The 54,580-nt window shown below is 63.2% G+C and carries 59 protein-coding genes and 1 pseudogene (1 of these 60 only partly in view); 34 read left to right on the plus strand and 26 right to left on the minus strand.

Features of this window, described 5'->3' with window-relative positions; all coding sequences use genetic code 11:
- The 4 genes from V1293_RS04190 to V1293_RS04205 all read left to right on the plus strand — a co-directional run.
- A protein-coding gene (locus tag V1293_RS04190; RefSeq protein WP_334506947.1) for an LL-diaminopimelate aminotransferase crosses the window boundary here: on the plus strand, positions 1–520 show its final stretch. It extends 701 nt beyond the left edge of the window; 520 of the gene's 1,221 nt are visible here — the last part of the coding sequence; the start codon falls outside the window, past its left edge; its stop codon occupies positions 518–520.
- 27 nt (positions 521–547) lie between these two features.
- Positions 548–1,867 (plus strand): homoserine dehydrogenase, encoded by a 1,320-nt coding sequence (locus V1293_RS04195; RefSeq protein ID WP_334506949.1) that lies wholly within the window; start codon positions 548–550, stop codon positions 1,865–1,867.
- A gap of 76 nt (positions 1,868–1,943) precedes the next feature.
- Entirely contained in the window at positions 1,944–2,945 is a 1,002-nt protein-coding gene (gene glpX, locus V1293_RS04200) for a class II fructose-bisphosphatase (protein WP_334506950.1), read from the plus strand.
- Between the two features lie 135 nt (positions 2,946–3,080).
- A complete protein-coding gene (locus V1293_RS04205; RefSeq protein WP_334506952.1) occupies positions 3,081–3,800 on the plus strand; it encodes a haloacid dehalogenase type II in 720 nt (239 codons plus the stop codon).
- Between the two features lie 34 nt (positions 3,801–3,834).
- Here V1293_RS04205 and V1293_RS04210 read toward each other — a convergent pair whose 3' ends face one another.
- The 3 genes from V1293_RS04210 to V1293_RS04220 form a co-directional block, all read right to left on the minus strand.
- On the minus strand, positions 3,835–4,008 hold the full coding sequence (locus V1293_RS04210) for a type II toxin-antitoxin system RelE/ParE family toxin (protein ID WP_334506953.1): 174 nt from the start codon (positions 4,006–4,008) through the stop codon (positions 3,835–3,837).
- 115 nt (positions 4,009–4,123) lie between these two features.
- On the minus strand, positions 4,124–4,351 hold the full coding sequence (locus V1293_RS04215) for a hypothetical protein (RefSeq protein ID WP_334506955.1): 228 nt from the start codon (positions 4,349–4,351) through the stop codon (positions 4,124–4,126).
- 123 nt (positions 4,352–4,474) lie between these two features.
- Positions 4,475–5,569 (minus strand): methyl-accepting chemotaxis protein, encoded by a 1,095-nt coding sequence (locus V1293_RS04220; protein ID WP_334506957.1) that lies wholly within the window; start codon positions 5,567–5,569, stop codon positions 4,475–4,477.
- Positions 5,570–5,881: 312 nt separating this feature from the next.
- Between V1293_RS04220 and recJ the strand changes: the two genes are divergently transcribed.
- Positions 5,882–7,723 carry a single-stranded-DNA-specific exonuclease RecJ gene (gene recJ / locus V1293_RS04225; protein WP_334506959.1) on the plus strand — a complete coding sequence of 614 codons (1,842 nt, stop codon included), beginning with the start codon at positions 5,882–5,884 and terminating at the stop codon, positions 7,721–7,723.
- Between the two features lie 3 nt (positions 7,724–7,726).
- On the opposite strand, the gene V1293_RS04230 is transcribed toward recJ, so the two are convergent.
- Together V1293_RS04230 and V1293_RS04235 are read right to left on the minus strand one after the other, a co-directional pair.
- Positions 7,727–7,900 (minus strand): hypothetical protein, encoded by a 174-nt coding sequence (locus V1293_RS04230; protein WP_334506961.1) that lies wholly within the window; start codon positions 7,898–7,900, stop codon positions 7,727–7,729.
- A 94-nt stretch (positions 7,901–7,994) separates the two neighbouring features.
- Positions 7,995–8,318: a hypothetical protein gene (locus tag V1293_RS04235; protein WP_334506963.1), complete on the minus strand. Its 324-nt coding sequence runs from the start codon at positions 8,316–8,318 to the stop codon at positions 7,995–7,997.
- Between the two features lie 79 nt (positions 8,319–8,397).
- On the opposite strand from V1293_RS04235, the pseudogene V1293_RS04240 reads away from it, so the two are divergent.
- From V1293_RS04240 to V1293_RS04250, 3 genes and pseudogenes are all read left to right on the plus strand, one after another.
- Positions 8,398–9,173: pseudogene (locus tag V1293_RS04240) on the plus strand (AAA family ATPase).
- 152 nt (positions 9,174–9,325) lie between these two features.
- Positions 9,326–9,868, plus strand: coding sequence for an SRPBCC family protein (locus tag V1293_RS04245; protein WP_334506965.1), 543 nt, complete (start codon positions 9,326–9,328; stop codon positions 9,866–9,868).
- 2 nt (positions 9,869–9,870) lie between these two features.
- Positions 9,871–10,818 carry a YVTN family beta-propeller repeat protein gene (locus tag V1293_RS04250; RefSeq protein ID WP_334506967.1) on the plus strand — a complete coding sequence of 316 codons (948 nt, stop codon included), beginning with the start codon at positions 9,871–9,873 and terminating at the stop codon, positions 10,816–10,818.
- Positions 10,819–10,856: 38 nt separating this feature from the next.
- On the opposite strand, the gene V1293_RS04255 is transcribed toward V1293_RS04250, so the two are convergent.
- The gene (locus V1293_RS04255; RefSeq protein ID WP_334506970.1) at positions 10,857–11,420 is read right to left on the minus strand and encodes a hemerythrin domain-containing protein; all 564 of its coding nucleotides are present in this window, start codon (positions 11,418–11,420) and stop codon (positions 10,857–10,859) included.
- 186 nt (positions 11,421–11,606) lie between these two features.
- Here V1293_RS04255 and V1293_RS04260 point away from each other — a divergent pair, with 186 nt between their 5' ends.
- Positions 11,607–11,933, plus strand: a complete 327-nt coding sequence (locus V1293_RS04260) for a PRC-barrel domain-containing protein (protein ID WP_334506972.1) — start codon at positions 11,607–11,609, stop codon at positions 11,931–11,933.
- A gap of 136 nt (positions 11,934–12,069) precedes the next feature.
- Here V1293_RS04260 and uvrA read toward each other — a convergent pair whose 3' ends face one another.
- From uvrA to V1293_RS04280, 3 genes are all read right to left on the minus strand, one after another.
- Positions 12,070–15,051: an excinuclease ABC subunit UvrA gene (uvrA, locus tag V1293_RS04270; RefSeq protein ID WP_334506974.1), complete on the minus strand. Its 2,982-nt coding sequence runs from the start codon at positions 15,049–15,051 to the stop codon at positions 12,070–12,072.
- 262 nt (positions 15,052–15,313) lie between these two features.
- Positions 15,314–15,970 (minus strand): outer membrane protein, encoded by a 657-nt coding sequence (locus V1293_RS04275; protein ID WP_334506976.1) that lies wholly within the window; start codon positions 15,968–15,970, stop codon positions 15,314–15,316.
- Between the two features lie 229 nt (positions 15,971–16,199).
- A complete protein-coding gene (locus V1293_RS04280) occupies positions 16,200–16,949 on the minus strand; it encodes an outer membrane protein (RefSeq protein WP_334506978.1) in 750 nt (249 codons plus the stop codon).
- Positions 16,950–17,475: 526 nt separating this feature from the next.
- On the opposite strand from V1293_RS04280, the gene V1293_RS04285 reads away from it, so the two are divergent.
- From V1293_RS04285 to V1293_RS04300, 4 genes are all read left to right on the plus strand, one after another.
- Entirely contained in the window at positions 17,476–17,964 is a 489-nt protein-coding gene (locus V1293_RS04285; RefSeq protein ID WP_334506979.1) for a single-stranded DNA-binding protein, read from the plus strand.
- A 240-nt stretch (positions 17,965–18,204) separates the two neighbouring features.
- A complete protein-coding gene (locus tag V1293_RS04290; protein ID WP_334506980.1) occupies positions 18,205–18,603 on the plus strand; it encodes a DUF2306 domain-containing protein in 399 nt (132 codons plus the stop codon).
- 202 nt (positions 18,604–18,805) lie between these two features.
- A complete protein-coding gene (gene gyrA / locus V1293_RS04295; protein ID WP_334506981.1) occupies positions 18,806–21,535 on the plus strand; it encodes a DNA gyrase subunit A in 2,730 nt (909 codons plus the stop codon).
- Between the two features lie 77 nt (positions 21,536–21,612).
- Positions 21,613–22,329 carry an alpha/beta fold hydrolase gene (locus tag V1293_RS04300; protein WP_334506982.1) on the plus strand — a complete coding sequence of 239 codons (717 nt, stop codon included), beginning with the start codon at positions 21,613–21,615 and terminating at the stop codon, positions 22,327–22,329.
- 269 nt (positions 22,330–22,598) lie between these two features.
- Here the strand turns inward: V1293_RS04300 and V1293_RS04305 are convergent, their stop codons facing one another.
- Positions 22,599–23,048, minus strand: a complete 450-nt coding sequence (locus V1293_RS04305; protein ID WP_334506984.1) for a YbhB/YbcL family Raf kinase inhibitor-like protein — start codon at positions 23,046–23,048, stop codon at positions 22,599–22,601.
- A gap of 11 nt (positions 23,049–23,059) precedes the next feature.
- Positions 23,060–23,368 carry a hypothetical protein gene (locus V1293_RS04310; protein WP_334506986.1) on the minus strand — a complete coding sequence of 103 codons (309 nt, stop codon included), beginning with the start codon at positions 23,366–23,368 and terminating at the stop codon, positions 23,060–23,062.
- A gap of 105 nt (positions 23,369–23,473) precedes the next feature.
- Here V1293_RS04310 and V1293_RS04315 point away from each other — a divergent pair, with 105 nt between their 5' ends.
- Positions 23,474–24,481 (plus strand): ribonuclease Z, encoded by a 1,008-nt coding sequence (locus V1293_RS04315; protein WP_334506988.1) that lies wholly within the window; start codon positions 23,474–23,476, stop codon positions 24,479–24,481.
- A gap of 24 nt (positions 24,482–24,505) precedes the next feature.
- Positions 24,506–25,648 (plus strand): CapA family protein, encoded by a 1,143-nt coding sequence (locus V1293_RS04320; RefSeq protein WP_334506990.1) that lies wholly within the window; start codon positions 24,506–24,508, stop codon positions 25,646–25,648.
- Between the two features lie 271 nt (positions 25,649–25,919).
- Here V1293_RS04320 and V1293_RS04325 read toward each other — a convergent pair whose 3' ends face one another.
- Together V1293_RS04325 and pcaB are read right to left on the minus strand one after the other, a co-directional pair.
- Positions 25,920–26,915, minus strand: a complete 996-nt coding sequence (locus tag V1293_RS04325) for a Bug family tripartite tricarboxylate transporter substrate binding protein (RefSeq protein ID WP_334506992.1) — start codon at positions 26,913–26,915, stop codon at positions 25,920–25,922.
- A 31-nt stretch (positions 26,916–26,946) separates the two neighbouring features.
- Positions 26,947–28,296, minus strand: coding sequence for a 3-carboxy-cis,cis-muconate cycloisomerase (gene pcaB / locus V1293_RS04330; RefSeq protein ID WP_334506994.1), 1,350 nt, complete (start codon positions 28,294–28,296; stop codon positions 26,947–26,949).
- A gap of 223 nt (positions 28,297–28,519) precedes the next feature.
- Between pcaB and V1293_RS04335 the strand changes: the two genes are divergently transcribed.
- Complete coding sequence (locus tag V1293_RS04335; protein WP_334506996.1) at positions 28,520–29,302, plus strand: GntR family transcriptional regulator; 783 nt, start codon at positions 28,520–28,522, stop codon at positions 29,300–29,302.
- 123 nt (positions 29,303–29,425) lie between these two features.
- Here the strand turns inward: V1293_RS04335 and V1293_RS04340 are convergent, their stop codons facing one another.
- Positions 29,426–29,683, minus strand: coding sequence for a hypothetical protein (locus V1293_RS04340; protein WP_334506998.1), 258 nt, complete (start codon positions 29,681–29,683; stop codon positions 29,426–29,428).
- Positions 29,684–29,961: 278 nt separating this feature from the next.
- On the opposite strand from V1293_RS04340, the gene coaD reads away from it, so the two are divergent.
- From coaD to V1293_RS04380, 8 genes are all read left to right on the plus strand, one after another.
- Positions 29,962–30,459: a pantetheine-phosphate adenylyltransferase gene (gene coaD / locus V1293_RS04345; protein WP_334507000.1), complete on the plus strand. Its 498-nt coding sequence runs from the start codon at positions 29,962–29,964 to the stop codon at positions 30,457–30,459.
- Positions 30,460–30,520: 61 nt separating this feature from the next.
- Entirely contained in the window at positions 30,521–31,063 is a 543-nt protein-coding gene (locus V1293_RS04350) for a peptidylprolyl isomerase (RefSeq protein WP_334507002.1), read from the plus strand.
- 4 nt (positions 31,064–31,067) lie between these two features.
- Positions 31,068–31,508 carry a hypothetical protein gene (locus V1293_RS04355; RefSeq protein ID WP_442894207.1) on the plus strand — a complete coding sequence of 147 codons (441 nt, stop codon included), beginning with the start codon at positions 31,068–31,070 and terminating at the stop codon, positions 31,506–31,508.
- The gene (locus V1293_RS04360; RefSeq protein ID WP_334507004.1) at positions 31,484–31,948 is read left to right on the plus strand and encodes a peptidylprolyl isomerase; all 465 of its coding nucleotides are present in this window, start codon (positions 31,484–31,486) and stop codon (positions 31,946–31,948) included. The genes V1293_RS04355 and V1293_RS04360 overlap by 25 nt, the downstream gene beginning before the upstream one ends.
- Positions 31,949–32,087: 139 nt before the next feature.
- The gene (queA, locus tag V1293_RS04365; protein WP_334507006.1) at positions 32,088–33,164 is read left to right on the plus strand and encodes a tRNA preQ1(34) S-adenosylmethionine ribosyltransferase-isomerase QueA; all 1,077 of its coding nucleotides are present in this window, start codon (positions 32,088–32,090) and stop codon (positions 33,162–33,164) included.
- Between the two features lie 295 nt (positions 33,165–33,459).
- Complete coding sequence (locus tag V1293_RS04370) at positions 33,460–34,770, plus strand: PQQ-dependent sugar dehydrogenase (protein ID WP_334507008.1); 1,311 nt, start codon at positions 33,460–33,462, stop codon at positions 34,768–34,770.
- Between the two features lie 126 nt (positions 34,771–34,896).
- The gene (locus V1293_RS04375) at positions 34,897–35,142 is read left to right on the plus strand and encodes a type II toxin-antitoxin system VapB family antitoxin (protein ID WP_334507009.1); all 246 of its coding nucleotides are present in this window, start codon (positions 34,897–34,899) and stop codon (positions 35,140–35,142) included.
- The gene (locus V1293_RS04380; protein ID WP_334507011.1) at positions 35,142–35,429 is read left to right on the plus strand and encodes a type II toxin-antitoxin system VapC family toxin; all 288 of its coding nucleotides are present in this window, start codon (positions 35,142–35,144) and stop codon (positions 35,427–35,429) included. Before V1293_RS04375 ends, V1293_RS04380 begins: the two co-directional genes overlap by 1 nt.
- Positions 35,430–35,613: 184 nt before the next feature.
- On the opposite strand, the gene V1293_RS04385 is transcribed toward V1293_RS04380, so the two are convergent.
- From V1293_RS04385 to V1293_RS04400, 4 genes are all read right to left on the minus strand, one after another.
- Complete coding sequence (locus tag V1293_RS04385) at positions 35,614–36,639, minus strand: aspartate-semialdehyde dehydrogenase (protein ID WP_334507013.1); 1,026 nt, start codon at positions 36,637–36,639, stop codon at positions 35,614–35,616.
- Positions 36,640–36,885: 246 nt separating this feature from the next.
- On the minus strand, positions 36,886–37,491 hold the full coding sequence (locus tag V1293_RS04390; RefSeq protein ID WP_442894208.1) for a PepSY domain-containing protein: 606 nt from the start codon (positions 37,489–37,491) through the stop codon (positions 36,886–36,888).
- A gap of 276 nt (positions 37,492–37,767) precedes the next feature.
- Positions 37,768–38,508 carry a TetR/AcrR family transcriptional regulator gene (locus tag V1293_RS04395; protein ID WP_334507017.1) on the minus strand — a complete coding sequence of 247 codons (741 nt, stop codon included), beginning with the start codon at positions 38,506–38,508 and terminating at the stop codon, positions 37,768–37,770.
- 136 nt (positions 38,509–38,644) lie between these two features.
- The gene (locus V1293_RS04400) at positions 38,645–39,823 is read right to left on the minus strand and encodes a patatin-like phospholipase family protein (protein ID WP_334507019.1); all 1,179 of its coding nucleotides are present in this window, start codon (positions 39,821–39,823) and stop codon (positions 38,645–38,647) included.
- 173 nt (positions 39,824–39,996) lie between these two features.
- Here V1293_RS04400 and tgt point away from each other — a divergent pair, with 173 nt between their 5' ends.
- The gene (gene tgt, locus V1293_RS04405) at positions 39,997–41,130 is read left to right on the plus strand and encodes a tRNA guanosine(34) transglycosylase Tgt (protein WP_334507021.1); all 1,134 of its coding nucleotides are present in this window, start codon (positions 39,997–39,999) and stop codon (positions 41,128–41,130) included.
- Here tgt and V1293_RS04410 read toward each other — a convergent pair.
- Positions 41,127–42,356 carry an MFS transporter gene (locus V1293_RS04410; protein ID WP_334507023.1) on the minus strand — a complete coding sequence of 410 codons (1,230 nt, stop codon included), beginning with the start codon at positions 42,354–42,356 and terminating at the stop codon, positions 41,127–41,129. The two genes, tgt and V1293_RS04410, sit on opposite strands and share 4 nt — an antisense overlap.
- A gap of 46 nt (positions 42,357–42,402) precedes the next feature.
- On the opposite strand from V1293_RS04410, the gene V1293_RS04415 reads away from it, so the two are divergent.
- Entirely contained in the window at positions 42,403–43,017 is a 615-nt protein-coding gene (locus V1293_RS04415; RefSeq protein ID WP_334507025.1) for a bifunctional transcriptional activator/DNA repair enzyme AdaA, read from the plus strand.
- A 69-nt stretch (positions 43,018–43,086) separates the two neighbouring features.
- Here the strand turns inward: V1293_RS04415 and V1293_RS04420 are convergent, their stop codons facing one another.
- Positions 43,087–43,302 carry a hypothetical protein gene (locus V1293_RS04420; protein WP_334507027.1) on the minus strand — a complete coding sequence of 72 codons (216 nt, stop codon included), beginning with the start codon at positions 43,300–43,302 and terminating at the stop codon, positions 43,087–43,089.
- A 233-nt stretch (positions 43,303–43,535) separates the two neighbouring features.
- On the opposite strand from V1293_RS04420, the gene cysK reads away from it, so the two are divergent.
- Together cysK and V1293_RS04430 are read left to right on the plus strand one after the other, a co-directional pair.
- Entirely contained in the window at positions 43,536–44,513 is a 978-nt protein-coding gene (gene cysK / locus V1293_RS04425) for a cysteine synthase A (protein WP_334507029.1), read from the plus strand.
- A gap of 2 nt (positions 44,514–44,515) precedes the next feature.
- Positions 44,516–44,755, plus strand: coding sequence for a BrnA antitoxin family protein (locus V1293_RS04430; protein ID WP_334507030.1), 240 nt, complete (start codon positions 44,516–44,518; stop codon positions 44,753–44,755).
- A gap of 98 nt (positions 44,756–44,853) precedes the next feature.
- On the opposite strand, the gene V1293_RS04435 is transcribed toward V1293_RS04430, so the two are convergent.
- Positions 44,854–46,278 (minus strand): caspase family protein, encoded by a 1,425-nt coding sequence (locus tag V1293_RS04435; protein WP_334507031.1) that lies wholly within the window; start codon positions 46,276–46,278, stop codon positions 44,854–44,856.
- Between the two features lie 176 nt (positions 46,279–46,454).
- On the minus strand, positions 46,455–47,333 hold the full coding sequence (locus V1293_RS04440; protein ID WP_334507033.1) for a DMT family transporter: 879 nt from the start codon (positions 47,331–47,333) through the stop codon (positions 46,455–46,457).
- A gap of 158 nt (positions 47,334–47,491) precedes the next feature.
- On the opposite strand from V1293_RS04440, the gene V1293_RS04445 reads away from it, so the two are divergent.
- Positions 47,492–47,890 carry a RidA family protein gene (locus V1293_RS04445; RefSeq protein WP_334507035.1) on the plus strand — a complete coding sequence of 133 codons (399 nt, stop codon included), beginning with the start codon at positions 47,492–47,494 and terminating at the stop codon, positions 47,888–47,890.
- A 94-nt stretch (positions 47,891–47,984) separates the two neighbouring features.
- Positions 47,985–48,185, plus strand: a complete 201-nt coding sequence (locus V1293_RS04450) for a hypothetical protein (RefSeq protein ID WP_334507037.1) — start codon at positions 47,985–47,987, stop codon at positions 48,183–48,185.
- Positions 48,186–48,252: 67 nt separating this feature from the next.
- Here the strand turns inward: V1293_RS04450 and V1293_RS04455 are convergent, their stop codons facing one another.
- From V1293_RS04455 to V1293_RS04465, 3 genes are all read right to left on the minus strand, one after another.
- Positions 48,253–48,807 (minus strand): hypothetical protein, encoded by a 555-nt coding sequence (locus V1293_RS04455; protein WP_442894209.1) that lies wholly within the window; start codon positions 48,805–48,807, stop codon positions 48,253–48,255.
- Positions 48,752–49,105: a hypothetical protein gene (locus V1293_RS04460; protein ID WP_334507039.1), complete on the minus strand. Its 354-nt coding sequence runs from the start codon at positions 49,103–49,105 to the stop codon at positions 48,752–48,754. Before V1293_RS04460 ends, V1293_RS04455 begins: the two co-directional genes overlap by 56 nt.
- Positions 49,106–49,310: 205 nt before the next feature.
- A complete protein-coding gene (locus V1293_RS04465; RefSeq protein ID WP_334507041.1) occupies positions 49,311–49,910 on the minus strand; it encodes a formyltransferase family protein in 600 nt (199 codons plus the stop codon).
- 333 nt (positions 49,911–50,243) lie between these two features.
- Between V1293_RS04465 and V1293_RS04470 the strand changes: the two genes are divergently transcribed.
- Positions 50,244–50,648: a DUF5413 family protein gene (locus V1293_RS04470; RefSeq protein ID WP_334507043.1), complete on the plus strand. Its 405-nt coding sequence runs from the start codon at positions 50,244–50,246 to the stop codon at positions 50,646–50,648.
- Here the strand turns inward: V1293_RS04470 and V1293_RS04475 are convergent.
- Positions 50,640–50,885 carry a hypothetical protein gene (locus V1293_RS04475; protein ID WP_334507045.1) on the minus strand — a complete coding sequence of 82 codons (246 nt, stop codon included), beginning with the start codon at positions 50,883–50,885 and terminating at the stop codon, positions 50,640–50,642. The two genes, V1293_RS04470 and V1293_RS04475, sit on opposite strands and share 9 nt — an antisense overlap.
- Positions 50,886–51,063: 178 nt before the next feature.
- Between V1293_RS04475 and V1293_RS04480 the strand changes: the two genes are divergently transcribed.
- The 3 genes from V1293_RS04480 (at position 51,064) to V1293_RS04490 (ending at position 54,480) form a co-directional block, all read left to right on the plus strand.
- Positions 51,064–51,459 (plus strand): hypothetical protein, encoded by a 396-nt coding sequence (locus V1293_RS04480; RefSeq protein ID WP_334507047.1) that lies wholly within the window; start codon positions 51,064–51,066, stop codon positions 51,457–51,459.
- Between the two features lie 196 nt (positions 51,460–51,655).
- A complete protein-coding gene (locus V1293_RS04485; RefSeq protein ID WP_334507049.1) occupies positions 51,656–53,989 on the plus strand; it encodes a PAS domain S-box protein in 2,334 nt (777 codons plus the stop codon).
- 98 nt (positions 53,990–54,087) lie between these two features.
- Positions 54,088–54,480 (plus strand): response regulator, encoded by a 393-nt coding sequence (locus V1293_RS04490; protein ID WP_334507051.1) that lies wholly within the window; start codon positions 54,088–54,090, stop codon positions 54,478–54,480.
- Positions 54,481–54,580 lie beyond the last annotated feature (100 nt).

Raw genomic sequence — 54,580 nt, forward strand, 5'->3', positions numbered from 1 at the left:
CACCTCGATGTCGAAGACGTTCTCGATGGCGGGCTGGCGCATGGGTTTTGCCGTCGGCAATGAGCGGATCATCGCGGCGCTAGCGCGGGTGAAATCCTACCTCGACTACGGCGCGTTCACGCCGATTCAGGTGGCGGCCACCGCCGCGCTGAACGGGCCGGACGATTGCATCAAGGAAATGCGCGACACCTACCGCAAGCGCCGCGATGCGCTGGTCGAATCGTTTGGCCGGGCCGGCTGGGAGATTCCGCCGCCGCAGGCCTCGATGTTCGCCTGGGCGCCGCTGCCCAAGACCTTCGAGGGCGTCGGCAGCATGCAGTTCGCGACCCTGATGGTGGAGAAGTCGGGCGTGGTGGTTTCGCCCGGCGTCGCCTTCGGCGAGCATGGCGAGGGCTATGTCCGCATCGCCATGGTGGAAAACGAGCAACGTATCCGCCAGGCCGCCCGCGGGGTGCGCCGCTTCCTTGAAAGCGGCATTGAAACGTTGCACAACGTGGTTCCTCTCGCCAACCGGCGCTAATTCCTTTTACTGCAGGTTATCTGATTCATGGTCGCACCCCTGAGAGTGGGTATCGCGGGGCTCGGCACTGTTGGCGCCGAAGTCGTCCGCGTTATCGAAGAGCAGTCGCGGACGCTGTCCGAGCGCAGCGGGCGCGGCGTGCGCGTCGTTGCCGTCACCGCGCGCTCGAAGGCCAAAAAGCGCTCGCTCGACCTGCGCGGTGTCGACTGGGCCAAAAGCCCGCTGGCGCTGGCCAATGACCCCAACGTCGATTGCTTCGTCGAACTGATGGGCGGCTCCGGCGAGCCGGCGCTGTCGGCGATCGAGGCGGCGCTGAAGGCCGGCAAGTCGGTGGTGACCGCCAACAAGGCGCTGATTGCCAAGCACGGAATTCGGCTGGCGAAGGCCGCCGAGAAGAATGGCGGCGCGCTGAACTTTGAGGCGGCGGTCGGGGCGGCCATTCCCGTCATCAAGACCCTTCGCGAGGGGCTTTGCGGCACCGGCGTCAACCGCGTCTACGGCATCCTCAACGGCACCTGCAATTACATCCTGACCCGGATGGAGCAGGAGGGCCTATCGTTTGCCGAATGCCTGAAGGATGCGCAGCGGCTCGGCTATGCCGAAGCCAACCCGTCCTTCGACGTCGACGGCCATGACACCGCGCAGAAGCTTGCGATCCTGGCGAGCCTCGCCTTCGGCACCAAGGTGGCGCAGAGCGCGGTCTATGTCGAAGGCATCTCCTCGATCGCGCCGGAAGATCTGCGCGCGGCGGAAGAGCTGGGTTATCGAGTCAAGCTGCTTGGCGTGGCGGTGCGGACTGCCAAGGGCATCGAGCAGCGCGTGCATCCGACCATGGTGCCGAAATCGTCCTCGATCGCGCAGGTGATGGGCGTCACTAACGCCGTCACCATCGACGGCGAAGGCATTCCCCCGATCACGCTGGTGGGACCCGGCGCCGGCGGGGCTGCGACGGCGTCCGCCGTCGTGGCGGATATCGCCGACGTCGCGCGCGGCATTCGCGCCAAACCGTTCGGACGTCCCGTGGATCGGTTGCGCGACACCACCAAGGCGCCGATGGAGCGCCATGAGGGCGGCTACTACATCCGCCTGATGGCGCGCGACCTTGCCGGCACCGCTGCCACCATCGCAACGCGTCTTGCCGAACAGAAGATTTCGCTGGAATCGATCGTGCAGCGCCATCCGGAGGGCGTCGACCTGAATGGTGCCGCGAAAAAAGCGTCGCCGGTCCCGGTCATCCTGATTACCTACGCAACATCAGAGGATGCGGTGTATCGTGCGCTAGAGGCGGTACAGCGCGACAAGGTGATCAGCGGCCGGCCGCAGGTGATACGGATCGAGAAAAACTAGCGTGCGATTTGCATGAGCTGCGCGTTTGAACGATTGATCGGGCCGGGGGCCCGTGCAGGTTTAAAGGAGTAAGCCGATGTCGACCCATATTTCCGTTCCGCCGCAACTGCTGCTGGAGCGTATCCTGACGCTCGAGATCGTGCGCGTGACGGAACGTGCCGCGGTTTCGGCCGCGCGGCTGCGCGGCCACGGCCAGGAGAAGCCAGCCGACCAAGCCGCGGTGGACGCGATGCGCCGCGAACTCAACAAGCTGCCGATCGAAGGCACCATTGTGATCGGCGAGGGCGAGCGCGACGAGGCGCCGATGCTGTTCATCGGCGAGAAGGTCGGGCTGAACGCCGGTCCGCAGGTCGATATCGCCGTCGACCCCCTCGAAGGCACCACACTCTGCGCCAAGAACATGCCGGGCGCGATCGCGACCATGGCGATGGCCGATGGCGGCACGCTGTTGCATGCGCCCGACGTCTACATGGAGAAGCTCGCGGTCGGCCCGGGCTACGACAAGGGTGTCGTCGCACTCGACGCGTCGCCGGCTGACAACGTCCGCCGCCTTGCCAAGGCCAAGGGCGTTGAGCCTGGCGCGATCACGGTGCTGGTGCTCGATCGCCCGCGCCACGCCGAGATCATCGCCGGCGTCCGCTCGACCGGCGCTGCGGTGCGCCTGATCACCGACGGCGACGTGGCGGGCGTGATCCATTGCGCCGATCCTGACAATACCGGCGTCGACATGTATATCGGCACCGGCGGCGCGCCCGAGGGCGTGCTGGCCGCGGCGGCGCTGCGCTGCATCGGCGGCCAGATGCAGTGCCGGCTGATCCTCGACAGCGACGAGAAGCGGGAGCGCGCGCACAAGATGGGCGTGACCGATCCGAAGATGATCTACGGCATCGAGGACATGGTGCGGGGCGACTGCCTGTTCGCGGCAACAGGCGTCACCACGGGCTCGCTGCTCACGGGCGTCAAGTTCCGCAAGGATGGCGTGATCGAGACCGAAACGGTGGTGATGCGCTCGGTCACCGGCACGGTGCGCTACATCAAGGCCGAGCACCGGCAGTTGGACAAGTTCCATTTGGATTGAGTGCTCTCCCTCGTCGTTCCGGGGCGATGCGAAGCATCGAACTATGATGCGCAATTGCGCATCTGAGAACCTCGAGATTCCGGGTTCGCGCTGCGCGCGCCCCGGAATGACGGAAAGAAAAAAGGAGAGGCTCGCATGTCCGACGTATCCGCGGTGAAGGCGCTGGTGTTTGACGTGTTCGGCACCGTCGTCGACTGGCGCACCAGCCTCATCAACGATTTCACCAAATGGTCTGACACCTCGGGCATCAAGGCCGACTGGACCGCTTTGGTCGACGGCTGGCGCGGCGTCTACATGGCCTCGATGGATGAGGTGCGCAAGCATCCCGAACGTGGCTATCAGATACTGGACACGCTGCATCGGCGGTCGCTGGAAAAACTGGTCGCCGAGTTCTCGATCAAGGAACTGAGCGACGCCGATTTGCATTATCTGACGATGGGCTGGCACCGCCTGCATCCGTGGCCCGACAGTGTGCCCGGGCTGGCGCGGCTCAAGAAAAAATACATCATCTCGCCGCTCTCCAACGGCAACGTCGCGCTGCTGACCAACATGGCAAAATTCGCCGGCCTTCCGTGGGACCTCGTGATGTCGGCGGAACTGTTCGAACACTACAAGCCCGATCCCGAAACCTATCTCGGCGCCGCAAAACTGCTCTGCCTGCCGCCGGAGCAGGTGATGATGGTCGCCGCCCATAACAACGATCTGAAGGCCGCGCAAAAGCTCGGTCTGAAAACCGCCTTCGTGGCGCGTCCCACCGAATACGGCCCGCACCAGAAATATGATTTCGAGGCCAAAGGCGACTGGGACATCGTCGCCAAGGATTTCGGCGGCATCGCCGACCGGCTGGGGTGCTGAGCTGGTTCGTGTCCCGGGCGCGGCGCATTGTTTTTTATGGCGTACCTGACGCGGAGCGCGACCGGCGCGATGTGTGGCGCATACGCTGAACGATAACCTCGCTATCGGTGACGCGGTAAAAAATCAGATAGGGATAAGGGGTGAGAGTGAGGCGCCGCACGCCTGGAAGGTCGGTCGCTTGCCCTGCGTATGGGTGCTGCGCCAGCAAACGGAAAAGAGTTTGGATCCGCTCGCGAACATGATTTGCCCTTGGGGCGAATCCGACTCGATATAGTCAAACGCCTTCTCGATCTGTGTCGCCGCGCGCTTTGTGACGCGCAACCTCACACAGGACGCTTTGCAAGGATCGAACGCATCTGTTCGTCTGTGGCGAACTCACCCTGCGCGATCTCCGCATCGGCCTCGGCAAGGTCAGCGCGTTCTTCGGACGTCAACTGAATAACGGGTTGCTGCTCGCCGGCCACCTGCAAAAGCAGGCGCGCAAGTTCATCCTGCACCTCGGGGGGGAGGGCGCGAACGCTGTCGACTGCATGTTCAAGCAGTTTGGTCATGGTTGAAAGATAGGCGTTTCCCTGGCGGGGGGAAGGATTTCAGGGAAAAATGTAGGCGTCTTATTCTGCCCTGACGCAACGATGCATGCCCACCGTAGTTCCTGTCGCAGTAGCGCGGACTATCTATCCAGCCCCGCCCTGGATCACGCCGAACCAGCCAAGGCCCTTATAGGTCTCGTACCCTGGCGTGGCGTGGAACGCCACCAGCGCGCCGGAACGGTCCTGATGGAAGCCGGAGCGGCGCCCCTCCAGTGGAAGCGAGATGCGTTCGGTGAGCAGGCCCTGGCCGTCGGAGGCGGCGATCACCCGGAAATTTGAATCGACCAGCAGCACGCGGGCCTTGTCGGCGGCGCCGACGCGCACGCCCTGGACGATGGCGCGGGCCTGCGGCTCCCAGTCGAAATGGATGGCCAGCACGCCGGTCGGCTTGCCGTTTGCCTTGCCGCCTTCGCGCACGCTGGCGCAATAGGTCACGACCTGAGAATTGCCGAGCAAAGGCTGGCATTCGACATCGCCGACGGCGTAGTCGTCGCCGGAGCGCAAGGCTCGCGCAGCGCGAAACCATTTTGTGTGCGCCACGTTCTGGCCGACGACGCCAAAGCGATCGGCGCGGCCGTTGGCGCGCACATTGCCGTCGAGATCGCACAGCCAGAGATCGAGATAGACGGTATAGGCGCCGAGGATCACCGCCATTCGTTCGGACACATGGCTGACGGCGGCGGCGCTTGGCTCGGCGGCGCAATCCACGACGGCGGAATCGGTCGCCCACCAGCGCACGTCGCAGGTACGCTCATAGAGGTTGCGGTCGATCAGTTCGATGGCGTTCAGCGACAGATCGACCATGCGCTCGCCGCGCGAGCGGTCGGCCATCTGCGCGATCGAGGTCATCAGATTGCCGGTCCGGTTGGTGAGCTGGCTTTCAAGCTCGCGGGCGATGGTCTCGACCTGCTGGCCGACGTTGCGGACTTCCTGCGCCACCACGGCAAAGCCCGCGCCCTGGGCGCCGGCGCGCGAGCTCTCGATCAGCGCGTTCAGCGCCAGCATCTTCATCTGGTTGGTGATCTTCTGGATCGACTTGGTTTTCTCGCAGGCGACCTGATTGACCTCGGCGGTCAATCTGGCGATCAGCGCGGAAACGTCGGCTTCATCCTCGGCGCCCGCTGCGTTGACTGACTGTTTTGCGGTCGTTGCGGTCGGAGAGCGAAGCGCGACGGACATTGGCGGGAATTCCTCAGTCTTTGTGCTGATGTCGATCTTCTGCGGATCGGCGGGACTCAACGGGAGCGTGTTTGACTCCTTTGTCGGGGATCATGGCTAACGATTGGTTTAATTTCCGCCGGCCTGCGGGTAGTATTACGGGGACAAGTTGCATCTTCTTTGTGCAAGTCGTTTATGTCGGCATAGGCTCAAAGCTGACGTGGCCGAGGCTGTGTCAGCCTGGCCACAGCGATTCGCGCGCTGCCACACACGCCATCGGCCTTGCTTTGCGTTTGCCGAAGGGCCGCTTTGCCCCTATTTCTCGAAGGGATCATGACGCTTCCCGCATCCGCACTTCCCGTTGAACTGCCACCGGCGTTTCTCGGCGTGTCGCGTTCAGCGACCGGCAAATTGTGGCGCGACCGGCTCGATGCGCGGGGGGCTGCGCGGGCGCTGGCGATCACGCAGCGCTACCAATTGCCGGAGATGCTGGCGCGCGTGCTGGCGGGCCGCGATGTCGGGATCGATGAGGTCGAGGATTTTCTCGATCCGACCATCCGTAAACTGATGCCCGATCCCCACACCGTGACGGCGATGGAGACGGCGGCGCGGCGCATTGCCGACGCGGCCGCGCGCGCCGAGAAGATCGCGATCTTCGGCGATTACGACGTCGATGGTGCGACCTCGGCGGCGCTGCTGGCCTGGCATTTGCGCCATTGCGGGCTCGATCCGCTGATCCACATCCCCGACCGCATCTTCGAGGGCTATGGACCCAATACCGAGGCGGTGCGCGCGCTCGCAGCCAGGGGCGCGACACTGCTCGTCACCGTCGATTGCGGCACCACCAGCCTTGAGCCGTTGGCGGAAGCGCAGAAGCTCGGCATGTCGGTCGTGGTTATCGACCACCACCAGACTGCTGAAGAATTGCCTGAGGTCGATGCGCTGGTGAACCCGAACCGGCCGGACGATCTCTCTGGCCTCGGCCATCTCGCCGCGGTCGGCCTCGTGCTGATCACGCTGGTGGCGGTGAACCGGGAATTGCGCGGCCGCGGCTTCTGGAATGCCGAACGGCCGGAGCCGGATCTTTTGGGCATGCTGCACCATGTGGCGCTTGGCACCGTCGCCGATGTCGCGCCCCTGACCGGGCTCAACCGCGCCTTCGTCGCCAAGGGCCTGATCGCGATGCGCCGCCGCGACCATGTCGGCCATACCGCGCTGATGGACGTGGCGCGGCTGAACGGTCCGCCCGAAGCCTGGCACCTCGGATTCATGCTGGGGCCGCGCATCAATGCGGGCGGAAGGATCGGGCGCGCCGATCTCGGGGTGCGGCTGCTGCTGGAAGGCGACATCTCGGAGGCTGCGCGGATCGCCGCTGAACTCGACCGGCTCAACAGCGAGCGCCGCATCATCGAGCAGGCGGCCGAAGCGCAAGCCGAGGCCGAGGCGCTGGCCTCGCTCGGGCTTGAGGACAAGGGCGCGGTGATCGTGACCGCCGCCGAAGGCTGGCATCCCGGCATTGTCGGGCTGGTGGCGTCGCGCCTGAAGGAGAAATTTGCGCGCCCCGCCTTTGCCATCGCGCTGGAGCCGGGCGGCATCGGCACCGGCTCTGGCCGCTCGATCTCGGGCGTCGATCTCGGCAAGGCCGTGCGGCAGGCGGTGAAGGAGCGGCTCTTGATGAAGGGCGGCGGCCACGCCATGGCCGCGGGCGTGACGCTGCGCAAGGAGAAGCTCGCGGAGTTTCGCGCCTTCATGGAAAGTGCGCTGGCCGAGGACGTCGCCAATTCCCGTCACGAGCACGAGCTGTTCATCGACGGCGCGGTGAGCGCGCGCAGCGTGACGGTGGAATTCGCCAACATGCTGAACCGCGCCGGGCCGTTCGGGGCGGCCAATCCGGAGCCCGTGATCGCGCTGCCGGCGCATCAGCTCGTCTATGCCGACGAAGTGGGACAGGCGCATCTGCGCGTGCGCTTCAAGTCCGGCGATGGCGCCATCGTCAACGGCATCGCGTTCCGCTCGGTCGGGCAGAAGCTCGGTCACGCGCTGACGCAGAACCGCGGCCAGCCGCTGCATGTGGCAGGATCGCTTGCGGTCGATCGCTTTCAGGGCTCGGAACGCGTGCAGTTGCGCGTCACCGACGTCGCGGTGCCGGATCCGGGACCGGCCGTGATCCGGTAACCTCTACGTCAAATGACGAGCGAAGAAATCAATCAGCAGTTCGTTATGTTGATTTTCCACGTCGCTGTTGAGCCCGTGTGCTGTGCGATGAAACCAGTCGGAAAGCCGGATGCCGGAAATCGGCACGTCCGGTTTGATGAGCGGGGAGAGGAAACGGGACGTTGCCGCACGGCCCAAGTCACCGCGCCTCTCCTCGACTCTGCTCACTCATCCGGGCTACCAACGAATATAACTTCGCGATCTCGCGACGCTCGTTCTGCGCAGCGTCGCTTCAACGCCGCTTGCGGACGTGGACGTTGATGTCGAGATCGATGTCGCTGACGCAGGTCTGCGTCGTCTGGTGCGATCTGCCCTCATGCCAGCGGCCGGAGCGCGGGCGGGCCTTGCTGACGTTCGCGAGCTTCAGGCAGCGCCATTGCGGCAGCGGGCCTGAGCTTTCGCCGGCGAACTGCCAGGCCAGCACGACCGCTTCACCGCGCCTGTTGGTTCCGATGATGTGCGGGCACAGTTCGCGGAGGCGGCCGTCATAGCGGCAGACGACCTGCTGCTCGCCAAGGATGGCGTTGCGGAAGATGGTGTAGGTGGCGCTTTGCATCGGGCGGCCCGCCATCTAGGATTGTACGACAATCCCCGTATAACCGTAACGAACGACTTTGTTTCCAGGATCCGAGCCGATGGCTTCCAGACGAAATCGCCCGATCAATCTGCCGGCGCCGTATCTCAAGCGCATCTGGCTCGAGCCGTCGCGGATCACCAACCGCGAGGCCTATCCGTTCTGCCTGCCTTTGCTGCGCCACGATTTTGAACTGAGTTTTGACAGGGCGATCACGATCATCGTGGGCGAGAATGGGACGGGGAAATCCACCTTGCTGGAAGGCATCGCCGTGCTCGCCGGCTACGACGAAGCCGGGGGCGGCAAGGGGTACATGACGGTCGACCACTCATGGGCGTTGGAAAAAATGGGGGGCAATTGTCCAACGCGTTGCGGGCGAGCTGGCTACCCAAAATCACCAATGGCTGGTTTTTCCGCGCCGAAAGCTTTTTCTCGGTTGCCCGATACTTAGACGAGATGGCCCAGAAATATCCAATGGGAGGAGGCCCTCCGCCGGACTTCCTGTCCCATTCCCACGGTGAAGGGTTTTTACGTTTCTTCGAGGAGCGTTGCCAGAAGCAGGGCATCTTCATCTTCGACGAACCGGAATCCGCGCTGTCGCCCGCGCGACAGATCGAGTTTTTGAAGCTGATGCGGCGGATGGAAAATATCGGCCATTGCCAGATCATCATGGCCACGCATTCGCCTGTCCTGATGGCCTACCCGAACGCGAGGCTGTTGCGGCTGACGAAATATGGGCTGGAGCCGGTGACGGTGAAGGATACCGACCACTACAAAGTCATGCGGGAATTTTGCGAGGACCCGGCGGGGTTCGTGGAAGCGGCGATGGAGGAGTGAGGCGCGGAACTGGGCGTTGACCCGCGGTGCCCGCCTTTCCGAAATAGGGCTGCTTCGGGCCCGCGCCACGAACCGGCCTTCTTTGCCACGAGAATGCGTTACAATATCGCAGCCCGTGTCCGCGCGGGCCAACGAGACAATGGGGAAACGACATGAGAGCGACGATTGCGAAGGCTGCGGCTGTGATGGCGGCATTGGCCGTAGCGGGGGCGGCCTGGGCGCACGGGCCAACCCGCCAGAAGGTGCGGGAATCGATCGAGATCAACGCGCCGCCGGCCAAGGTTTGGGCCGCGATCGGCAATTTCCAGGACATGGGCTGGTTGCCGCCGGTCAGCAAGACCGAGGGCGACAAAGGCAACGCGATCGAGGCCACGCGGCGGTTGACGCTGGCTGATGGTGCGACCGTCGATGAGGAACTCTACAAGTACGATGCCGAGAGGATGACCTATTCGTACCGGATCACCGCCGTGGATGTGAAGGTGCTGCCGGTCACCAACTATTCGTCCACCCTGACGGTGACGCCCAGCGCCGACGGCAAGGGGAGCAGCCTGGAGTGGGCCGGCGCGTTCTATCGCGGCTTTCCCAACAACGATCCGCCGCCGGAACTGAGCGACGAGGCTGCCGTGAAGGCGGTGAGCGGGCTCTATAGAGCGGGCCTCGAGGCGCTGAAGAAGAAGGTCGAAAGCGGAAGCTGATCGTGCGGACGATTGCTCTGGCGGCGCTCGTCGCCAGCATCGGCGCGGCTTTGGCCGGGCAGGCGCGGGCTGACGAAGCCTTCGTCACCAATCAGCTCAGCGAAAACCTGACGGTCGTGGATCTCACATCCCTGCAGCCGGTCGCGACCATCGCAATCGGCGGCAAGCCTGCGGGCATAGCCATCACGCCGGATGGACGCCTCGCCTATGTGACGAGCCCCGACGCCAAGGCGCTGACGGTGGTCGATGCCGCCGCACGCCGGATCATAGGCAGGATCAACATCGGCGGTGGTCCGCTCGGCGTCGCCGTGGCGCCGGATGGCGCCACAGTCTACGTGGCCGACTGGTACGCCGCGGCGGTGCGGGTGATCGATCCGAAAGAGCTGCGCGTGATAGCCGATATTGCGGTCGGCGCCTCGCCGTCGGGACTTGCGGTGACGCCGGACGGGCGGCTCCTGCTTTCCGCGGACCGCGACGCCGACAGCGTGTCCGTCATCGACACCGCGACGCGCGCGCGGCGGGCGACGATCAAGGTCGGGGAGCGCCCGTTTGGCATCACCATCGACGCCGAGGGCCGGCGCGCCTACACCGCCAATGTCGGCTCGAACGACGTCTCGGTCATTGACGTCGCCGAGGCCCGCGAGATCGGGCGCGTGAAGACGGGCTTGCGCCCCTATGCGGTCGCACTCGCGCAAGGGCGCGGCTTTGTCACCGACCAGTATGACGGCACCGTCAGCGTGTTCGATCTCCTAACGCTTAAGCCGGTCAGGCGCATCAATGTGGGCGATTACCCGGAAGGGATCGCCGCGACGGCGGACGGCCGGCGGATCATCGTGGCGAACTGGGAAAGCAACTCGATCAGCGTGATCGATGCGGTCGAGTTGAAGGTGACCGGCGAGATCAAGGTCGGCGACGGGCCGCGGGCGTTCGGGGCGTTTCTGCGGCGGTAGCTTGCGGACGGAGGCGCAGGATAGAGGGCCATGTTCGACTAACGTCGTTCGGCTTCGGCCTCCTGCTCCAACTGCAAGATATGTGCTCGTAGCGCCTCGAATCTCGTTTCCGTGGCATCGCTGAACAGTGGGTCCTTATGAGAGGACAAGGCCGAAGCGATTTCAGCCCAATCGGGAGGCCGCAATGCCTTCAGGGCCGCAGGGAAGAAATCGCGATCCTCCATCGCGATGTGACGGCGCTCGTGCTCCAGGAAATCGCGAACGATGGTGTCCACGTCATGGCGAAGGAATTCGCGATCCGCGAGCACACCGTCTACCGTTTTTGCTACGCGGCGCAAACGCTCGGCCCCTTTTTGATGCTCACGCGCGAGATCGCCGACTTTCGCCGCGGCAACGGGATCGCGAATTTTCAGCTTTGCAAAGACCCGGTCTTCCTGATGATGGTGGTACATCTCGGTATAGACTTCGAAATAGGCAATGATGGCCCGGATAACCTCATAGTCCGGCCGGTCTGCGCGATCGAAAATGTCCAGCTCGTGTTCGAGGACGGCGAGCAGACGTTCGATATTGCGGTGTTCGCGGGTTAGCAACTCGATGATCATTGCCGTGATCCACAGCGTGAACCATCAGATTAAGCCTAAAACCGTCACGGTGTTTGCGCTGGATCAAAACCGCAGCGGAAAGAGCCCAGCCCGCATTGGTGCAGCGCGGCAGATTGGACGCCCGCACATGCCCGGCCTCGTTTGTGCTATAATACCAAGAGAACGAGAGAAAACAGGGAGGACGCCATGCCTCATACCCTGGTGCCCAGTGACCGCGTCGAGCACGTGAGCGTTTACGGGCGCGACGGCACAAAGCTCGGCTTAATCGAACGGCTGATGCTCGACAAGGTGAGCGGAACGGTGGCCTATGCCGTGATCAAAACCGGAGGGCTGCTCGGCAGCCACCATCATTGTCCGATCCGGTGGGACGCACTCCGGTTTGATTCCGCGCGTCAGGTCTACCAATCCGACGTGACGCTGGATGAGCTGCGCGCGGGCCCGTCCGAGCTCGATGATGACGCCTTCGACTGGGGCGACCGCTCACGCCCGCACCCGCGCTACTGGGGCGTGTAGGGCGACGCCTCGATGGCGTATCCGAACGTGCGACTGCTGCGGCCGACGACGTATGGGCTGGAGCCAGTGACCGGGCGGGAGACCGATCACTACAAGGTCATGCAGGAGTTTTGTGATGATCCGGACGGGTTTGTCCTCACTCCGCCGCCTCGCTCGCGCTACTGCTCTTCCTCGGCTTCCCATCCGCCTTCTTCAGCACCGGCGCCAGAAACTTCCCCGTGTAGCTCCGCGGCGCCTTGACGATGTCTTCCGGCGGGCCCCAGGCGACGATTTCGCCGCCGCCGTCGCCGCCTTCGGGGCCGAGGTCGATCACCCAGTCGGCGGTCTTGATGACCTCCAGATTGTGCTCGATCACGACCACGGTATTTCCCTGCGAAACCAGCTCGTGCAGCACTTCCAGGAGTTTGGCGACGTCGTGGAAGTGCAGGCCCGTGGTCGGTTCGTCCAGGATGTAGAGCGTGCGGCCGGTGGCGCGCTTTGACAACTCCTTCGCCAGCTTGACGCGCTGGGCTTCGCCGCCGGAGAGGGTGGTGGCCTGCTGGCCGACATGGATATAGTCCAGGCCGACACGGTGCAGCGTCTTGAAAGTCTCGCGGACGCGCGGGACGGCCTTGAAGAATTCGGCGGCTTCTTCCACCGTCATGTCGAGCACGTCGGCGATGCTCTTGCCCTTGAACAGGACTTCCAGCGTTTCGCGGTTGTAGCGTTTGCCCTTGCAGGTGTCGCAGGTGACGTAGACGTCGGGCAAGAAGTGCATCTCGATCTTGATGACGCCGTCGCCCTGGCAGGCCTCGCAGCGGCCGCCCTTGACGTTGAAGGAGAACCGTCCCGGCTCATAGCCGCGCGCCTTGGCTTCGGGCAGGCCGGCGAACCATTCTCGGATCGGCGTGAAGGCGCCGGTATAGGTCGCGGGGTTGGAGCGCGGGGTGCGGCCGATCGGCGACTGGTCGATGTCGATGATCTTGTCGATATGCTCCAGCCCCTCGATGCGGTCGTGCGGGGCGGCGCCTTCGCTGGCATTGTTCAGCTTGCGGGCGATCGCCTTGTAGAGGGTGTCGATCAAGAGCGTCGACTTGCCGCCGCCGGACACGCCGGTGACGCAGGTGAACAGCCCCAACGGAATCTCCGCCGAGACGTTTTTGAGATTATTGCCGCGGGCGTTGACGACCTTGATGGTTCGCCTGTGGTTCGGCGGCTTGCGCTCGGGGATCGCCACCGACATCTCGCCGGTGAGGTATTTGCCCGTCAGCGAGTTCGGGTTCTTCATGATCTCGGCGGGCGTGCCCTGCGCCACGATGTGGCCGCCATGCATGCCGGCGCCGGGGCCGATGTCGAGCACGTAATCCGCCAGACGTATCGCGTCCTCGTCATGCTCGACCACGATCACGGTATTGCCGAGGTCGCGCAGCCGCTTCAGCGTCTCCAATAGTCGCGCGTTGTCGCGCTGGTGCAGGCCGATCGAGGGCTCGTCCAGCACATAGAGCACGCCGGTCAGCCCCGAGCCGATCTGGGAGGCGAGGCGGATGCGCTGGCTCTCGCCGCCGCTCAATGTGCCGGAGGCGCGGGACAGCGTGAGATAGTTCAGGCCGACGTCGAGCAGGAACGAGAGCCGCTCGCGGATCTCCTTCAGCACGCGCGTGGCGATCTCGTTCTGCTGCGCGTTCAGCGCTTTCGGCACGGTCTCGAACCATTCGCCGGCGCGAAGCACCGACAACTCCGAGATTTCGCCGATATGCTTGCCGCCGATCTTGACGCACAGCGCCTCGGGTTTCAGCCGATGGCCGTTGCAGCCGGCGCAGGGAATGTCGGAGAAATACTTTGCCAGTTCCTCGCGCGCCCATTCGCTCTCGGTCTCGCGGTAGCGGCGCTCGAGATTGGTGATGACGCCCTCGAAGGGTTTTTTGGTGTCGTAGGAGCGGACGCCGTCCTCATAGGAGAATTTTATCTCGTCGTCGCCGGAGCCGTGCAGCAGGGCTGCCTGCGTCTTCTTCGGCAGGTCTTTCCACTTGGTGTCGAGCGTGAACTTGTAGAATTTGCCGAGCGCGGTCAGCGTCTGGATGTAATAGGGCGAGGAGGATTTCGCCCACGGCGCGATCGCGCCCTTGCGCAGGGTCATCTCCTTGTCGGGAATGACGAGGTCCTCGTCGATGTGCTGCTCGACGCCGAGGCCGCCGCAGGCAGGGCAGGCGCCATAGGGGTTGTTGAACGAGAACAGCCGCGGCTCGATCTCGGGGATCGTGAAGCCGGAAACCGGGCAGGCGAATTTTTCCGAAAACAGGATCCGCTCGGGCCCGCTCTTGTCGTGGATTTTCGCCGTTTTCTTCTTGTCCTCGGCCGCGGGCGCGCCCGCCGGGGCATCGGCGTATTCGATGACCGCAAGGCCTTCGGCGAGCTTCAGCGCTGTCTCAAAGCTTTCGGCGAGGCGCTGGCCGAGGTCGGGGCGGACCACGATGCGGTCGACCACCACGTCGATGTCGTGCGGGAATTTCTTGTCGAGCGTCGGCGCTTCCGAAAGCTCGTAGAAGGTGCCGTCGATCTTGACGCGCTGAAAGCCCTTCTTGAGCCATTCGGCGAGCTCCTTCTTGTACTCGCCCTTGCGGCCGCGCACGACCGGCGCGAGCAGATAGAGGCGGGTGCCTTCGGGCAGATCAAGCACGCGGTCGACCATCTGCGACACGATCTGGCTTTCGATCGGCAGCCCCGTGGCGGGCGAATAGGGCACGCCGACGCGCGCCCACAGCAGGCGCATGTAGTCGTAGATCTCGGTGACGGTGCCGACGGTGGAGCGCGGATTCTTCGACGTGGTCTTCTGCTCTATCGAAATCGCGGGCGAGAGGCCGTCGATCTGGTCGACATCAGGCTTCTGCATCATCTCGAGGAACTGGCGCGCGTAAGCCGAGAGCGATTCGACATAGCGGCGCTGGCCTTCGGCATAGATGGTGTCGAAGGCGAGCGAGGATTTGCCGGAGCCGGAGAGGCCGGTGAACACGACGAGCTTGTCGCGCGGAATTTCGAGATCGACGTTCTTGAGATTGTGCTCGCGCGCGCCGCGGATGGTTATCGCACGCGATGCGGAGCCGGCGGGTGGTTGGCGCTTCGCCCTGAGCACTTCATCCATATCGGCATTTCCAGGCGCGTGGGAAGACGCGCCACGTTGGGCGCGCATTGCCGGGCAGGCCGGGATCAGGCGCCGATGATCTCGGAACGTAGGAAGAACGACGAGGAATTTCCAGTGCCGCGAACGAATCATCAACCGATTGTTTGAATTGGCGCATTTTTGGCGGCAGCAGTCAGCAGGTCCAGCCGCGGGAACCGCACAGCAAAACGCCTCCGTTCCGGTTTGATCGGAACGGAGGCGCAGGCAGTTTCAGCAGGAAGTCTTAGAAGTGATAGTTGACGCCGACCTGAACGCTGTTCAGGTTGAGCGTTCCGCTCGCAACGCTCGCGACGATGCCAGGGAAGTTGTAGGTTTCGCCCTGGAAGCTGCGATAGAGGTACTCGGCCTTGACCGACCATTTCGGTGCGAACATGACCTCGACACCAGCGCCGACGGTCCAGCCGGAGTGGAAGTGGCTGTCCGAGGCGCTCAGGCCGAGCAAGGTGGCTGTCATGCGGTTGTCGGCCCAGGCGTAGCCGCCGGTGCCGTAGATCAGGACCTGATCGAAGGCATAGCCGACGCGGCCACGAACGGTGCCCATGTCGCGAATCTTGTCGCTGACCGAGGCGAGGCCCACAATGCCCACGGTGGCGCCCACGTCAGCCCAGGCGGCATCCGCTTCGATGCCGAGCACGACGTTGCCCATCTGCCAGTTGTAGCCAGCGGTGCCGCCGGCGAAGCCGCCGCTCAGCGTGCCGATGCCATCGGAATTTTCCTGGGCGTAGCCTCCCATCGCGCCGAGGTAGAAGCCGGACCAGTTGTTGATCGCGATCGCGGCGGCGGGCGCCTTGGTGTAGGGCCGTGCGGCAAGATCCGCGGCGGCCGCGGGGGCGATCCCAAGCGCGATCAGGGCGGTCGTCGTTAACAGAACTTTTTTCACTTCTTTTTCCTTCTTTCGGGATTTCCAACGCAACTACGCGAGTAGTCAATTTGAGGTTGCCTGCGCATATAGCGCGAAGTCTTCGCAGAATGCTGTCGCCGAAAAACCACATCCGCGGCGAAAGTAGGTAATATGCAACCGCAGCGGGTAAACACTATCCCTGGGTACAACCAAACAAAAAGGCCGGCGCGAGGCCGGCCTTTCCGTATTCCGCTTGCAGTCGCAGCGATCAGTACTTCGCGATAACCGGACCACCCCAACGATAGTTCACGCGAACGGTGACGAGGTCGACGTCCTGGCGGATGCGGTCGGTGCCGAAGAAGGCACCAGTCGTGTCGACGAAGGTGTGGGTGCGGTCCTGCATGAACAGGTGATTGTACTCGACGCCGGCCGACCAGTTCGGGGCGAAGCCGAATTCGAGGCCCGCGCCGACCACGGCGCCCCAACGGGTGTCGTCGCCGGTGGTGGCAACCAACAGACCGGTGGGAACATCAAACTGGCGGAAACGATCCGCCGTAACGGCCGCACCACCCTTGATGTAGAACAGAACGTTGTTGGCGGCCCAACCGACCTGACCGGTGAACAGGCCGAACGCATCGATGCGCGAGTCATTGCGGAGCGTCGGATCGAACACGCTCACATTGCTGCCCCTGAAGTCGGCCCAGTTGCCCTGCGCTTCGAGACCGAACACCCAGCTGCTGGCTTGCCAGCGATAGCCGATCTGACCGCCCGCGGTACCGCCAGTTGCGTCATGGCACCCCTCGGCCGCGATGAACGCGCCGGCCGGTGTCACGAAGTCCCAGCACTTGCGGCTCGAACCCCAGCCGCCATTGGCGCCGATGTAGAAGCCGCTCCAGTCGTACACGACCGCGATCGGCGCCGGCGGGGCCTTGGTGTAAGGACGCGCCGCGAGGTCGGCAGCCGCCGCAGGGGCGGCGAGCGCAATGAGGGCAACCGTACTCAAGAAAACCTTTTTCATGGGTCTATCTCCAGCTCTTCCGCTTTCCGTTGGTCCCGAAGCGTTTCGAAATGACGCGAGCATTCGCGCCGTTCGACAACTTCTATATCGCGACTCGCCCGGAAATGGTGTCGCCGGAATGCAACATGCGTAAACGAAGTTTATTTAGCCAAGCTGATGATTTACCTATCATATTCACAATATCGTGCGGAACTTTCGGGTTCCATTTCGGAAGTCTTTCGGTTCCCGTGAGTTCCCTTTAATCGCGCTTGGGTTGCACCGCCAGGATCGGACCAGACATCAGTTGATGCAGGGAACAAAGCTGGAACGTTGATCGAGGCGATGCTATATGTGGATAACCGCCGGCTTGCCGAGGGATCGCTAAGTCGGCGGAGCCTGCGAGTGTATAGGGTCGTTCGAATGTCCGGAAACGGACGCGGAAGGCGGACAAGCGACGGGTCAAGAATTCAAGGCGGTCGGCATGAAGCGGGCTGACCGGTAATTTTTGCCAGTGATTTTTGCCGGCGATATCGAGTGGAGAGCGGCGATGGCGGGAAGCGTAAACAAGGTGATTCTGGTCGGCAACCTCGGCAAGGATCCTGAAATCCGGCGGACACAGGACGGGCGGCCGATTGCCAATCTGAGCATCGCGACGTCGGAGACGTGGCGCGACAAGGGCACCGGCGAGCGCAAGGAAAAGACCGAGTGGCACCGCGTCGTGATCTTCTCCGAACCGCTTTGCAAGATTGTCGAGCAGTATCTGAAGAAGGGCGCCAAGGTTTACATCGAGGGCGCGCTGCAGACGCGCAAATGGACCGACCAGAGCGGCGTCGAGAAATACTCGACCGAGGTCGTGCTGCAGGGCTTCAACTCGACCCTGACCATGCTCGATGGCCGCAGCGGCGGCGGTGGCGGTAGTTTCGGCTCCGACGATTCCGGCGATTTCGGCTCCAGCGGTCCCGCCAGCTCCGCGCCACGGCGGGCGGTCGCGGCCGGCGCCCGCAACAGCGACATGGACGACGATATCCCGTTCTAGCGCGAGCCGCTCGGCCGGCGCATTGGCTTGCAAGAAATTCGCTTGCGAGAACGGGCGTTTACGCCTGCTTACGACTATGTGCCGGCGCAAGAACCAGCCGCATTACGCTGAAACCGGCTCGTAGACGCGTTGCGATCCGAGCCCGCGGGCGGTTCGCCCGCGCACGATGTTATTAATATTTACATGAGGTATTTCACTTAAGCTGCTCCTCGAACGCCCACCGGATCTGGAGCGCCCACCATGAGCCTCGCGCCGCTGCTGGAGGCCCCCGGGACGATTCCGCTGCACGCCTTCGCCGCCATGGCGGCGTTTGCGCTCGGCATCGTGCAGTTCGCTGCGCCAAAGGGAACGTTGCCGCACCGGACCATCGGCTGGATCTGGGTGCTGCTGATGTTTGCGGTCGCGATCAGTTCGTTTTGGATCCATGAGATCCGCCTGGTCGGGCCGTTCAGCCCGATTCATCTGCTCGCGATCTTCACGCCGATCATGCTGGTGCTCGCGGTCCTGCATGCCCGCCGGCACAATGTCAGCGGGCACAAGAAAGCGATGATGTCGATCTTCTTCGGCGCGCTCGTCATTGCCGGCCTGTTCACCTTCCTGCCGGGCCGGATCATGCATGCGGTGGTTTTCGGCCAATAGGCCGATGCAGGAAACGCTGTTCCAGCGCCGTTTTGCGGGGCCCGAAAATGCCACCTCAAGCGAGCCCGCCGGGACGCCCCGGCGATCCCGTAAGTCCATGAAAAAACGAGCGGAAAAACCGCTTCTCCAGACAGCTTCGGGGTGGTTATTGGACCCCTGATGCGCTATATGATTCTCAGCTGAGAACTGACCGGATTTCCCTTTGTCTGACCCTGAAAATAACACGCCCGGCGAGCCGCCGGAGCCTTCCGATATTCGTCCCGTTTCCATCCTCGACGAGATGAAACGCTCCTACCTCGATTACGCCATGAGCGTGATCGTGGCACGGGCGCTGCCGGACGCGCGCGACGGGCTCAAGCCCGTGCATCGCCGCATTCTCTACGCGATGCACGAGAACGGCTTTGAGTGGAACAAGTCGTACAACAAGTCGGCGCGCACGGTCGGCGACGTCATCGGTAAATACCATCCCCACGGCGATCAGTCGGTCTATGACGCGCTGGTGCGTCTGGCGCAGGATTTCTCCATGCGCGTGCCGTTGATCGACGGGCAGGGCAATTTCGGCTCGGTGGACGGCGATACGGCGGCCGCGATGCGGTACACCGAATCCCGCCTGACCAAGATCGCGCAGACACTGCTCGACGACATCGACAAAGACACCGTCGATTTCCAGGCCAATTACGACAGCCGCGACCGTGAACCGACGGTGCTGCCGGCGAAATTCCCCAACCTTCTGGTCAACGGCGCCGGCGGTATTGCCGTCGGCATGGCGACCAACATCCCCCCGCACAATCTCGGCGAAGTCATCGACGCCTGCGTGGCGCTGATCGACAATCCCGCGCTGACGATCGACGATCTCATCAACATCGTGCCGGGGCCGGATTTTCCGACCGGCGGCATCATCCTGGGGCGGCAGGGCATCCGCTCGGCCTATCATCTCGGCCGCGGCTCGATCGTGATGCGCGGCAAGGTGACGATCGACACCATCCGCAAGGATCGCGAAGCGATCATCGTCACCGAAATTCCCTACCAGGTGAACAAGGCCACCATGGTCGAGCGCATCGCCGAACTGGTGCGCGAGAAGAAGATCGACGGCATCTCCGACCTGCGCGACGAATCCGACCGCGACGGATTCCGCGTCGTCGTCGAACTGAAGCGCGACGCGGTGCCCGACGTGGTTTTGAACCAGCTCTACCGGTTCACGCCGCTGCAGACGAATTTCCCGGCCAACATGGTGGCGCTCGACGGCGGCCGGCCGCAGGTGATGAACCTGAAGGACCTGCTGACGCTGTTCGTCGCGTTCCGCGAGCAGGTGGTCACGCGGCGCACCAAGTTCCTGCTCAACAAGGCCCGCGACCGCGCCCACATCCTGGTCGGCCTGGCGATCGCGGTCGCCAATATCGACGAGATCATTCGCGTCATCAGAACCTCGCCCGATCCGACCACCGCGCGCGACACCTTGATGTCGCGGGACTGGCCGGCGCGGGATGTGGAAGCGATGATTACGCTGATCGACGATCCCCGGCACCGGATGGCGCCCGACGGCACCGCGCGGCTGTCGCTGGAGCAGGCCAGGGCCATTCTCGACCTGCGCCTGCAGCGGCTGACGGCGCTCGGCCGCGAGGAGATTTCCGAAGAGCTCGACAAGCTCGCGGTCGAAATCGCCGACTATCTCGATATCCTGCGTTCGCGTGCCCGCGTGCAGGCGATCATCAAGGAAGAACTGGCGGCGGTGAAGGGCGAATTCGCCACCCCGCGTAAAACCTTGATCATCGAGCAGGAAGGCGAGGTCGAGGACGAGGACCTGATCCAGCGCGAGGACATGGTCGTCACGGTCTCGCACGCCGGCTACGTCAAGCGCGTGCCGCTCTCGACCTATCGCGCCCAGCGGCGCGGCGGCAAGGGACGGGCGGGCATGCAGACCCGCGACGAGGATTTTGTCAGCCGGCTGTTCGTGGCCTCGACCCATACGCCGGTGCTGTTCTTCTCCTCGAAGGGCCAAGTCTACAAGGAAAAGGTCTGGCGGCTGCCGGTGGCGGCTCCCAACGCGCGCGGCAAGGCGCTGATCAACATCCTGCCACTCGAGCAGGGCGAGCGCATTACCACCATCATGCCGCTGCCGGAGGATGAATCTTCCTGGGCCAATCTCGACGTGATGTTCGCCACGACCGGCGGCACCGTCCGCCGCAACAAGCTGTCCGACTTCGTCGACGTCCGCCGCTCCGGCATCATCGCCATGAAGCTCGGGGAGGGCGAGGCGATCGTCGACGTGCAGATCTGCACCGAGCACGACGACGTGCTGCTGACGGCGGCCGGCGGCCAGTGCATCCGCTTCCCCGTCACCGATGTGCGCGTCTTCACGGGCCGCACTTCGATGGGCGTGCGCGGCATTGCGCTGGCCAAGAACGACACGCTGATCTCGCTGGCGATCCTCAGGCATGTCGAGGCGACCTCGGACGAGCGGTCGGCTTACCTCAAGATGCGCCGCGCGGTGGCAGGTGAAGCCGCAGCCGAGGAAACCGCCGAGACGGAGACCGAGGAGGCGTCGGCCGCGATCCAGCTTTCTTCGGAGCGCTATGTCGAGATGTCGGCGCAGGAGCAAGTGGTGCTGACGGTGTCCGTCAACGGCTACGGCAAGCGGACGTCATCTTACGAGTACCGCACCACCGGCCGCGGCGGCAAAGGCATCGTCGCGATGTCTGTCAACAACCGCAACGGCAAGCTGGTGGCGTCGTTCCCCGTGGAGCACAGCGATCAGATCATGCTGGTCACCGACAAGGGGCAGCTGATCCGCTGCCCGGTCGAGGACATCCGCATCGCCGGCCGCTCGACGCAAGGCGTCATCGTGTTCGATACCGCCGAGGACGAGCATGTGGTGTCCGTCGAGCACATAGGCGACGACGGGGAGAACGGCGAGAACGGCAACGGCGGCTAGCGCCGCCGTGATCGGGAGGAGCGCGCGCTCGCGCACCCCTCGAGGCAATTCGCTGGTTGCCAGATTTTTGGGAAACGATGTCCTTGCATTTCATCCTTGTGGCAGGACCTCTGGTCCGAGCCTCAAGCTGGGAACCAACGGCGGAATGCCTGCGGGCGGCGGGATGTCATGTCCAGGTGCCTGACGTCTTGGCCCATCATCATTCGCCGCCTGCCTGGCGCGCATGGACCTCTCAGCTTCTGGATCACGTCACCGGTGGCGATGAACCAATTGTGGTGGGTCATAGTTCGGCAAGTGCGCTGGCTGCCGATCTCGCGACGAAGCTGCCCGTGCGCGGAATAATCATTGTGGACGGGGATGTGCCTCCATCGCGAGGCGCAGCCTTCCCGGTCAGGCCCGCCCTTCACGATTTCATCAAGGGCCTCGTCGAACCCGACGGCATGCTTCCGGTCTGGTCGAGATGGTTTGCGCGCGATAGGCAGCGTATGTCTCTTGTCGGTCTGGATATTTTGGTGCGCGACGCGGCGGCATTCGCCCGATTCGAAAGTGGACTTCCACGGATGCACATCGGTTGGTTCGACGACACGATCGAACTCGCCGATTGGGAGCATATCCCTGCCGGTTTCATCCAGACTTCAGCGATCTATGATCACGCAACCATAGAGGCGCAACGACGCGGCTGGCCAACGGCGAGCCTGCAAGGCACGCATTTGCATCCGACGCATCATCCGGCAGAGACGGCAAACGCGATTCTCGCCATGTCGCATCAACTTGTTCCCGGCGGGAAGCATTAGTCAGCTGGCCGTAGCCCGACGGGTCGCGCGAATGCGCGCCACGCGACGAGCGCAATTGCGCTCGCGTAGTGATGACAGGCTCCGCGCAACCCGGGATCAGCCTATCCGCTGGCGATACCGGTCCCGGATTTCGCTTCGCTGCGGGCTACGCGATCGGCGTAAAGCCGATCAGCCGAAATTGCGCGCTCGCAAGCTCGCGCGCGAATATCCGCGCGGTCTCTATTCAACGCCGTCGTTCCTTGTCTACTGGTCCTGGCGTTCTGCCGGCCCTATCTCTCATACCAACCGACGAGGATCGCTTCTGCGATCGCGTGCTTGCGCGCCTCTCTCTCGATATCACGGCAGGACGCACCGGCTTTTGCCGGAAGATGGTCCGTCGAGAGGGCGAGCAACCGGAAGTGATAATGATGAGGTCCATGGCCGTGAGGTGGGCACGGGCCGCCATAGCCCACTTTCCGGAAATCGTTGGCCGCCTGCTTCAAGTTTGTGTTCTGCGCGGCGCCGTCCGCAAGCTCCGTTAGCACTGGCGGAAGATCGTAAACCGCCCAATGATGCCATGTGCCGGCTGGCGCATCGGGATCGTCGCAGAGCAAGACAAAACTTCGCGTTTCGGCAGGCGCGCCGGACCATTGCAAAGGCGGCGACAGGTTTTCTCCATCGCAGGTGAAGCGTCGAGGAATTGCTGCCCCGTCGGCGAAGGCGTTTGAAACGAGCTTCATGGCTCTCTCCATCAGGCTGCAGGAGACATCGGCTTGGGCTTGGCGAGCTCCTCCAGATCCGGCTCGCCGCGGTGAGTGAACATCGATTGCCGCACCTGGTCGCACAGCCGAACGATCGGTTGAAAATCGATGCCTGCGGGCAGGACCGGATCGCCGATCTCAATTCTAATCGCGCTGCGGCGCAGAAACCATCGGTCACCCCACAATACTGTCCGCGTGGCCTTGATGGTGCCTGGCACGGCGCGATCAGATTGCGACGGTCTGGCTCGACCTTGCCCGGTGCAGAATCCAATAACTCTGACTAAATCCGGGAAGTTCATCGGACATTGACCAAAATCAGCCTGGTATACAAAAGGGCCTTGCGCGGTTAAGGCAGAGTGACGCCCGAGATGCGTGGAAAACCCGCTGCGGCAGAGTAGCCTGCGATGCGACCGATCTTCCATCCGACCCTCGTCAACGGTCGATACGGCGACCCGACGATCTATGTGGAGACGCTGTTCGAAAAGCACAGCCTGCTGTTCGATGTCGGAGAAATTGCTTCGCTGTCAGCGCGGAAGATACGACGTGTCGACCAAATTTTCGTCTCGCATGCGCATATCGACCATTTCGTTGGCTTCGACCATCTGCTCCGATTGCTCGTCGGGCGCGAGAAAACGGTGCGACTCTACGGTCCACCCGGCTTCGCGGAGCGCGTCTTTCACAAGCTTCAGGCCTATCGATGGAATCTGGTCGAAACCTATCCTTGCGATCTTGTTTTCGTTGTGAGCGAATTCGAAACGCCGAATTCCATGTCCACCACGCGGTTCCGCCTGAAGAAGGCGTTTACCGCGGAGCCATCAGTTTCACACAAAAACCTTGCCGGCGTACTCTGCGACGAGCCGACCCATCGCGTGTCGGCCGCGATCCTTGAACACGGCACGCCCTGCCTTGCCTTTGCCCTGCAGGAAGCGGCGCATGTGAACGTCTGGAAGAACCGATTGTCGGAGCGCGGACTTCCCGTTGGTCCGTGGTTGCGCTCCCTCAAGAAGGCCGTTGTCGAGCGTCGCGCGGACGATCATTTGGTCCATATCGACGGACCGGCGACATCGGGTGATCGTCTTGTACCACTTGGCAGCCTGCGTGATCTCTTGACGGTCGCTGCCGGTCAGAAAATTGCCTATGTTACCGATGTCGCCGACACGCCGGCCAATCGTGCCGCCATCGTGGCGCTCGTTGAGAATGCGGACATCCTGTTCATTGAGGCCGCATTTGCCAGGGCGGACGCCGGATTGGCGACGGACCGGGCCCATCTTACGACCACCGCTGCCGGAGAAATTGCGCGGGAGGCCAATGTGCGCCGCGTCGAGCCGTTTCACTTTTCTCCGCGCTATTCGGGTGAGCAGGAGCGGATGCTGGCCGAGGTGATGGCGGCATTCAGGGGATCTCACGCCTGACGCGGACTGCTGGAGCAGTATTTCATGCCCGAGGGAAGACATTTGCCGGCTGCGCACAGGAAGTCGGTGCGGCTCTTTCTATGCGGAGATGTCATGTGCGGTCGCGGCATCGACCAGGTATTGGCGCAGCCCTGCAGCCCCGAGATTTACGAACGCTACCTGCGATCCGCGGAGGATTACGTGCAACTCGCCGAGCAGGCGAACGGGCCCATCCCGCGGCGCAACGGGTCGTCCTACGTTTGGGGCGCCGCACTGGGCCAATTGGAGCGCATGCAGCCGGATGCGCGGATCATCAATCTCGAAACGGCTGTGACCCGCAGCCACGACCGCGTGAACAAGGGCATCAACTACCGCATGAGCCCCGAGAATGCAGAATGTCTCGCGGCGGCCAGGATCAACTGCTGCGTATTGGCCAACAACCATGTGCTCGATTGGGGCCGCGCCGGCTTGCTGGAGACGCTGACTGTTCTGCAGAAACTGAACGTCAAGGCGACGGGCGCAGGACGCAACGATCATGAAGCGCGCGCACCCGCGCTGCTGAACCTTGGCAAAGCGCGGCTTTTGATCTTTTCGTTCGGATCGACATCGAGCGGCATCCCGCTCGATTGGGCTGCGACGTCAGATGCTCCAGGCGTCAACTTGCTGCCTGACCTCTCCGAGGCGAGTGTGTCTGATATCGCCGACCAGGTCATGGCGATCAGGAGGCCGGGCGATCTCGTCGTCGTTTCAATCCATTGGGGATCCAATTGGGGATATCATATTCCCAATGAGCAGAAAATTCTGGCCCGGGCCCTCATCGACAAGGCAGGCGTGTCGATCGTTCACGGGCATTCTTCGCATCATCCGAGAGCGATCGAAATCTATCGAGACCGCCTCATTCTCTATGGCTGCGGTGATTTCCTGAACGACTATGAAGGTATCGGTGGTTACGAGCGCTACCGTGACGACCTTGCCTTGATGTATTTCGCCGACCTGGATCCGACCAGCGGAAGCCTCCATGCGCTCAAACTGGTTCCCCTGCAGATCAAGAACTTTCGTCTCTCCATTCCAACGTGGCGGGACATTGAATGGATCCAGCAGATACTCGATGGGGAATGTCAGCAGTTCGGAACAAGGGTCTCCTTTGATGCGGAACGGCAGCTTGTGGTGGCTTCAGCCAGGAGTTAAGCGCCAGCGGGTTGCTCGTCGCGGGGGGGTGATCCAAAGTCTGCGGTTGTCCGAAAGCCGACGATGGGGAGAATGGCGAAAGCGAGAACGGCGGCTAACGCCGCCGGCCTTCTGATTAGCCCGGTCAACGGGTCGCGCGAATGCGCGCCCCGCGACGAGCGCAATTGCGCTCGCGTAGTGATGACAGGCTCCGCGAAACCCGGGATCAGCCTATCCGTTGGCGATACCGTTCCCGGATTGCGCTGCGCTCCATCCGGGCCACGCGCGGGCATCAATCAATTGTCAGGCCAGCCTTCTGGATGAGCGGCACCCAGCGATTGATTTCCGACTGGACGTAGTCGCGGAAGCCAGTCGGGGTATTGGTCGCGTCCTCTGGCATTTCCAGGCCGAGCGGGGCAAGGCGGGCGCGCAAGGTCGCATCCTGGGTTGCCTTGCGGATCGAGGCGTTCAACCGCTCCACGATCGGCTGCGGCGTTCCTTTGGGCGCAAGGAATCCGAGCCAGACCGGGAAGTCGAGGCCATCGACGCCGAACTCGTTGGTGGAGGGCACCTCGGGCAGAGTGGAAATCCGCGCCGACCGAAACACAGCCAGCGGCCGCACGGTTTTCGCCTGGATTTGGGCCAGCGCCGTGAGCGACACTTCGACCATGTAGTCGATCTGGCCCGCGATGAGATCGTTCATCGCAGGGCCCGTTCCCCGATAGGAAACCAGATTGACCTTGGTGCCGAGCCGTACGTTGAGCATGGCCGCGCCCATGTGCGCCGACGAGCCGGGTCCGGCCGTGCCGGCGTTGAGCTTGGCCTCGTTGGCGCGGACATAATCCACGAATGCCTTGAAGTTATCAGGCGGAAGGTCACGCTTGACGATGAGCACCTGCGGAAGGTCGCCGAGCAATCCGAGATGTTCGTAATCCGTGATCGGGTTGTAGCGCAGGTTCTTGTAAAGCCCGACGCTCGACACGTGCGTGCCGGCCTGGCCGATCTGGATCGTGTGGCCGTCAGGTGTCGCGCGCGCGGCCCTGGTCGAGCCGATGGTGCCGCCGGCGCCGGCAACGTTTTCGATCACCAGCGTCTGTCCGAGATCACGCGAAAGGAATTCGGCATAGATGCGCGCGATGGCGTCGGTCGGCCCGCCGGCGGCGAATGGCACGATGACGGTGATCGGCTTGTCCGGGTAGTTCGTCTGGGCGCGCAGGATCGACGGCATGCAAAGCGCGCCAGCCAGACCAAAAGTAACTGCGCGGCGGTCAAGAGTTCGCGACGCCATAAATAGATCCTCCCAATGTTGATTATTTTGTTTATCGTTTGATTTGACGCGCGAGCACGCGGTCCACCATCGCCCCGGCCGTTCCGAGATAGTTCGATGGCTCGCACAGGGCAGCGAGTTGATCGCGGGGCAGGGCGGATGCGATCGCCGGCCGCCTGAGCAATGCATCGAGGAGTGGCTCACCACGCGTGAACGCGTCGCGGCAGGCGGCGTAGACCTCGTCATGCGCAAGCTGACGGCCAAGCGCGGGGGCGAGCCCCATCATGACTGCTTCGGCCACAATCAGTCCGCGGGTGGAATGCAGGTTTCGTTTCATCGCCGCCGGATCGACGATCAGGCCGGAGAGCATGAATTGCGCCTGCGCGAGCGAGCCGGCCGTCAGAAGACAGACCTGCGGCAACGCCATCCATTCGGCATGCCACGGGCCGGTGGCGCGCTCGAGATCCTGCACCATGGCGTCGAGCATCAGCGAAGCGGCGTCACGGGAGATTTTTGCGTTCGCCAGCAGAATTTCCGACGAGATCGGGTTGCGCTTCTGCGGCATGGTCGATGATGCGCCGCGATGCGAGGCGAAGGGTTCGAACACCTCGCCAATCTCGGTCGCCATCAGGATCATGACGTCGTAGCCGATCTTGCCGAGCGCGCCGCAGATCACCGCCAGCGTCTGGACCAGTTCGACCAGCCCGTCGCGTGCGACATGCCAGGTGATGTCGGGCTCAGTGAGACCGAGGGCGCGCGCGTAGGCGGCACGCACATCCAGTCCGCGTTCGCCGAGTGAAGCCAGCGTTCCCACCGCGCCGCCGAGTTGCGCCTGAAGCGCGCGCGGCTTGGCTTGTTCGAGCCGGTCGGCCGAGCGCTGCAGTGCCGAAAGCCAGATCGCAACCTTGTGCCCAAACGTGATCGGCAGGGCCTGCTGCAGATGGGTTCGCCCTGCCATCGGCGTATCGCGATGGAGGCGGGCGAGATCGGCAAGCGTGGCCATGACTTCGGCGAGCTGGGTTTCGATCAGCGCAGCCGCTTCGCGCAGTTGCAGCACGGTCGCCGTGTCCATGATGTCTTGGGTGGTCGCCCCCCAATGCACATAGCGGCCGGCTTCGCCGAGATGCTCTGAAAGCTGGCGCACCAGGCCGACGATGGGATAGCCGACGTTCTCGGTGTCGCGTTTCAACTGCGCGCTATCGAGTACGATGGTCGGGGCCTGGCGCGCGATCGCCTGCGCCGCCTCTTGCGGAATCACGCCCGTCTCGCCCTGCGCCACGGCAAGCGCCACCTCGGCCTGCACATAGGCCCTGAGCTGGGCTTCGTCGGAAAACACCGCCCGCATGGCCGGTGTCGAGAACACGTCGCGATAGAGGACGCTGTCGAAGAGGGTGCTGGCCACCGGCGTCGCTTCACTCCCTGTTAATATGTACGGCCATATGATTGATACGTACAAATTTGTCAAGTGCGGGTGCCGGTCCGTTGAAGTCGTGGTAGAGCTCGGTTCTGATTGATCAGAACCGAGCTCTAGATTGTTGTTTTGACGCGTTTTCTTGACGCGAACCGGTGTCCACTTCGCTCGAAAACGCTATAGGGAGCACTCCGACCGCGAGAACTGTTTCGACATGCCAATTTACGAGGATATCGCCCGCGATCTGCTGGAGGCGATCCACCGGGGGCAGTACCCCGTCGGCGGGCTGATACCGACCGAGTTGGAGCTTGCCGCGCGCTATGATGTCAGCCGGCAGACCGTGCGTGCGGCGATGCGTCGGCTCACCGAGCTTGGGGCGGTTTCGCGCCGCAAGGGATCCGGCACGCGGGTCGAGACGCGCGAACGTCCGCAAGAGAGTTTTCAGCAGACGCTCGGCTCATTGAGCGATCTCGTGGCGTTGGCTGCTGCGACGGATCGCGACATCAGAAACATCGACACCGTCGTGATGGACCGCAAAGCCGCACGGCGCTTTGGCTGTCAACCGGGCTCGCGCTGGCTGCGGATCGCCTATGTTCGAGCATCGACAAAGCCCAAGAGCCCGCCGCTGGCCTGGGTCGATTGCTATGTCGAGGAAAACTATGCGGATGCCGTGAGCGGCATCAGAAAAGATCGCCGCCTGGTCTGCGACATGATTGCGGACAGTTACGGCGTGATCGCCTCCGAAGTGCACCAAACCGTTGCGGCGACCGTGATTGCGAACGAGTTTGCCAAGGCGCTGGGGGCGGAAGCCGGATCGCCCGCGCTCGAAGTCATCCGCCGATATCTGGATTCGCACGGCCGCCTGTTCGAGATATCGGAAAGCATCCATCCCGCCGGCCGGTACGTCGTGACGTCGGTGCTCAAGCGCGTCGGCAATCCAGCGACCGCGGACGGCCGCGCGACGCGATCTTCCGGCAAGACAAGATCGCGCGCCTGAGGCGGGCGAGAAAGGCTTGGCCCAAGCCAAGGCGGCCAGAACGCAAATGGCGAGGAGGGGGGCATCCCTACTCGCCAATACTGCGGTTGCTTGGAGGTGGGGGTCGGAACGAAAATTGCCCTGTTACGGGGTGCGGTCGGCGGTCACCAGGCGAGCTTCCTTTACCAGCGACTTGGAGCCGGCGGCGCGAAGGCAGGACGCCTCGAAATTCGGCCAGGCCTGCTGCGAGCAATCCTTGCCGACGGTACGGATATCCAGCCGGTCGCCCTTGGCAAGCGCCTGCGGCACGCTGGCTTCGACCTGGGGGGCAAAGCCGGGCAATACGGTCAGCGCGGCGGCAATGAACGCAGCAGCAATGATTGCGGAAAAAGCCTTGATCATGACGGTCCCCTGTCATGGGGCCTTGGCGGCCCCGTCGTTTCGTTGGGTGGACTTGTAGCCAGCGCAGGTTTCCGGCCGTCTTCGCCAGTTGCGAAAATGGTTTCGTCCGGGCCGAGTTTTGTTTCGTCGGCCAGTGGCGGACGAAACATTGCCGGCTCGCCCAGGGAGACGCTTTGGTGCCGGGACTCGTTCAATGGCCGATCGGAAATAAAAAGCCGCCCCGGGAGGGAACTGCGCCCGGCTTGCCGGGCCGCCCGGGGCGGGGTAGAGGGGGACCTATGCCCCGTATCGCGCTCTATCCCGGCTCATTTGATCCCATCACCAACGGCCATCTGGACGTGCTCCGGCACGCCGTGACGCTATGCGACCGCCTGATTGTCGCCATCGGCGTCCATTCCGGCAAAAAGCCGCTGTTTTCGACCGAGGAGCGGCTCGACATGGTTCGGGCGGTGTGTGAGCCGATTGCGCAACAGGCAGGCTGCGCATTCGACTGCACCACCTACGACAACCTCACCGTCGCTGCGGCGCGGCAGGTCGGCGCTACGATCATGATTCGCGGACTGCGCGACGGAACCGATATGGACTACGAAATGCAGCTTGCCGGCATGAACGAGGCCATGGCGCCGGAGGTGCACACCGTGTTCGTCCCGGCGTCGCCGGCCGTCCGCCCGATCACCGCCACGCTAGTGCGCCAGATCGCCGGGATGGGCGGGGACTACTCCGCCTTCGTGCCGCCCCAGATTGCCGCGAGCCTGAAGGCCAAGTTCTCGCAATAGCGTTCTCGCAATAGCGCGCTCACCACATCCGTCTTCCCCGACCTCTCGATCCGGAGCTTTCATGATCCGAATTCTCGCCGTTCTCGCCGCGCTGTTTCTTGTGGCTCCCGCCATCGCCCAGCCGCTGCCCGCCAATCTCGACAAGGCGAATGCGATCGTGATCGACACCACCAAGGGCCGCATCGTGATCAAGCTGCGGAACGACCTTGCGCCCCAGCATGCCGAGCGTATCAAGCTGCTCGCGCGCGAAGGTTATTACAACAACGTGCCGTTCCATCGCGTGATCGAGGGATTCATGGCGCAGACCGGCGACGGCAAGAATTTCAACGGCACCGGCGGTTCGAAACATCCGAACCTGCCGGCCGAATTCTCCAACGTGCCGTTCAAGCGCGGCATCGTCGGCATGGCTCGTACGAGCGATCCTAATTCGGCCAATTCGCAATTTTTCATCATGTTCGCCGAAGGCGCGTCGCTGAACGGCAAGTACACCGTGATCGGTGAGGTGGTGTCGGGCATGGATGTGGTCGACAAGATCAAACGCGGCGAGCCCGTCGCCGATCCCGACAAGATGGTGAAGGTGCAGGTCGCATCAGACGTCAAGTGAGGCCATGATTTCGGCGCGCCGCAAGCCGTCTGTCTGGTTTGCCGCCGCTGTCGTGTGGCTTGCGTCCGCGGCGTACGCGCAGGCCCAGCCGCAGCAGCTCGACACAATCAAGGATGTCTTCGCCAAATTGTATTCGTGCTGGCAGCCGCCGCCTGCCTCGCGCGCCAACCCGATGGACATCACGGTTATTGTCAGTTTCAACCGCGCAGGCGCCATTCTCGGTCAACCCCGGATTACCTATGAATCCGCAAACGCCAGCGATAACGACCGGGTTGCGTATCGAATTGCCGTAATGGAAACATTGCAACGCTGTGCGCCGTTGCCATTTACCGAGGGACTGGGCGGTGCGGTTGCCGGCCGGCCTTTGGCGGTCACTTTCAGATCCCGTAAACGTCCACCCAAACCTGAAGAGAAAAGAGCATGGCTGATACAGAAAATACTTTGATCCTTGAAACCACCCAGGGCCCCGTCACGATCGAAATGCGCCCCGATTTGGCGCCGGGTCACGTCGCCCGGATCAAGGAACTGGTGCGCGAGGGATTTTACGACGGCATCGTGTTCCATCGCGTGATCGAGGGTTTCATGGCGCAGACCGGATGCCCGCACGGCACCGGCACCGGCGGTTCCGGCAAGAAGCTGAAGGCCGAATTCAACAAGGAACCGCATGTGCGCGGCACCACCTCGATGGCCCGCGCCGCGAGCCCGGATTCCGGCGACAGCCAGTTCTTCATCTGCTTCGACGACGCCTCCTTCCTCAACGGCCAGTACACGGTCTGGGGCAAGGTCACCTCCGGCATGGAGAACGTCGACAAGATCAAGCGCGGCGAGCCGGTGCAGAATCCGGACAAGATCGTGAAAGCGCGGATGGCCGTCGACGCGGCTTGATTTGACGCCGTCATTCCGGGGCACGCGAAGCGTGAACTACGATGCGCAATTGCGCATCGGAGAATCTCGAGATTCCGGGTTCGCATCTTCGATGCGCCCCGGAATGACCTGACTGCGCCACGCTGGAGCGCATCGCGCCATGCGCACCGATCTCTTCGACTTCGAACTCCCCGCCACGAGCATCGCGCTGCGGCCTGCAAGCCCACGCGATTCCGCGCGCATGCTGGTGGTACAGCCGGATGGCGTGTTGCATGACCGCAGCGTCGCCGAGCTGCCGCAATGGCTGCAGCCTGGCGACCAGCTCGTCGTCAACGACACCAAGGTGATTTCCGCCCGGCTCAAAGGCCGCCGGATCGGCCGCGAGACCGAGCCGAAGATCGACGCGACATTGATCAAGCGCCTTGATGGCTCGCGCTGGCAGGCGCTGGTCAAGCCTGCGAAGAAGCTCGCGCCCGGAGACATCGTTCGCTTCGGCAATGAAGGCAAGGTCTGCCTGCTCGGCCATCTCGACGCCGAGGTCGAGGCCAAGGGCGACGAGGGAGAGATCACGCTGTCGTTTTCGTTTCACGGGCCGGCGCTGGATCAGGCCATCGCCGATCTCGGCACGCCACCGCTGCCGCCCTACATCGCCTCGAAGCGCACGCCCGACGATCGCGACGCCGCCGACTACCAGACCATGTTCGCCGCCAACGAGGGGGCGGTCGCGGCGCCGACGGCGGGCCTGCATTTCACGCCTGAGCTGGAAGCCGCGCTGCGCGGCCGCGGCGTCGAACTGCACCGGCTGACCTTGCATGTTGGGGCAGGGACCTTCCTGCCGGTCAAGGTCGAGGAAACCTCCGAGCACAGGATGCATGCCGAGTGGGGGTCGATATCGGCCGATACCGCATCCGCGTTGAACGCCGCGCGCGCCAAAGGCGGGCGCATCATCGCGGTCGGCACCACGTCGCTGCGGCTACTGGAGAGCGCTGCGACCGAGGACGGCACCATTCAGCCGTTCGACGGCGAGACCTCGATCTTCATAACGCCGGGCTATCGCTTTCGCGCGGTCGATATTCTCATGACCAATTTCCACTTGCCGCGCTCGACGCTGTTCATGCTGGTGTCGGCCTTCTCCGGTCTCGACACGATGAAGCAGGCCTACGCGCATGCGATTGCGGCGGGGTACCGGTTCTATTCCTATGGCGATGCCTGCCTGCTGTTTCGTGGACAGCACTAGGGCGGGCCGGGGCTACACCCGCATCCTGAAAGAAAGCCCGCCAATGAGGGCGGGCAAAGTTTTCAGGGAGGAAGCGCTCTGACAAAGAAGCGCCACGGTTGTGTCTCTGCGATTCGCCCGATGTCGCCAAGATCGTAGTACTACCGGTCTCTCACTCATCTGCGCAGCGGGTGTCCGGCGGTCGCAGCTGCTTTCGCGCGAAAACGCATAGGTGCCGGCAAGTTTGCGCGCCGACGGCGAGGTTCCAACGGTTCCTGCCGTCGGATAGGGTGCGCGCCATCATCTGGAGAGCTTCATGAACATGTCGGGTATTTTTGCGCGCATCGTCGCGCTGATCGGCGCCGTCGCGCTGTTGTGGCGCCGTCTGCAGGGATCTGCGCCTGCACCGGCATGGGGCAACGCACCGGCTATACCGGAGGCGAAGCCGCAAGGCGCCATCCCGACGCTCAAGATGCCGACGGCCCAGGGCTGGAGCGACGGGCAAAAGCCAACCGCGGCACCCGGGCTCAAGGTCAACGCGTTTGCGAAGGATCTGGACCACCCGCGCTGGATCAACGTGCTGCCCAACGGAGACGTTCTCATCGCCGAGGCGACGCAAATCGCGGGACCGCCCAGGAGCGTGTTCCATTATGCGATGCAGGCGACGATGCGGCGTGCCGCGGCGCTCGGCGTCAGCGCTGACCGTATCACCCTGTTGCGCGATCGCGACGGCGACGGCGTTGCCGAACGACGCGGGGTTTTCATGGAAGGGCTGAGCCAGCCGTTCGGAATGGCGCTGGTCGGCGACACCTTCTATGTCGGCAACACCGACGGCGTAGTCGCCTTTCCATATGTGGCGGGCGCAGACCGCATCGCGGCCGAGGGGCGGAAACTCGTGGCGTTCAAGCCCAGCGGGCATTGGACGCGGAGCCTGCTGCCGAGCGCAGACGGCAAAAAGCTCTATGCCGGCGTCGGCTCGCTCAGCAACATCGCCGAGATGGGTATGGAAGTGGAGGAAGGCCGCGCCGCGATCTATGAGCTCGATCTGCCCGGCGGCACGAGCCGCATCTTCGCCAGTGGCCTGCGCAACGCCGTGGGACTGGCATGGGAGCCCAACACAAACGTGCTCTGGACGGTCGTCAACGAGCGCGACGGGCTCGGCGACGAGACGCCGCCGGACTACCTGACTTCAGTGCGCGACGGCGGTTTCTACGGCTGGCCCTATTGCTACTGGGGCCAGACGGTGGACGATCGCGTGCCGCAGGATCCGGCCATGGTGGCAAAGGCGATTCAGCCGGATTACGCGCTCGGCGGCCATACCGCCTCGCTCGGCCTGTGCTGGATGCCATCAGGCACGCTGCCGGGCTTTCCGGACGGCATGGTGATCGGCCAGCACGGCTCCTGGAATCGCAGCACGCTCAGCGGCTACGCCGTCGTCTTCGTGCCGTTCGAGAACGGGCGCCCGTCGGGTCCGCCGCGGGATATTCTGACCGGCTTTCTCGCGCCCGACGAGAAGGTCTCCTACGGGCGACCGGTCGGCGTCACGCTCGGCCCCGACAGTTCGCTGCTGGTGGCGGATGATGTCGGCAACGTCATCTGGCGCGTGACGGGCGATCAACAGGGCTGAGCCGGCTTGCGACGCTTATGTCAGCAGGCGTTGCAACTCCGCGAGGGTACGGGGATCGCCATACATGAGAGTGACCGGAACCTCCCGCCGTGGTATAATTCCCACCTTATTGAGATCGGGCTGCCCATGAACATCCGTTCTGCGAAGGTAGATGAACTCGTACAGCGGCTTGCTCGCCTCACCGGCGAGGATGTCGAAACGGCTTTGGAGCGCGCAATTGAGGAGCGGCTGTCCCGCGTTGCATCGCCAATTCCAACCGACCGAAGAGCTGCAATGGATTCGTTCTTCGAAAAGGCGTCTCGCCTGCGTGTTCTGGATCCCCGGCCGGCGGACGAGATCATGGGTTATGACCGCTTCGGGTTGCCGTCCTGATGGTTCTCGATACCTCCGCGATCATTGCTGCCATCGCGAATGAATCGGATGGATCGCGTTATCGTACGGCAATGTTCGGTGCCGACAGCTTGTTAATTTCGGCCGTAACCGTCCTCGAAACCAAGGTCGTTCTCTTTGCGCGTCTTGGGTCGGAGGCCGTCGATCTTTTCGACGAGCTACTGGAGAAGGCGGGAATTGTCGTCGTGTCATTTGATGGCGAAATGGCTAGAGCCGCTTTCGACGCGTTCCGACGTTCGGCAAGGGTCAGGGTCATCCGGCCCAATTGAACATTGTCGATTGTGCCGCCTATGCGCTGGCGAAGGCCCGCTTGCAGCCCCTCCTGTTCAAGGGCGGCGACTTCGCCCGAACTGATGTCTTGTCCGCCGCGATCTGACGGACCGACGGTGGGCCCGGCGCGAACGCGCCGAGCCCCTTTGCGGCTACGAGTCGCTGTGCGAGCCGACCTTCTCCTCACGCCATCGCCCGCTGTGGCAGCAATTCCGCGATCTGGATCGCGTTGAGCGCCGCGCCCTTGAGGAGCTGATCGGCCGACACGAACATCGAGATCGAGTGGCCGCTAGCATCGCTGAGATCCTTGCGGATACGGCCGACGAGGACGTCGTCCTGGCCTGACGCATCGATCGGCATCGGGAAGTAGTTCTTCGCTCGGTCGTCGACGATTCTGACGCCCGGTGCCTTCGACAGGATGGCGCGGACTTCATCCTCGGTGATCGGCCTTTCGCATTCGAACGTGATCGCCTCACTATGCGCGCGCAGTACCGGCACGCGGACGCAGGTGACGCCGATCGCGATCTTTTCGTCCTCGAAGATCTTCCGCGTCTCCTTGATGACCTTGGTCTCTTCGTCGTTGTAGCCGGTCTCGGGATCAACAGCCGTGTTGTGGCTGAACAGGTTGAAGGCGTAGGGGTGCTGAATCACCTTGGGTTCGAACGGCCGGCCGTCGAGATAGGCGCGGGTCGATTCCACCAGCTCTTGCATCACGGCGGCGCCACCGCCGCTCGCCGCTTGATAGGTCGAGAGGATGACGCGCTTGATGCGGTTGGCCTTGTGGATCGGCCACAGCGGCACCAGCGCCGTGATCGCCGAGCAGTTCGGGACGGCGATGATGCCCTTGTGCTCGCGGATGCGGCCCGCGTTGATCTCGGGGATCACCAGCGGCACGTTCGGGTCCATGCGGAAGGCCGAGGAATTGTCGATCACGACTGCACCGGCCTTGACGGCCGCGGGCGAGAATTTTCGCGAGGTGCCGCTACCTGCCGAGAACAGCGCGATGTCGACGCCTTCGAACGACCTTTCGGTGAGCTCCTCGATCACGATCCTCTCACCGCGGAAGTCGATGGTCTTTCCCGCCGACCGGGCGCTGGCCAGCGCCTTGAGCTTGCGGACGGGAAAGGCGCGCCTGTCCATGGTGGCGATGAATTCGGCGCCGACAGCGCCGGTTACGCCGGCAATGGCTACAACGGGTTCGTGGCTCACGGGTCTATCCTCTGTTTGAGCATCATGGCTTACGGGCAATAAAAAAGCCCCGGTCCTTTTCAGGCGGGGCTTCGGTTCAGATAATGCGATCGTTCGACTACGCGCGCACGGCTCCCGAGCCCCCGGAGGGTGCTTTGGTTTTCGCGGTCGCTTTGGTCGAAGTCGTCATGGCGCGGACTTATGCGGCAGCTTGGCGCCGCCGTCAACGGTTTTTAGCCTCATCCGGGCTTCAACAGACGGACCCCGTCATCGCCGACCTGCGGCGCCAGGAGGCTCGAGGATCACCTCCTTCAGGTCGCTGCCACTCATGACGACGATCGCGAAATTCAGCCGGCCGCGTTCGCGGATCAGGCCGCCGCTGATTGCCTTGCCGGCCGCCGCCTGCTCGGCCACGCGAATGGCATCCGCCAGGCGGTGCCGGATCGTTTTGAGTGCAACGAGGTTGCTGCGATCCTCGGCATCGAGCTCCTTCAGGGGCAGGGCGGCTTCGCCGCCGACGATCTTGCCAGTCGTGGCGTCGATGGCGTGTTGCCGGATGCGGTCGTGGTGAACGGTCTTTACCCGGTAGACCGGTGAACCCGACGCGCCGTCGAAGCTGACATCGGCAGTCATCGCACCGGCATGCAGGGACTCGGCAATCGCCATCGCCTGGCTGAGCGAGATCGCCGAGCCACGGAAGAGCTCAAGCTCGCGGTTGACCGCCTGCTGGTCGGACGCAGCGCTCTCCTCGGCCTCATTGCGGAGCGAGGCTGGCTCGCCGGTCGACGACGCGACAGCATAGAGGGGGGCAGGGAGGATGACCGCCACCAGGGCGGCTGCAAGCAATTGTCTCCAACATCTCGGGGCATGCATGCTTGCAGTCTCCATCCTTGAGCCTGTCTCTGCCGGCGAAGGGGGCCGGATCGTCTCGAAAGAAAGCGCGGCCGACCCTTTGGAGGCATACGGATCGGCCGCGGAACGTCGCAAACGTACCGTCGTTTGCGGCGATCGAAGCGGCGCGCGCCCCGCTGGGACTGGTGAAAAGCAGGACCGCACTTCGCTTGTAACAAAACCATACCGTATCGTTTTGTTTTGGTCAAGGATGCCTCCATGCCGTACCGCACGTGAAATTCCGTTCTCACGGAATTGTCAGCGGGAGGGGCGTCGCCGAATGGTTCCCTTGGGGATGGACTGAACGCGGCTCGGCGGCCCAAGCGCACCGGCCAGGAACAGCCTGATCGCCAAGCGCATGCGCTTTTCGGCGGACTTCATCTCCAGCGGCGTTCCGAACGTCGCCATGCGGTGCGTGTGACCGACGACCACGTCGAGAAAGACCTCAGCCGCGATGCCGGTATCCTCGACGTCCATGGCGCCTTGCGCGACCAATTTATCAAAGAAGCGCGCGGTGGTGGAAACGGCCTTCAACCAGCCTTCTTCCCTGCCAAGCTTGGCAATGTCGGGAAAGTTGATGGCCTGTGACGTCATCATGCGGCTGAACGCGACGGCATCGGGGCCGCAGGTGAACGTCAGCATCTCGCGCCCGACCTCTATCAGGCGCTGCTCGACCGAAATGTCCGAGGAACGCGTGATCTGCGCCTCCGCCGCTTCAGCAAGCGGAGCAAGCCAGCGCGCAATCTCGCGCCTCAGCACCTCGGCAAACAGCCCGCGCTTGTCGCCGTAGCGCGAATAGACGGTGGGCTTGCTGACCCGGGCTGCTTCCGCAACCGCATCAAGCGAGGTCGCATCGTAGCCCCGGTCCAGAAAAAGACGGGTGGCAACTTCGATCAGCCGCTGATCGCGCTCGATGGCGGCGCTTTTCGTCGGCCGGCCGCCGCGTGATTTCGGGACGTCTCGTCTGGCCGGTCTGGCCTTGGTCGCAGTCAATCCCATGCCCATTGATTCCTGCGCGGTCGTGATAACAGTCATTGCTCTATAACGCGCAGCAAGCGGGGCGTCATGGCGAATCTGGCCGAATTGGCCATATCGTCAACAGTCCAGGCAGGTCGTCGTTCCGCTCCTGCGTGGCTCACGGAAGCGTCGAGGTCCAGGCGTGGCCCGACGCAGCCTTCTCATAGCCATGCTGATAAAGGGCGCGCATATAGGCGGTGTCGAATCCCTCCGAGCGCGACGCTGGATAGTCGCGCTCGATATAGGACAGATGGAAGCCCCACCGATTGCGCTTGGCGAAATCGTAGGTCGAGAAGATCACCGAGCGCGTCTGGGATTGGGTGATCGACGACAGGCTGCGTGAGGCAACATCGAGCGTGCTGTTGGACACGAGCTCAAAAGTTCGTTCGAGCTTCTTGTTGACGAGGACGTAGATGTTCATCCGGCTGTTTCCGGGCAGACGTCCCTGGAAGAGCAGGGCATCCGGCAGCGTCAGGACCGGAGCGGTTACGCCACCGTCGACATGCATCTCCTCAAAGCGCCGGCCCTGGCCCTCGGCTTCGATCAGGATCGGCGGGAAGACCAGGGGAATGCTGGCGGAGGCCGCCATCACGTCGCGAAACAGGCGCAGCGCCTCGGGCGAACCGACCGCGGCGATTTTCCCCATGTCCCAAACGACCGTGCGTTGGGTGTCGAGATCGGTCGTCACCACCAGCAGTTTGCGGCCCTTGGCATTTTCGCGTGCAACGGCGGCCAGGATCTCCGGCCCGACATAGCGGGCCACCAACTCGCGCAGCCGCTTGTTGCCGAACAGGCCGGATCCGAACAGCACGCGGATGATGCTGGGATCATCGAGCAAGCTCTCCGCAATGCCGCTGGTGTAGACCTCCCTCAGCGTGTCGTCGTATTGGGAGCCTAGAAACGCAAAGGGCGCGATCAGGCCGCCGGTGCTTACGCCTGAGACGACCGAGAAGGTCGGGCGGGTGCCGGCCGCGGTCCAGCCGTTCAACACGCCCACGCCATAGGCGCCATCGGCGCCGCCGCCGGAAAGCGCGAGATAGGTCTTGGTTGAGGAGAGGTCGTCCTTCTCGAAACGGAATTTTGTGACGGGCTCGTCGGTGTAGCGACGCAGGCCGTCGATATCGAGCACGCGGGAGCCAGAGGCATCCGCAGCGCTGTAGGGCGTCCGCGGCAGGGACGTGCAGGCGGCGAGCGCGAGGCTGCACAGCAGGACGGCCGACCTGAGCAGGCGTGAGCCTGTCCTCCTGATCCGGCTGTCGGAGAGGATTGATCCGGTCTGGAAAGAGGGGAAGGGCATTTGCCGTCAGCTATCACACACACAGGTTAATAGAACTATACGGTATCGTTTTATTTAACAAGCGAAAAGCCGAAGGCTGGGGCGGCTCAATTGTGTCCGGCGCGGGGCGCTGGCCGCCCGGAGCGTGCACTAGGCGGTTGATTGGCCGTTCCCGGCACGCAATAAGCAGCGCCATGAGTCTTCCCAATCATTTCGAATTGCTCGCCACCGATGGTGCTGCCCGCACCGGCCGCCTGACCACGCCGCATGGCGTGGTGCAGACGCCTGCCTTCATGCCGGTCGGCACCGCAGGCGCCATGAAAGGCATGCACTGGCGTGAGATACGCGATGCCGGCGCCGATATCGTGCTGGGCAATACCTATCATCTGATGCTGCGGCCTGGCGCCGAGCGGATCGCAGTGCTCGGCGGCCTGCAGACCTTCACCGGCTGGAACGGGCCTATGCTGACGGACTCCGGCGGCTTCCAGGTGATGTCGCTGTCGGACCTGCGCAAGGTGAGCGAGAAGGCCGTGACCTTCCGTTCGCATATCGACGGCGCCAAGGTCGAGCTGTCGCCAGAGCGTTCGATCGAGGTGCAGCGTCTTCTGGGGGCAGATATCGCGATGCAGATGGACGAGTGCGTACGGCTGCCGGCCGGTCGCGACGACATCGAGCGCGCGATGCGGCTGTCGCTGCGCTGGGCCGAGCGCAGCAAGCGGGCGTTCGAGACCGCGCCTGATGGTTACATGCTGTTCGGCATCGTGCAGGGCGGCGACATTCCCGAAATGCGCCACACCAACGCGCGCGGACTGGTCGAGATCGGCTTCCACGGCTACGCGATCGGCGGGCTTGCGGTCGGCGAGCCGCAGGCGGTGATGCTGTCGATGGTCGAGGAAACCGCGCCGGCGCTTCCTGTTGATCGCCCGCGCTATCTGATGGGCGTCGGCACGCCGGAGGATCTGCTGGAAAGCGTGGCGCGCGGTATCGACATGTTCGACTGCGTGATGCCGACCCGGAACGGGCGCCACGGCATGGCGTTCACCCGCTTCGGCCAGATCAACCTGCGCAACGCCCGCCATGCCAACGATCCGCGGCCGCTCGATGAGGAAAGCGAATGGCCCGCGACGCGCGACTATTCCCGCGCCTATCTGCAGCATCTGGTCCGGTCGGGCGAGACGCTCGGCGCGATGCTGCTGTCGGAAATCAACGTGGCGTATTACCAGCACCTGATGCGGGGCATGCGCGAAGCGATTTCACAGGGTGCTTTTGCCAGCTTCCGCGAACGTACGCGCGCCGACTGGACCAAGGGCGATATACCGCCGCGCTAGGCCGGAGCGCGTGTGGACCTCCGGCCAAGCAGGATAATGACGGCTGCCAGAAATTGAATCATGGCAATGAGCGCGAACGGTAACTGATAATTGGCTGTCGTGTCATGCATCGCGCCAATGATGGCAGGTGCGAATGCAAATACCCCCTGGTTGATCGCGATAATCAGCGCCACCGCGGTGGCGACATCCTCGCGTTCGAATTCCTTCTGTACGATCAATGGAGGGAGTGAAGTCAGATTGCCTATGCCGAGACCGAACAGAACGCACCCAAGCGTGAGACCCAGCGATCCCTGACCTAAAGTCAACAACAGGACACCGGCGATCTGCACGGCAAAGTTGGCGGTCGCCGCGAACCGGCGATCATGTTCGCCCATCCACTTGCCGGCCGCGGTCCGGCCAATAACGGCACATACCGTCGCCAGGCTGACAAGAAACCCGGCATGCTCAATTCCAAGCTCCGGCGTAAGGCGAGCGACCAGGTGCGCCAGCAGGCCGATCTGCGCGAAGAGACCGAGCGAGAAAGCTGCCGAAATCGTGATGAAACGCGCAGATCGAACGATCTCGATGCGAGTCCGTCTCGGCTGCGGCTTTGCTCTCGCCTGATGCGATGCGTCGCCGTCTGGCGCCAGCCCCACGTCTTCGGGAGATTTGACCAGGAACCTGACGCAGAGATAAGCAACCGTGGCGACCATGCAGCCGCCGACGAGAAGTGCGGCGGACGGAAATCCGATCGATCGTATCAGATAGACCCACAGCGGCACGAACAGCACGCCGCCGACGCTGGCGCCATTGAACGCAAGCGCTATTGCGATCGGCCGATCACGATCGAACCATCTTGCCACGATCGCATTCAGCGCTGCGCCGCTCGTCATGGCCCAACCAGCCCCGCTCGGGATTGCCGCGGCGAACAACTGCCACGGCTCGCGTGAGTTGGACCACAAGATCAGGCCAGCCGCCGTGAGGACCGCGCCAAGAAACGTCGTTTTGGCGATTCCGACCCTGCGATGTATCTCGGGCAAGCAGGCAATGACGATTGCGCTGAGCAAGAAGTGGACGGTGACGGCAAACGAAATCTGTGAGATCGGCCAGCCCCGCGTTTGATGCAGCGATTGCAGAAACACTGAAGGGCCATAGAACCCGATGCCCCAGGCAAACACGGCGATTGCGAATGCCGACCAGGCAACCGACCATCCAAAGAATCGGCCCGCGACGACCATTGTTTCCATTCTCCCCAAACATAAGATGGGCACGAGGTAGCATCAGGAGTGTGCGATGGCTCGCCGCAATCGGACTCGGTCGTCGGGAAAAACCAGGGTTGGAAATCTGGACGTAGCAGCCTGCGAGCGGGCGCGCGTCAGTCGTGACCGACGATTTGACGGTCAGTTCTTTTCTGGTGTCAGGACAACACGCATCTACTGCCGCCCGGTCTGCCCGGTTCGCCCCGCCAAAGCGGAGAATGTGTCCTTTTATCCATCGGCAGCGGCGGCGGAGCGCGCTGGATTTCGGCCGTGCTTGCGGTGCCGGCCAGAGACAGCGCCATTCTCTCCGGCATGGAATGGCTCACGGACGACCGTCGAGCGCGCGGTGCGATTGATCAGCAAGGGTGCACTCGATAATGCGTCGGTTGAAGCGCTCGCCGATCGCGTTGGCGTCGGGACGCGGCATTTATGCCGATTGTTCGACAGGTATCTCGGCGCCAGCCCCGGTCAGATTGCCAAGACCACGCGTGTGCAGCGGGCGAAGCGACTTTTGGACGATACCAAATTGCCGATGATCGAGATTGCATCGCGAGCTGGGTTCCGCAGCCTGCGCCGATTCAATGCGGTCTTTGCGGAGGTGTACAGGCGCCCCCCAACCGAGATCCGGCGAGCGCAACGGAACGGTTAGAAATTTCAGGACCAAAAACAAACGCGCGCCGAACGGGCGCGCGGTGACATTGCTCCACGATAGTTTGAATCAATTACAGGCGAACCTCTTGACCGAATGTTTAGTCACGAAGCCGTAACCGCAGGTATCGCAGGTCCAGAGATAGCTGATCACGTTGTCGTTGAGGTAGGCGGAAGCTTCCGCAGCAACCATGGTGTCGGCACACACGGGGCACGTCGGCAAATCACAGCCGCGCGGATCGGGCCTATAGGCTACGGCGGACAGGATTTCAGCGATAGCTCGCATCGTGACCTCCGTGCGATCTGAACCTCAGGTCAGCTCACTACGAAAGTATACTCCGAAATCTTTGACGATGTCGCAACACAAATGCGTTGATTTCGCGATATTTAGCGACGTTCTTGTTTTGCAATGCAGCGAACTGTTCGCCCCGGCGATTCCGGCTTGCGCATCGCGCTGGCCGCCTCCTAAGTAGGGAGAGCCGCCAATTCCCCGCAGATGATCGCCACAGGAGTGTTGAGATGGATGCGTCGTCAGCCACGAGTGCAGTGCAACGCCCGGGCCGGGGCCGGGTTTTCGACTCCATCGTCGATGCGATCGGCGACACCCCGATCGTTCGCTTGCGCAAATTGCCGGAGGCGCATGGTGTTAGCGCAACCATCCTGGCCAAGCTCGAGTATTTCAATCCCGCCGCGAGCGTGAAAGACCGCATTGGGGCTGCGATGGTGATCGCGATGGAGAAGGCCGGCGTGATCAATGCCGACACCGTGCTGATTGAGCCGACGTCAGGCAATACCGGCATCGCGCTCGCTTTCGTCGCGGCCTCGCGCGGCTACCGGCTGAAGCTGGTGATGCCGGAATCGATGTCGATCGAGCGGCGCAAGATGCTGGCCTTCCTCGGCGCCGAGATCATCCTGACGCCGGCAGCCCAGGGCATGAGGGGCTCGATCGCGACTGCGGAGGAACTGGTGCGGACCACGCCAAATGCGGTAATGCCGCAACAGTTCAAGAACCTTGCCAACCCCGAAATTCACCGTCGCACCACGGCGGAAGAAATCTGGAACGATACCGGCGGCAACATCGATTTCTTCGTCGCCGGCGTCGGCACCGGCGGCACCATTACCGGAGTCGGGCAGGTGCTCAAGCCGCGCAAGCCATCGCTGCGGATCGTCGCCGTCGAGCCGGAGGAAAGTCCGGTACTGGGCGGCGGGCAACACACGCCGCACAAGATTCAGGGCATTGGCGCCGGCTTCATTCCGGAAATCCTGGATCGTTCCGTCATCGACGAGATCGTCAGGGTCAACGGCCCGACGGCGATCGAGATGTCGCGCGCGCTGGCGCGCATGGAGGGCATTCCCGGCGGCATCTCCTCGGGCGCCGCGATCGCAGCGGCGCTCGAAATCGGCAAAAGACCTGAGAGCGCCGGCAAGACCGTCCTCGCCGTCGTGCCGTCATTCTCCGAGCGTTATTTGTCAACCGCACTGTTTGAAGGAATCTAGCGATGGCGGACCAGCCGCGGCGGCCGAGAACACTGAACGATGCGCGCACCGAAGCCGAGGCTGCGTTCAAGCGCACCACCACCAAGGTGGCGGAAGCGCCGCCGAAGACGCCCTCGCTTCCCGGCGTGAGGGAATTGGTTTCGCTGCGCATTGATCAGGATGTGCTGGAGTATTTTAGGGAAGGCGGCCCAGGCTGGCAGGACCGGATCAACGTGGCCTTGCGAAAGGCCGCGGGCAAATAGATCGCCGCCGCGCGCACGCATCTTGATTTTGCAAAGCGCAGAATGAAAAAGGCCCGGGATGAACCCGGGCCTTTTTGTAGATAGGTCGCTTGCGCGTGTTAGCGCAGCATGCCGCCCACGACGCCGCCGATGAAGCGCCCGGCGCCGGCCGGATCGGGTCCGGGATTACTTTGGTACTGGCGTTGAGGCTGAGGTTGGGGCTGCGCCTGCTGTTGGCCACCACTACTGTTGGCGCGGCGCTTGGCAGGCCGCTCCTCGTCGGAACTCGCGGTCGGCGCGGCAGCGACAATCTCGCTCAGCAGCGCCTTGTGCTGCAGCCTGTTGAGGTAGCCGCTCTTGGGATAGCCGCGGGCGGCTTGCCAGCGCGTGATCACGCCGCGGGTTGCCGGATCGAACTGGCCGGTGACCTTGGTGTCGAAGCCGAGCCCGGTCAGGCGGCGCTGCACGTCGCGACGCTGGCCCTTGTCGAGGCCGATCTGATCCTCGGTGGTCTGGTTAGCTTCCTCCTTGAAGGTCGCGGGATCGATGCCCGTGCTCAAGTTGCGGGTGGCATCGGGTTTGGGACCAGACTCAAGCGAGGCAATGCGCGACAGTGCCAGCGAGCGGAACTGACCATTGGGATAGCTGGTCAGATAGGCGTTGAGTTCTTCCGGCTTGTTGGAATCCTTGATCGAACGCCAGAACTCCAGTTCCACGTCGGACGCCTTCGAAGCTCCCGCTGCCGGCGTGGCAGCCGCCACGGCGCCGGGCGCGGGTGCGCCGTTCAGGTAGACCGAGCCGATCAGGTTGGTGTGACCCCAGGGTAATTGTCCCTTGCTGGTCTCCTCATTGACCTGGGCGCGGACCTTGGTCATCGCCTGCTGGATCTCGACGCCGGGCTGGGTGAGGTTGGCGAGGAGGGCGCGCGTGAACGGGCTGTTAGAGCCTTCCTGACCGTCGAGCGCGGTCTGGCCCGGGCCTGTCGCGAACGCGATCAGCGTGCCTTCGCCGGATTTCATTTCGGCGAGACCGGTCTGCACATTGACGCTGCGGGTCGCTGAGTTCGACTTGATCTTGGCCGCGAACGGGTTGTCGCGGCAGGCATCGAGGAACACCAGCTTGACCTTGGCGTCGCCCATGGTCTGCTCGAGCGTGAGGTCGATATTGATGGCTGCGCCGAGCTTGACGTCCATTTCGGATTTGATGTCGGCGTCGATCGGCAACAGATAGTTGGTGCCGGAGATGGCGATGCCGTGACCGGCGTAGAAGAACAGCGCGACGTCGGCGCCTTGCGCCTTCTTGCCGAAGTCGAGCAGCCGCTCGGTCATCTTGTCGCGCGTGAGATTGGAGCCCTCGACCACCTCGAATCCGACATTGCGCAAGGTCGCGGCCATCGCCTTCGCATCGACCGAGGGATTCGGCAGCGGGGCTACGTTCTTGTAGGCGCCGTTACCAACGACGAAGGCGACACGCTTCTCGGCGCTGGCGGAACCAGCCGTGAAGATCATGCCGATGACAGACAGGATGAGGGTTGGGTTGCGCATCAGGAAATCCCCCTGCAGAATCAATAAAGGCTTTGGTTTTAACGCTGGGCGGAGATTACAGAAAGTCGCCCGCTTCGCGCCACAAAAAAGCAGCGCGACAACCAAATCCGGAGCCATCCGTTACCGTTGCGCCACGCGCAGTCGCGTGATCTAGATCACAGCCCGGCAAATAAAATTCAGCTTGGGGCAGATGCCTTAGTCGAAGGATTCGGTTTCAGGTTCAACAGATTGCCGGTGAGGATCAGCGCGGCGCCGAGCACGGCGAACAGATCCAGCCGTTCCGAATAGATCAGCCAGCCGGCGGCGGCGCTGAGTGGAACCCGCAGAAAATCCATCGGGATCACCACGGTGGCATCGGCATGCAGCATCGCGCGGGCCATGCAGTAGTGCGAGAACGTTCCGCAAAACGCGATCACCACGACCCAGCCCCAGAGATAGCTTGGCGGCCACGTCCAGACGTAGAGCGCGGGAAGGAGACCTGCCGCCGATTGCACCACCAGCATCCAGAACATGATCGCGAGCGTCTGCTCGGTCCGGGTGAGCGACTTGACCATCGCGACCGACACGCCGAAGCCAACGGCCGCCGCCAGCGCGATCAACTGGCCCGGATTGACCTCGCTGGTGGCGGGGCGAACGATCACGACGACGCCGACTAGCCCGAGCACGATCGCCGCGATCTTCCAGATCGTCATGCGTTCACCGAGAAACGTTGCGGCGAGGATCGCCGTCCAGATCGGCATGGTGAATTCGATCGCCACCACCTGGCCAATCGGGATCAGCGTCAGCGCAAAAAACCAGCCGAGCTGCGCGCCGTAGTGAATGAGGTTGCGCGCAATATGCTGCGGCAGCCGCGCCGTCTTCATCATGCCAAATCCGCCGCTGGCGCGGATCAGCGGGTACAGCATCAGGAAGCCGAGGATCGAGCGCATCTCCATGAGCTGGAACACGTTGATCTCGCGCGCCGCCTCGCGTCCGGCGATCGCGATGATCAGCATCAGGCTGAGCCAGCCGGCCATCCACAGCGCAGCCAGGGATTTGGATTGTGTGCGGTCCATTCGGGAAGCTGATGGGTTGGGCAGGCCGGTATCGGCGAGCGCGCCGCGATTTGCAATGCGCATATACGGCGGGGCAGCGATGCGCGGCGTCACAATTTCGCTGTGGGAGAGGCTAGCGGTTCAGTGCTAAGAGCGGCGGTCTCAAGGAGGACTTACGCATGCGTATCTTGCAACCGGCCGAATGGTCGAAACCCCGCGGCTTCTCGCACGGTGTCGAGCTCGACGGCCCCGGAAAATGGGTTGTGCTGGCCGGCCAGACCGGCGGCGACGAAAAGGGTGACTATGCCCCTGACATGGCCGCCCAAGTCGGCACCGCGCTGAAGCGTATCGTCAAGCTGCTAGGGGAAGCCGGTGCCGGCCCGGAGCATATCGTCCGCCTGACCTGGTACCTGACCAGTCGCAGCGAATACGAAGCCGTTGCTCCCGGCATCGGTGCAGCCTGGAAGGAAACGCTCGGGCGCAATTTCCCGCCTTCGACGCTGCTCTACATCGAAGGGCTGGTCGACTACCGGGCGAAAGTCGAAATCGAGGTTACTGCCTTTGTGCCCAAGGCCTAGCCAGACCCAACAAGGCGTAACCAGACATCACAACTGCCAAGCGCCGTCCGCTTCAACGACCGCGCCGGAAAAGACAAAAGGATATCGTGAGCCAATGACCAGTCGATCGACCTCTGCAGACTTCGTGACCGCCTTCGCAACCGGCTGGCCCGAGCGCCAGCCCGACATCATGGTGCTGTCGCTGACCACGCACCGGGGCGTGCAGGATTTTGCGTTCAACAAGGAGCAGGCCTTGTTGATCGCCAAGACGATCAAGGAGACCGCGGCGAAACTCGAGAAGCCGAAGGCGAGTTAGGCGCGATGAAATCGCGCGCCTCTGACGTACCGGATCGCCCGCGTCTGCGCGGGCGATGACAGGGGAGCTACTTCGACAGCGTAATATTGGCAGCGCGGAACTGGCTGTCGGCCCTCATGGCGATGTGCTGTTTGTTGCCGGCGGTCTTCAGCGCGATGCTGGCGCCGAAGCCCGCCGCCTGGGCGACCACCTGGAAGCTGCCATTGGCGCCGCGGCCCTGGATGCTGCCGCCGACATTGCGGCTGGTTTCGCTCCAGGTGCCGCTGACTTCGCCGCCCGCTGCGACCACCGCCGCTTGCAGGTTGAACCGGTAGGCGTCGCTGGCGCAGGTGAGGACCATTTCCATGGTGGGGCCGTTCACCTTGTAGGTCGCTCGGCAGCGGATGCGCTCGCTCGAACCGTCGTCCAGCATCACGGTGCCGGGGCCGGACCAGGTGCCGGCCATGCCGGCGAACGCGCTGGACTGGGCGTAGCTGGTGGAGGCCGCGAACGCCGTCAAAAAAAACGCGACGGCTGCAAATGTCAGCCGCCGCGCTTTGGCGAAAAATTCTGAAGCCCGGCTTGCCCTACTGACGGGACGCTTCCCATCGACCGCTGCACGCGACACCAGCTGAAGCCCCATTCCATTTCCCCGATCCGGAGTTGCCACTGAGTTGACCGTTCGCATATGCACCATTGATCGAGACTCGCACAAGTCCCCCGCTGCCGACACTGCCGGAAACCGGACCGCCCGAAATCTTGCCGTCGGCGACATTCACGGTGGAGGTAGTCTGCGCATCGCAACTGCCCGTTTTTGTGACAACGGTAACCTGCCAAAGGCCGTCATAGGGCGACTGGGCGGAGGCCGGAGCTGCGGCCAGGGTCGCGGCGGAGGCAAGAAACGAAGCAAACAAAATCTCGCTGATGCGATTGGCGCGCATGGATCAATTCCTTGAGATGTGTGTGATGACGCGCCTTATCTGGGCACAATGTGTCCAAACTTGGGTGCGACGCAACACTGAGGAAAGTTCCCGAAATCTCAAACACATCAAGGTGAATCTGGTTCCGGGCGAGAAACCAAAAATGTTGCGATTCCGACACTTTTTTCCGCACTAAACAGCCGAGTCAGAGGTGTTTAGGTAGGGTTCAGTGTTTCGCGTCGAACAGGCTCGGTGCTTGGGTGGCGAACTCCTCCTCCTGCGGCGTGGCAGGGAGGTTGCTGTGGGTCCTGGCGTGAAAGATGACGTCAGCGAGCAGTTTCTGGCCCAGCGGGGCCAGCGCGCGCTCCCAGAGCTCGCGCGCGGTCTCTCCCTTCCTGACGAACACCCACTCCTGCGCGGCGATGGCGCCGGCATCCAGCCGGTCGGCGAGGTGGTAGACGGTGCCGCCGGCGATTGGATCGCCCTCCTTGATGGTCCATTCGACCGCGGCGATGCCGCGATGCCGGGGCAGGAGCGAGGGGTGATAGCCGATGCCGCCGAGTTTGGCGGTAGCCAGTGCTTCCCGGGTGACGCGGGCATGGCTATGGGCGGTCACGATCAGGTCGGTATCTGGCGCGATTTCCGATGCGGCAACGCGTTTCGGATCGGCCTGCACGACGACCCCGATCCCGGCGGCCCGCGCAGTGGCGGCAAGCCGGTCCTCGCCATCGTGGACGACAACGAGGACGATATCGACCCCGTGTTGGCGCAGCGTATTGAATGTCGTCACGCCGAAATGGCGGGAGCCAACCAAGGTGATCCGCATATGTTCTGTCCGTCGTTAATCAGGCCGGTATGCCGATAGCACACCATGGCGGCCGGTTTCGACGCTGCGCCTGCGGCTTTTGGGTTATCAACAGGACCGGCCGGCGCGGCTAGCCCTTGATGCCGCAACTCGGGTAGGGCGCGGCCTCGCCCGGGACGATCGGACAGAAGCGGATCGGCGGCAACTGGCCAGCTCTCGTCATCGCAGATCCCCCAATGCCGTGCGCGCAACCATAAGCCTTGGCACCGGCCAGCGTGCGAGGCGTCACATCGATGCGAAAGACGCGACGTTACGGTCCGGGACAAAAGTTGGCAGCCCAGGGAAATTGCGACCATGACACGCTTTCTGATCTTCGCCGCCATAGCGCCGCCGCTCGGCTTCGTCGTTGCGTTCTGGGTGATGCTGCAGATTGCCAATTGGCTTGCGGGCAGCCCGACCACGTTCGATGTCGCCCAAATCATGATGCTGCCGACGATATATCTGGTCGGGTTGATCCCGGCGCTATTGGCGGCGTGGTTCGACCATGCGCTGGCAAGGCGCAACGTCTCCTGCCGCATCGCGCTCACGGCGCTGTTCGGCTACGCGCTCAGCTACCTGCCGCTGGCAGTAGCGTTCTGGATCGGTTTCGCCCACGGGCCGTATGTCCTGCTGTTCGGCCTGATCGGCGCGGTGCCGTCGGCGGTGTGTTCGTGGCTGGCGGCAGAGCGGCAGGCGCCTGATCTTGTTTCGTCACCATGACAGGATTCGCAGCTCTGGCCGGGAGTAGGTCGGGATTGGTTGCCGGGCCGGCTCGGACTGTTGTTCGGCCACCATCTGCAGCCGCGCCCGCAGGTCGGCGCTGCACTGCTTCATCTGGTTGCGCAACTCGCGCCGGCTGAAGGTGGTGAGGGAGGGATCACCCAGCTGCTGCCAGGCGGCGCGCAGCCACTGCTGCAGCGCGTGGATATCGGAATCGAGGACCTCAGGCTGGTTCATGCCGCCGAAATCTCAAAACGTGATCGCGCCACAATTAGGTCTGATTCTCTCTTCGACGCCTACTCCGTAGCAAGTCAGACGGCATGAAAAACCGACGACTTGAAAAGCAGACGGCCTGGAGCCGAGGGAACGCGCGCCCCACATGATCGTTGGGTGAATGCCTCCTGGAGAGACCTTGATGTCCCGCAGTCCGGCGCTTGTTCTCTTCGTGGCGTTCGCCCTGATCGCTCCCGCCAAAGCATTCGCACAATTGACGCCGCCAGCCGGCTCGGCCGGCGCCGGCAATTCGTCGATATCAGGCGTGCCCTTCGGCCCGGCCAATCCCAGGGCGCTCTCCGATCCCAGCGGCATCGGCAACGCCGCGAATATCCCACCGCTCAGGCCCAACCCTCCACCGCCGGCCGTCTCCTACGGCTCGGTCGATTCCCCGGCGCGCGCACGCCTCGCGACGCCGCCCTATGCAGGCGCCTCGCAACGGATCATCGGCCCGCGTCATCAGCCGCGAAAGCCGCCGGTGCGGCGGCGCGGACGCCCGGAAGTGAGTTCCTTCACGGGGATCTGCCGCGGGTGTTAGCGGTCAAAATTGCGATTCATCCTGAGCGGGGAGCGACCGCACCGGAAGACGGACATTTCGACGTCCCGGCCTTCGAGGAACAATTTTCTCCTGCCGGACTTGTGCAACGTTAAGCTTGACGCGTGCTGATCCTGCGCGTGCCCATGCCGAGTATCGTGTGACGCAAAACTTGCCCCAGCGGCCAGGGATGGCAGGAATGAACATCCAGCAACGGACGGCCAAGATTGTCTCCCCACCAGGCCCATCCGCCGCCCCGGATGTCGCGCGAGCACCCCGCGAAGAATGGCTGCGTGCGCACGAAGACAGGCCGGCCGTCACCTACGAACACGTTGGCGTGGGGATCGTCGAAGTCGATCAGGCCGGCCGGATGCTACGCGTCAACCCGAAGATCTGCGAGCTGACGAGACAGGAAGCGGCCGACCTGCTCGGCCGCTCCATCTTTGACGAAACCGCGCCACAGGACCTCGCGCAGGATCTCAGGCAGTTCCGGCGACAGGTCGCCGGCGAAATCGATCGCTACACCATTGAAAAACGTCTTGCCCGCAAGGACGGCTCATACTTCTGGGCGGAGGTGACGTCCTCGAGCGTTCGTGATGGGTCGGGAAATTTCCTTTACGCGGTGCGCGTTCAGCATGACATCAGCGCCCGCAAGGAAGCCGAGCAGGCGCTGGCGCGCCGCAGCGAAGAGCAGGCGGCACTGTTCCGGTTCTCCGAAAGGCTGCAATACATCACGTCAGTTCCGGACGTTTACGACGCCGGCCTGGACGCCATCCTCGCCGCACTCGCCTGCGAGCGCGCCTCCATTCTTCTGTTTGACGACAGCGACGTGATGCGTTTCGTCGGATGGCGGGGCCTGTCAGACGGCTACCGGCGCGCCGTCGAAGGCCATTCGCCATGGGGGAGGGACGAAGCAAATCCGCGTCCGGTCACCTTCGAGGATATCGGCGTTTCAGCTCTTTCGGTTGCGCTCAAGGAGACGATTGCGCGCGAACATCTCGCGGCGGTCGCTTTCATCCCGATCATGATCGGCGGCCGGCTCGCCGGAAAATTCATGGCCTATTACGAAAAGCCGCATCGCTTTACCGAATCGGAGATCGACGTCGCGCTGACGCTCGCGCGGCAACTCGGCTTCGGCATCGCGAGGTTGAGGGCGGAACAGGCGCGTAGCGTCGCCGAAGAGCGTGCGCAGCAGCTCGTGTCGATCGTGGAATCCTCCGATGATGCGATTATCAGCAAGGATCTGGACGGGATCATCCAGACCTGGAATTCGGGCGCCGAGCGGCTGTTCGGCTATGCCGTCAATGAGGCCATCGGCAAGCCCGTGACGATGCTTTTTCCACCAGGGCGCGAAGATGAGGAGCCCGGGATCCTCGCGCGCCTACGGCGCGGCGAGCGCATCCACCCTTACGAAACCGTTCGCCGGCGGAAGGACGGCAGCCTTTTGGACGTCTCGCTGACCGTCTCGCCGGTCCACGACGGCGCCGGACACATCGTCGGCGCATCGAAGATCGCCCGCAACATCACCGATCGCAAGGAAGCCGAACGCAAGCTCCGGGAGAGTGAGCAGCGTCTCACCGAATTGCTCTCGGCGATTCCGGCCGCGATTTACACGACCGACGAGCAAGGGAAAATTACCTACTTCAACCAGGCCGCGGTCGAATTCTCGGGCCGGACGCCCGCGCTCGGCAGTGACGAATGGTGTGTCACGTGGAAGCTGTTCATGCCGGATGGCACGCCGCTTCCGCACGATGAGTGTCCGATGGCGATTGCGCTGAAGGAAGGGCGCGCCGTGCGTGGCGCCGAAGCGGTCGCCGAGCGGCCGGACGGGACGCGGGTGTCCTTCATTCCGTTCCCGACGCCGCTGCGGGATTCTTCCGGCAGGATCAACGGCGCCATCAACATGCTGGTGGATATCAGCGAGCGACGGCAGGCGGAAACCCGGCAACGGCTTCTGCTCGATGAACTCAATCATCGCACCAAGAACAACATGCAGATGCTGCAGTCGCTGCTGTTCTCGGCGGCAAGAACGGCCCACAGCGAGGAGGCGCGGAAAGTCCTGAACGAAGCCAGTGCGCGGATCGCGGCCATGGCGGCGGCGCAGCGCGTGCTGTATGGCCGCAGCGACGCCAGCCGTTTCGCGGCGGAAGAATTCCTGCCGTCGGTCTGTCAGACCATCCGGCAATTGCTGTCGCCGGATGCGCGAATTGAATGCGGCGCTGCGCAGGGCGTGCTTTCCAACGACGTGGCGATGCCGCTCGCGCTGATATTGAACGAGCTTCTGACAAACGCCGTGAAGCACGGCGTCACGGATCATGCGAGGCAGGGCGTCCGGGTCAGCTTGACCGCTCAGGACGGACGGTTGGCGCTCTGCGTCGAGGATGACGGGGAGGGGTTCGACCTGGAGGAGGTGCGCAAGACGTCGTCCGGCCTCCAGCTGGTGCTCGGCCTCGCGCGCCAGCTGCACGGAACGCTTTCCGTCACGAAAAATCCCTCGCGGGCGTGCCTCGATTTCCCCGCTGCGAAGATCTAGAGCGGTGATCGATGACGCCTGAGCAGCGCGCAAGGAATTTTGCGTCGCCGTCCGAGCCGGACCGGAACCCGCCGCCGCCTGCCGAAGAGGTCCGACGGATGGAAGGCAAGCAGGGTCCACCGCGCGTTCTCGTCGTCGAGGATGATTTTCTGATTGCCATGCAAACTGAAGTCGCGCTGACGGCAGCCGGCTTTGAGGTCGTCGGCCCGGCCACGACCGCCGAGGAGGCCGTCGCGCTGGCCGGCGAGGCGCAACCGGCGCTCGCCGTGATGGACATTCGTCTCGCCAGCACCCGCGATGGCATCGATGCCGCACGGCAACTCTATCAGGACCTCGCCATTCGCTGCATCTTTGCGACCGCACATGACGATGCGCACACGCGCGGGCGCGCCGAGCCTTATGCCCCGCTCGGATGGCTGCCGAAGCCATACACCATGGCTTCGCTCGTCGCGGTGGTTGCCGAAGCTGTCGCGGTGCTGCGCCGGCCGTAAACGCTCCGGCAAGCCACATGGGGTCCATGCCACCCAAGGATCAGACACAAGGATCGGACATCCGCTTGCAGGTGCTTCCGCTACTACCCGCTCCCGATCC

This window comes from Bradyrhizobium sp. AZCC 1693, assembly GCF_036924745.1.
Taxonomy (GTDB): domain Bacteria; phylum Pseudomonadota; class Alphaproteobacteria; order Rhizobiales; family Xanthobacteraceae; genus Bradyrhizobium.

Coding starts and splice junctions, on each gene's coding strand:
- V1293_RS04205 (WP_334506952.1), top strand. CDS start 3,081: ATGTCCGACGTATCCGCGGTGAAGGCGCTGGTGTTTGACGTGTTCGGC.
- glpX (WP_334506950.1), top strand. CDS start 1,944: ATGTCGACCCATATTTCCGTTCCGCCGCAACTGCTGCTGGAGCGTATC.
- V1293_RS04220 (WP_334506957.1), bottom strand. CDS start 5,569: ATGTCCGTCGCGCTTCGCTCTCCGACCGCAACGACCGCAAAACAGTCA.
- V1293_RS04420 (WP_334507027.1), bottom strand. CDS start 43,302: ATGCGAGCTATCGCTGAAATCCTGTCCGCCGTAGCCTATAGGCCCGAT.
- V1293_RS04485 (WP_334507049.1), top strand. CDS start 51,656: ATGAACATCCAGCAACGGACGGCCAAGATTGTCTCCCCACCAGGCCCA.
- V1293_RS04445 (WP_334507035.1), top strand. CDS start 47,492: ATGCGTATCTTGCAACCGGCCGAATGGTCGAAACCCCGCGGCTTCTCG.
- V1293_RS04435 (WP_334507031.1), bottom strand. CDS start 46,278: ATGCGCAACCCAACCCTCATCCTGTCTGTCATCGGCATGATCTTCACG.
- V1293_RS04475 (WP_334507045.1), bottom strand. CDS start 50,885: ATGAACCAGCCTGAGGTCCTCGATTCCGATATCCACGCGCTGCAGCAG.
- V1293_RS04285 (WP_334506979.1), top strand. CDS start 17,476: ATGGCGGGAAGCGTAAACAAGGTGATTCTGGTCGGCAACCTCGGCAAG.
- V1293_RS04370 (WP_334507008.1), top strand. CDS start 33,460: ATGAACATGTCGGGTATTTTTGCGCGCATCGTCGCGCTGATCGGCGCC.
- V1293_RS04350 (WP_334507002.1), top strand. CDS start 30,521: ATGATCCGAATTCTCGCCGTTCTCGCCGCGCTGTTTCTTGTGGCTCCC.
- V1293_RS04325 (WP_334506992.1), bottom strand. CDS start 26,915: ATGGCGTCGCGAACTCTTGACCGCCGCGCAGTTACTTTTGGTCTGGCT.
- V1293_RS04235 (WP_334506963.1), bottom strand. CDS start 8,318: ATGCAAAGCGCCACCTACACCATCTTCCGCAACGCCATCCTTGGCGAG.
- V1293_RS04340 (WP_334506998.1), bottom strand. CDS start 29,683: ATGATCAAGGCTTTTTCCGCAATCATTGCTGCTGCGTTCATTGCCGCC.
- V1293_RS04255 (WP_334506970.1), bottom strand. CDS start 11,420: ATGATCATCGAGTTGCTAACCCGCGAACACCGCAATATCGAACGTCTG.
- V1293_RS04300 (WP_334506982.1), top strand. CDS start 21,613: ATGTCCTTGCATTTCATCCTTGTGGCAGGACCTCTGGTCCGAGCCTCA.
- V1293_RS04280 (WP_334506978.1), bottom strand. CDS start 16,949: ATGAAAAAGGTTTTCTTGAGTACGGTTGCCCTCATTGCGCTCGCCGCC.
- V1293_RS04305 (WP_334506984.1), bottom strand. CDS start 23,048: ATGAAGCTCGTTTCAAACGCCTTCGCCGACGGGGCAGCAATTCCTCGA.
- coaD (WP_334507000.1), top strand. CDS start 29,962: ATGCCCCGTATCGCGCTCTATCCCGGCTCATTTGATCCCATCACCAAC.
- V1293_RS04215 (WP_334506955.1), bottom strand. CDS start 4,351: ATGACCAAACTGCTTGAACATGCAGTCGACAGCGTTCGCGCCCTCCCC.
- V1293_RS04480 (WP_334507047.1), top strand. CDS start 51,064: ATGTCCCGCAGTCCGGCGCTTGTTCTCTTCGTGGCGTTCGCCCTGATC.
- V1293_RS04260 (WP_334506972.1), top strand. CDS start 11,607: ATGCCTCATACCCTGGTGCCCAGTGACCGCGTCGAGCACGTGAGCGTT.
- V1293_RS04450 (WP_334507037.1), top strand. CDS start 47,985: ATGACCAGTCGATCGACCTCTGCAGACTTCGTGACCGCCTTCGCAACC.
- tgt (WP_334507021.1), top strand. CDS start 39,997: ATGAGTCTTCCCAATCATTTCGAATTGCTCGCCACCGATGGTGCTGCC.
- V1293_RS04410 (WP_334507023.1), bottom strand. CDS start 42,356: ATGGAAACAATGGTCGTCGCGGGCCGATTCTTTGGATGGTCGGTTGCC.
- V1293_RS04400 (WP_334507019.1), bottom strand. CDS start 39,823: ATGCCCTTCCCCTCTTTCCAGACCGGATCAATCCTCTCCGACAGCCGG.
- V1293_RS04460 (WP_334507039.1), bottom strand. CDS start 49,105: ATGCGCGCCAATCGCATCAGCGAGATTTTGTTTGCTTCGTTTCTTGCC.
- V1293_RS04360 (WP_334507004.1), top strand. CDS start 31,484: ATGGCTGATACAGAAAATACTTTGATCCTTGAAACCACCCAGGGCCCC.
- V1293_RS04310 (WP_334506986.1), bottom strand. CDS start 23,368: ATGAACTTCCCGGATTTAGTCAGAGTTATTGGATTCTGCACCGGGCAA.
- queA (WP_334507006.1), top strand. CDS start 32,088: ATGCGCACCGATCTCTTCGACTTCGAACTCCCCGCCACGAGCATCGCG.
- V1293_RS04395 (WP_334507017.1), bottom strand. CDS start 38,508: ATGGGATTGACTGCGACCAAGGCCAGACCGGCCAGACGAGACGTCCCG.
- cysK (WP_334507029.1), top strand. CDS start 43,536: ATGGATGCGTCGTCAGCCACGAGTGCAGTGCAACGCCCGGGCCGGGGC.
- V1293_RS04355 (WP_442894207.1), top strand. CDS start 31,068: ATGATTTCGGCGCGCCGCAAGCCGTCTGTCTGGTTTGCCGCCGCTGTC.
- V1293_RS04315 (WP_334506988.1), top strand. CDS start 23,474: ATGCGACCGATCTTCCATCCGACCCTCGTCAACGGTCGATACGGCGAC.
- V1293_RS04440 (WP_334507033.1), bottom strand. CDS start 47,333: ATGGACCGCACACAATCCAAATCCCTGGCTGCGCTGTGGATGGCCGGC.
- V1293_RS04375 (WP_334507009.1), top strand. CDS start 34,897: ATGAACATCCGTTCTGCGAAGGTAGATGAACTCGTACAGCGGCTTGCT.
- V1293_RS04465 (WP_334507041.1), bottom strand. CDS start 49,910: ATGCGGATCACCTTGGTTGGCTCCCGCCATTTCGGCGTGACGACATTC.
- V1293_RS04320 (WP_334506990.1), top strand. CDS start 24,506: ATGCCCGAGGGAAGACATTTGCCGGCTGCGCACAGGAAGTCGGTGCGG.
- V1293_RS04195 (WP_334506949.1), top strand. CDS start 548: ATGGTCGCACCCCTGAGAGTGGGTATCGCGGGGCTCGGCACTGTTGGC.
- V1293_RS04415 (WP_334507025.1), top strand. CDS start 42,403: ATGGCTCGCCGCAATCGGACTCGGTCGTCGGGAAAAACCAGGGTTGGA.
- V1293_RS04335 (WP_334506996.1), top strand. CDS start 28,520: ATGCCAATTTACGAGGATATCGCCCGCGATCTGCTGGAGGCGATCCAC.
- V1293_RS04390 (WP_442894208.1), bottom strand. CDS start 37,491: ATGCATGCCCCGAGATGTTGGAGACAATTGCTTGCAGCCGCCCTGGTG.
- uvrA (WP_334506974.1), bottom strand. CDS start 15,051: ATGGATGAAGTGCTCAGGGCGAAGCGCCAACCACCCGCCGGCTCCGCA.
- V1293_RS04470 (WP_334507043.1), top strand. CDS start 50,244: ATGACACGCTTTCTGATCTTCGCCGCCATAGCGCCGCCGCTCGGCTTC.
- V1293_RS04290 (WP_334506980.1), top strand. CDS start 18,205: ATGAGCCTCGCGCCGCTGCTGGAGGCCCCCGGGACGATTCCGCTGCAC.
- V1293_RS04455 (WP_442894209.1), bottom strand. CDS start 48,807: ATGGGGCTTCAGCTGGTGTCGCGTGCAGCGGTCGATGGGAAGCGTCCC.
- V1293_RS04430 (WP_334507030.1), top strand. CDS start 44,516: ATGGCGGACCAGCCGCGGCGGCCGAGAACACTGAACGATGCGCGCACC.
- V1293_RS04245 (WP_334506965.1), top strand. CDS start 9,326: ATGAGAGCGACGATTGCGAAGGCTGCGGCTGTGATGGCGGCATTGGCC.
- V1293_RS04490 (WP_334507051.1), top strand. CDS start 54,088: ATGGAAGGCAAGCAGGGTCCACCGCGCGTTCTCGTCGTCGAGGATGAT.
- recJ (WP_334506959.1), top strand. CDS start 5,882: ATGACGCTTCCCGCATCCGCACTTCCCGTTGAACTGCCACCGGCGTTT.
- V1293_RS04380 (WP_334507011.1), top strand. CDS start 35,142: ATGGTTCTCGATACCTCCGCGATCATTGCTGCCATCGCGAATGAATCG.